65 protein-coding genes and 1 tRNA gene (2 of these 66 cut by a window edge) are annotated in these 56775 nt (G+C 33.6%); 46 read left to right on the forward strand and 20 right to left on the reverse strand.

What is annotated here, in order from left to right:
* Positions 1-436 carry the 3' portion of a 23S rRNA (guanosine(2251)-2'-O)-methyltransferase RlmB gene (rlmB, locus tag OZP15_RS15260; RefSeq protein ID WP_269226302.1) on the forward strand. It extends 299 nt beyond the left edge of the window, so 436 of the gene's 735 nt are visible here — the last part of the coding sequence; its start codon lies off the left edge, out of view; it ends in the stop codon at positions 434-436.
* A 45-nt stretch (positions 437-481) separates the two neighbouring features.
* Here rlmB and OZP15_RS15265 read toward each other — a convergent pair whose 3' ends face one another.
* The gene (locus OZP15_RS15265; protein ID WP_281336557.1) at positions 482-1246 is read right to left on the reverse strand and encodes a rhomboid family intramembrane serine protease; all 765 of its coding nucleotides are present in this window, start codon (positions 1244-1246) and stop codon (positions 482-484) included.
* Positions 1247-1454: 208 nt separating this feature from the next.
* Between OZP15_RS15265 and OZP15_RS15270 the strand changes: the two genes are divergently transcribed.
* Positions 1455-2732 carry a replication-associated recombination protein A gene (locus OZP15_RS15270; RefSeq protein ID WP_269226303.1) on the forward strand — a complete coding sequence of 426 codons (1278 nt, stop codon included), beginning with the start codon at positions 1455-1457 and terminating at the stop codon, positions 2730-2732.
* Positions 2733-2863: 131 nt separating this feature from the next.
* Here the strand turns inward: OZP15_RS15270 and OZP15_RS15275 are convergent, their stop codons facing one another.
* Genes OZP15_RS15275 through radC form a run of 3 tightly spaced genes read right to left on the reverse strand, consistent with a single transcriptional unit; the run spans position 2864 to position 5007 of the window.
* The gene (locus OZP15_RS15275) at positions 2864-3610 is read right to left on the reverse strand and encodes a hypothetical protein (protein WP_269226304.1); all 747 of its coding nucleotides are present in this window, start codon (positions 3608-3610) and stop codon (positions 2864-2866) included.
* Positions 3611-3612: 2 nt separating this feature from the next.
* A complete protein-coding gene (locus OZP15_RS15280) occupies positions 3613-4299 on the reverse strand; it encodes a YjjG family noncanonical pyrimidine nucleotidase (protein WP_281336558.1) in 687 nt (228 codons plus the stop codon).
* Positions 4300-4314: 15 nt separating this feature from the next.
* Positions 4315-5007 carry a RadC family protein gene (gene radC, locus OZP15_RS15285; protein WP_269226305.1) on the reverse strand — a complete coding sequence of 231 codons (693 nt, stop codon included), beginning with the start codon at positions 5005-5007 and terminating at the stop codon, positions 4315-4317.
* Positions 5008-5076: 69 nt separating this feature from the next.
* Between radC and OZP15_RS15290 the strand changes: the two genes are divergently transcribed.
* Positions 5077-5682, forward strand: a complete 606-nt coding sequence (locus tag OZP15_RS15290) for a DUF1287 domain-containing protein (RefSeq protein WP_281336559.1) — start codon at positions 5077-5079, stop codon at positions 5680-5682.
* A 109-nt stretch (positions 5683-5791) separates the two neighbouring features.
* Here OZP15_RS15290 and OZP15_RS15295 read toward each other — a convergent pair whose 3' ends face one another.
* Genes OZP15_RS15295 through OZP15_RS15305 form a run of 3 tightly spaced genes read right to left on the reverse strand, consistent with a single transcriptional unit; the run spans position 5792 to position 8260 of the window.
* Positions 5792-6145 (reverse strand): GNAT family N-acetyltransferase, encoded by a 354-nt coding sequence (locus tag OZP15_RS15295; protein ID WP_269226306.1) that lies wholly within the window; start codon positions 6143-6145, stop codon positions 5792-5794.
* A 10-nt stretch (positions 6146-6155) separates the two neighbouring features.
* Entirely contained in the window at positions 6156-7511 is a 1356-nt protein-coding gene (locus OZP15_RS15300) for a UDP-N-acetylmuramate--L-alanine ligase (protein ID WP_281336560.1), read from the reverse strand.
* A 59-nt stretch (positions 7512-7570) separates the two neighbouring features.
* On the reverse strand, positions 7571-8260 hold the full coding sequence (locus tag OZP15_RS15305; RefSeq protein ID WP_281336561.1) for a tetratricopeptide repeat protein: 690 nt from the start codon (positions 8258-8260) through the stop codon (positions 7571-7573).
* Positions 8261-8563: 303 nt separating this feature from the next.
* Here OZP15_RS15305 and OZP15_RS15310 point away from each other — a divergent pair, with 303 nt between their 5' ends.
* Complete coding sequence (locus OZP15_RS15310; protein ID WP_281336562.1) at positions 8564-9379, forward strand: UDP-2,3-diacylglucosamine diphosphatase; 816 nt, start codon at positions 8564-8566, stop codon at positions 9377-9379.
* Between the two features lie 29 nt (positions 9380-9408).
* Positions 9409-10398 carry a glycosyltransferase family protein gene (locus tag OZP15_RS15315; protein ID WP_269226308.1) on the forward strand — a complete coding sequence of 330 codons (990 nt, stop codon included), beginning with the start codon at positions 9409-9411 and terminating at the stop codon, positions 10396-10398.
* 163 nt (positions 10399-10561) lie between these two features.
* Here the strand turns inward: OZP15_RS15315 and obgE are convergent, their stop codons facing one another.
* From obgE to hpt, 4 genes are all read right to left on the reverse strand, one after another.
* Positions 10562-11563 carry a GTPase ObgE gene (gene obgE, locus OZP15_RS15320; RefSeq protein WP_269226309.1) on the reverse strand — a complete coding sequence of 334 codons (1002 nt, stop codon included), beginning with the start codon at positions 11561-11563 and terminating at the stop codon, positions 10562-10564.
* Positions 11564-11635: 72 nt separating this feature from the next.
* Positions 11636-12910: a hemolysin family protein gene (locus OZP15_RS15325; RefSeq protein ID WP_281336563.1), complete on the reverse strand. Its 1275-nt coding sequence runs from the start codon at positions 12908-12910 to the stop codon at positions 11636-11638.
* A 24-nt stretch (positions 12911-12934) separates the two neighbouring features.
* Positions 12935-13507, reverse strand: a complete 573-nt coding sequence (locus OZP15_RS15330; RefSeq protein WP_281336564.1) for an adenylate kinase — start codon at positions 13505-13507, stop codon at positions 12935-12937.
* Positions 13508-13542: 35 nt separating this feature from the next.
* Entirely contained in the window at positions 13543-14073 is a 531-nt protein-coding gene (hpt, locus tag OZP15_RS15335) for a hypoxanthine phosphoribosyltransferase (RefSeq protein WP_269226312.1), read from the reverse strand.
* Between the two features lie 90 nt (positions 14074-14163).
* Between hpt and OZP15_RS15340 the strand changes: the two genes are divergently transcribed.
* The 11 genes from OZP15_RS15340 (at position 14164) to OZP15_RS15390 (ending at position 22950) form a co-directional block, all read left to right on the forward strand.
* A complete protein-coding gene (locus tag OZP15_RS15340) occupies positions 14164-14718 on the forward strand; it encodes a HEAT-like fold family protein (RefSeq protein ID WP_269226313.1) in 555 nt (184 codons plus the stop codon).
* A 33-nt stretch (positions 14719-14751) separates the two neighbouring features.
* On the forward strand, positions 14752-15015 hold the full coding sequence (locus OZP15_RS15345; RefSeq protein ID WP_281336565.1) for a DUF6364 family protein: 264 nt from the start codon (positions 14752-14754) through the stop codon (positions 15013-15015).
* Positions 15012-15428: a type II toxin-antitoxin system VapC family toxin gene (locus OZP15_RS15350; RefSeq protein ID WP_281336566.1), complete on the forward strand. Its 417-nt coding sequence runs from the start codon at positions 15012-15014 to the stop codon at positions 15426-15428. The genes OZP15_RS15345 and OZP15_RS15350 overlap by 4 nt, the downstream gene beginning before the upstream one ends.
* A gap of 73 nt (positions 15429-15501) precedes the next feature.
* Positions 15502-16653, forward strand: a complete 1152-nt coding sequence (locus tag OZP15_RS15355; RefSeq protein WP_269226315.1) for a 5-(carboxyamino)imidazole ribonucleotide synthase — start codon at positions 15502-15504, stop codon at positions 16651-16653.
* A gap of 221 nt (positions 16654-16874) precedes the next feature.
* On the forward strand, positions 16875-17360 hold the full coding sequence (purE, locus tag OZP15_RS15360) for a 5-(carboxyamino)imidazole ribonucleotide mutase (RefSeq protein WP_269226316.1): 486 nt from the start codon (positions 16875-16877) through the stop codon (positions 17358-17360).
* A gap of 114 nt (positions 17361-17474) precedes the next feature.
* Positions 17475-19502: a M3 family metallopeptidase gene (locus tag OZP15_RS15365; protein ID WP_281336567.1), complete on the forward strand. Its 2028-nt coding sequence runs from the start codon at positions 17475-17477 to the stop codon at positions 19500-19502.
* 15 nt (positions 19503-19517) lie between these two features.
* Positions 19518-20006 carry a hypothetical protein gene (locus tag OZP15_RS15370; protein ID WP_281336568.1) on the forward strand — a complete coding sequence of 163 codons (489 nt, stop codon included), beginning with the start codon at positions 19518-19520 and terminating at the stop codon, positions 20004-20006.
* A gap of 187 nt (positions 20007-20193) precedes the next feature.
* Positions 20194-20697 (forward strand): GbsR/MarR family transcriptional regulator, encoded by a 504-nt coding sequence (locus OZP15_RS15375; RefSeq protein ID WP_269226319.1) that lies wholly within the window; start codon positions 20194-20196, stop codon positions 20695-20697.
* Positions 20698-20750: 53 nt separating this feature from the next.
* Positions 20751-21572 carry a DCC1-like thiol-disulfide oxidoreductase family protein gene (locus tag OZP15_RS15380; protein WP_269226320.1) on the forward strand — a complete coding sequence of 274 codons (822 nt, stop codon included), beginning with the start codon at positions 20751-20753 and terminating at the stop codon, positions 21570-21572.
* 2 nt (positions 21573-21574) lie between these two features.
* Positions 21575-22486 carry a TIGR01777 family oxidoreductase gene (locus tag OZP15_RS15385; RefSeq protein WP_269226321.1) on the forward strand — a complete coding sequence of 304 codons (912 nt, stop codon included), beginning with the start codon at positions 21575-21577 and terminating at the stop codon, positions 22484-22486.
* Complete coding sequence (locus OZP15_RS15390) at positions 22483-22950, forward strand: SRPBCC family protein (RefSeq protein WP_281336569.1); 468 nt, start codon at positions 22483-22485, stop codon at positions 22948-22950. Before OZP15_RS15385 ends, OZP15_RS15390 begins: the two co-directional genes overlap by 4 nt.
* On the opposite strand, the gene OZP15_RS15395 is transcribed toward OZP15_RS15390, so the two are convergent.
* Both OZP15_RS15395 and OZP15_RS15400 read right to left on the reverse strand, forming a co-directional pair.
* Positions 22928-24043, reverse strand: a complete 1116-nt coding sequence (locus OZP15_RS15395) for an ATP-binding protein (RefSeq protein WP_281336570.1) — start codon at positions 24041-24043, stop codon at positions 22928-22930. The two genes, OZP15_RS15390 and OZP15_RS15395, sit on opposite strands and share 23 nt — an antisense overlap.
* A 124-nt stretch (positions 24044-24167) precedes the next feature.
* Positions 24168-24986 carry a UbiA prenyltransferase family protein gene (locus OZP15_RS15400; RefSeq protein ID WP_269227971.1) on the reverse strand — a complete coding sequence of 273 codons (819 nt, stop codon included), beginning with the start codon at positions 24984-24986 and terminating at the stop codon, positions 24168-24170.
* 139 nt (positions 24987-25125) lie between these two features.
* Between OZP15_RS15400 and gcvP the strand changes: the two genes are divergently transcribed.
* The 7 genes from gcvP to OZP15_RS15435 all read left to right on the forward strand — a co-directional run bounded on the left by gcvP (position 25126) and on the right by OZP15_RS15435 (position 32759).
* Positions 25126-27975, forward strand: a complete 2850-nt coding sequence (gene gcvP, locus OZP15_RS15405) for an aminomethyl-transferring glycine dehydrogenase (RefSeq protein ID WP_281336571.1) — start codon at positions 25126-25128, stop codon at positions 27973-27975.
* Positions 27976-28048: 73 nt separating this feature from the next.
* Positions 28049-28426, forward strand: a complete 378-nt coding sequence (locus tag OZP15_RS15410; RefSeq protein ID WP_269226324.1) for a group III truncated hemoglobin — start codon at positions 28049-28051, stop codon at positions 28424-28426.
* Positions 28427-28522: 96 nt separating this feature from the next.
* Positions 28523-29581 carry a 3-oxoacyl-ACP synthase III family protein gene (locus OZP15_RS15415; protein ID WP_269226325.1) on the forward strand — a complete coding sequence of 353 codons (1059 nt, stop codon included), beginning with the start codon at positions 28523-28525 and terminating at the stop codon, positions 29579-29581.
* Positions 29582-29656: 75 nt separating this feature from the next.
* On the forward strand, positions 29657-30178 hold the full coding sequence (locus OZP15_RS15420) for a methyltransferase (protein ID WP_269226326.1): 522 nt from the start codon (positions 29657-29659) through the stop codon (positions 30176-30178).
* 108 nt (positions 30179-30286) lie between these two features.
* Positions 30287-31135, forward strand: coding sequence for a glycosyltransferase family 2 protein (locus OZP15_RS15425; RefSeq protein WP_269226327.1), 849 nt, complete (start codon positions 30287-30289; stop codon positions 31133-31135).
* Between the two features lie 116 nt (positions 31136-31251).
* Positions 31252-31998 carry an MlaE family ABC transporter permease gene (locus tag OZP15_RS15430; protein ID WP_269226328.1) on the forward strand — a complete coding sequence of 249 codons (747 nt, stop codon included), beginning with the start codon at positions 31252-31254 and terminating at the stop codon, positions 31996-31998.
* On the forward strand, positions 31998-32759 hold the full coding sequence (locus OZP15_RS15435) for an ABC transporter ATP-binding protein (RefSeq protein ID WP_269226329.1): 762 nt from the start codon (positions 31998-32000) through the stop codon (positions 32757-32759). The genes OZP15_RS15430 and OZP15_RS15435 overlap by 1 nt, the downstream gene beginning before the upstream one ends.
* 75 nt (positions 32760-32834) lie before the next feature.
* Here OZP15_RS15435 and OZP15_RS15440 read toward each other — a convergent pair whose 3' ends face one another.
* The 3 genes from OZP15_RS15440 to OZP15_RS15450 all read right to left on the reverse strand — a co-directional run bounded on the left by OZP15_RS15440 (position 32835) and on the right by OZP15_RS15450 (position 34888).
* Positions 32835-33341, reverse strand: coding sequence for a hypothetical protein (locus tag OZP15_RS15440; RefSeq protein WP_281336572.1), 507 nt, complete (start codon positions 33339-33341; stop codon positions 32835-32837).
* A 170-nt stretch (positions 33342-33511) separates the two neighbouring features.
* Positions 33512-33586 (reverse strand) — tRNA-Val (locus OZP15_RS15445).
* An 81-nt stretch (positions 33587-33667) separates the two neighbouring features.
* A complete protein-coding gene (locus OZP15_RS15450) occupies positions 33668-34888 on the reverse strand; it encodes a bifunctional folylpolyglutamate synthase/dihydrofolate synthase (protein ID WP_281336573.1) in 1221 nt (406 codons plus the stop codon).
* Positions 34889-35011: 123 nt separating this feature from the next.
* On the opposite strand from OZP15_RS15450, the gene OZP15_RS15455 reads away from it, so the two are divergent.
* Both OZP15_RS15455 and OZP15_RS15460 read left to right on the forward strand, forming a co-directional pair.
* Positions 35012-35707: a MotA/TolQ/ExbB proton channel family protein gene (locus tag OZP15_RS15455; protein WP_269226331.1), complete on the forward strand. Its 696-nt coding sequence runs from the start codon at positions 35012-35014 to the stop codon at positions 35705-35707.
* A 2-nt stretch (positions 35708-35709) separates the two neighbouring features.
* Positions 35710-36105, forward strand: coding sequence for an ExbD/TolR family protein (locus tag OZP15_RS15460; RefSeq protein ID WP_269226332.1), 396 nt, complete (start codon positions 35710-35712; stop codon positions 36103-36105).
* A 92-nt stretch (positions 36106-36197) separates the two neighbouring features.
* Here OZP15_RS15460 and OZP15_RS15465 read toward each other — a convergent pair whose 3' ends face one another.
* The 3 genes from OZP15_RS15465 to OZP15_RS15475 all read right to left on the reverse strand — a co-directional run bounded on the left by OZP15_RS15465 (position 36198) and on the right by OZP15_RS15475 (position 39378).
* Complete coding sequence (locus tag OZP15_RS15465; protein ID WP_269226333.1) at positions 36198-37088, reverse strand: energy transducer TonB; 891 nt, start codon at positions 37086-37088, stop codon at positions 36198-36200.
* Positions 37089-37157: 69 nt separating this feature from the next.
* Positions 37158-38297, reverse strand: a complete 1140-nt coding sequence (gene nhaA, locus OZP15_RS15470; protein ID WP_269226334.1) for a Na+/H+ antiporter NhaA — start codon at positions 38295-38297, stop codon at positions 37158-37160.
* Between the two features lie 7 nt (positions 38298-38304).
* On the reverse strand, positions 38305-39378 hold the full coding sequence (locus tag OZP15_RS15475) for an anhydro-N-acetylmuramic acid kinase (RefSeq protein ID WP_281336574.1): 1074 nt from the start codon (positions 39376-39378) through the stop codon (positions 38305-38307).
* A 134-nt stretch (positions 39379-39512) separates the two neighbouring features.
* Between OZP15_RS15475 and OZP15_RS15480 the strand changes: the two genes are divergently transcribed.
* From OZP15_RS15480 to OZP15_RS15555, 16 genes are all read left to right on the forward strand, one after another.
* Positions 39513-40190: a Crp/Fnr family transcriptional regulator gene (locus tag OZP15_RS15480; RefSeq protein WP_281336575.1), complete on the forward strand. Its 678-nt coding sequence runs from the start codon at positions 39513-39515 to the stop codon at positions 40188-40190.
* 87 nt (positions 40191-40277) lie between these two features.
* Positions 40278-40700 (forward strand): DM13 domain-containing protein, encoded by a 423-nt coding sequence (locus OZP15_RS15485; protein ID WP_281336576.1) that lies wholly within the window; start codon positions 40278-40280, stop codon positions 40698-40700.
* Between the two features lie 5 nt (positions 40701-40705).
* Positions 40706-41605, forward strand: coding sequence for a hypothetical protein (locus OZP15_RS15490; RefSeq protein WP_269226338.1), 900 nt, complete (start codon positions 40706-40708; stop codon positions 41603-41605).
* 74 nt (positions 41606-41679) lie between these two features.
* On the forward strand, positions 41680-42279 hold the full coding sequence (locus OZP15_RS15495; RefSeq protein WP_269226339.1) for a peroxiredoxin-like family protein: 600 nt from the start codon (positions 41680-41682) through the stop codon (positions 42277-42279).
* A 106-nt stretch (positions 42280-42385) separates the two neighbouring features.
* A complete protein-coding gene (locus OZP15_RS15500; protein WP_281337494.1) occupies positions 42386-42736 on the forward strand; it encodes a YHS domain-containing (seleno)protein in 351 nt (116 codons plus the stop codon).
* A 12-nt stretch (positions 42737-42748) separates the two neighbouring features.
* On the forward strand, positions 42749-43132 hold the full coding sequence (locus tag OZP15_RS15505; protein ID WP_269226340.1) for a DoxX family protein: 384 nt from the start codon (positions 42749-42751) through the stop codon (positions 43130-43132).
* Positions 43133-43134: 2 nt separating this feature from the next.
* Positions 43135-43623: a DinB family protein gene (locus OZP15_RS15510; RefSeq protein WP_269226341.1), complete on the forward strand. Its 489-nt coding sequence runs from the start codon at positions 43135-43137 to the stop codon at positions 43621-43623.
* Positions 43611-44321 carry an NRDE family protein gene (locus OZP15_RS15515; RefSeq protein ID WP_281336577.1) on the forward strand — a complete coding sequence of 237 codons (711 nt, stop codon included), beginning with the start codon at positions 43611-43613 and terminating at the stop codon, positions 44319-44321. The genes OZP15_RS15510 and OZP15_RS15515 overlap by 13 nt, the downstream gene beginning before the upstream one ends.
* A gap of 171 nt (positions 44322-44492) precedes the next feature.
* Positions 44493-45371, forward strand: a complete 879-nt coding sequence (locus tag OZP15_RS15520) for a D-alanine--D-alanine ligase (RefSeq protein ID WP_349293272.1) — start codon at positions 44493-44495, stop codon at positions 45369-45371.
* A 3-nt stretch (positions 45372-45374) separates the two neighbouring features.
* Positions 45375-46022, forward strand: coding sequence for a hypothetical protein (locus OZP15_RS15525; RefSeq protein ID WP_269226344.1), 648 nt, complete (start codon positions 45375-45377; stop codon positions 46020-46022).
* A 97-nt stretch (positions 46023-46119) separates the two neighbouring features.
* Positions 46120-46875, forward strand: coding sequence for a LuxR C-terminal-related transcriptional regulator (locus OZP15_RS15530; protein ID WP_281336578.1), 756 nt, complete (start codon positions 46120-46122; stop codon positions 46873-46875).
* 294 nt (positions 46876-47169) lie between these two features.
* Complete coding sequence (locus OZP15_RS15535) at positions 47170-47316, forward strand: hypothetical protein (RefSeq protein WP_269226346.1); 147 nt, start codon at positions 47170-47172, stop codon at positions 47314-47316.
* A gap of 21 nt (positions 47317-47337) precedes the next feature.
* On the forward strand, positions 47338-48516 hold the full coding sequence (locus OZP15_RS15540; protein ID WP_281336579.1) for a T9SS type A sorting domain-containing protein: 1179 nt from the start codon (positions 47338-47340) through the stop codon (positions 48514-48516).
* 97 nt (positions 48517-48613) lie between these two features.
* Positions 48614-49291, forward strand: a complete 678-nt coding sequence (locus OZP15_RS15545; protein WP_269226349.1) for an SDR family NAD(P)-dependent oxidoreductase — start codon at positions 48614-48616, stop codon at positions 49289-49291.
* 46 nt (positions 49292-49337) lie between these two features.
* Positions 49338-49940, forward strand: coding sequence for a SprT-like domain-containing protein (locus OZP15_RS15550; RefSeq protein WP_281336580.1), 603 nt, complete (start codon positions 49338-49340; stop codon positions 49938-49940).
* A 133-nt stretch (positions 49941-50073) separates the two neighbouring features.
* On the forward strand, positions 50074-51132 hold the full coding sequence (locus tag OZP15_RS15555) for a mannose-1-phosphate guanylyltransferase (protein ID WP_269226350.1): 1059 nt from the start codon (positions 50074-50076) through the stop codon (positions 51130-51132).
* 91 nt (positions 51133-51223) lie between these two features.
* On the opposite strand, the gene alaS is transcribed toward OZP15_RS15555, so the two are convergent.
* Complete coding sequence (alaS, locus tag OZP15_RS15560) at positions 51224-53860, reverse strand: alanine--tRNA ligase (RefSeq protein ID WP_281336581.1); 2637 nt, start codon at positions 53858-53860, stop codon at positions 51224-51226.
* 221 nt (positions 53861-54081) lie between these two features.
* On the opposite strand from alaS, the gene OZP15_RS15565 reads away from it, so the two are divergent.
* From OZP15_RS15565 to OZP15_RS15585, 5 genes are all read left to right on the forward strand, one after another.
* Positions 54082-55059, forward strand: coding sequence for a M23 family metallopeptidase (locus OZP15_RS15565; RefSeq protein WP_281336582.1), 978 nt, complete (start codon positions 54082-54084; stop codon positions 55057-55059).
* A gap of 63 nt (positions 55060-55122) precedes the next feature.
* The gene (locus tag OZP15_RS15570; protein ID WP_281336583.1) at positions 55123-55455 is read left to right on the forward strand and encodes a MerR family transcriptional regulator; all 333 of its coding nucleotides are present in this window, start codon (positions 55123-55125) and stop codon (positions 55453-55455) included.
* Between the two features lie 48 nt (positions 55456-55503).
* Complete coding sequence (locus OZP15_RS15575) at positions 55504-56091, forward strand: LemA family protein (protein ID WP_269226351.1); 588 nt, start codon at positions 55504-55506, stop codon at positions 56089-56091.
* A gap of 12 nt (positions 56092-56103) precedes the next feature.
* Entirely contained in the window at positions 56104-56541 is a 438-nt protein-coding gene (locus tag OZP15_RS15580; protein ID WP_269226352.1) for a TPM domain-containing protein, read from the forward strand.
* Positions 56541-56775: the start of a TPM domain-containing protein gene (locus OZP15_RS15585; protein WP_269226353.1), read on the forward strand. Its footprint extends 602 nt past the window's final position; 235 of the gene's 837 nt are visible here — the first part of the coding sequence; the start codon lies at positions 56541-56543; the stop codon falls past the right edge of the window. Before OZP15_RS15580 ends, OZP15_RS15585 begins: the two co-directional genes overlap by 1 nt.

Consider the following 56775-nt stretch of genomic DNA (forward strand, 5'->3'; position numbering starts at 1 on the left):
TTTAGATCAAATATCTGACGCACGTAATTTCGGTGCTATTATTAGAACCGCTGAATGTACCGGTGTAAACGGAATTATAGTTCAAAAAGCTGGTTCTGCTCCAGTTAATGGTGACACTGTAAAAACGTCAGCTGGTGCTGTATTTAATGTACCTATTTGTAAAGTAGAACACATTAAAGATGCTATTTTCTACCTACAAGGATCTAGCATAAAAACTGTTGCTGCTACCGAAAAAACAGACCAAAACATTTATGACATTAATTTAAAAGAAGGTGTTGCTATCATCATGGGATCAGAAGATAGAGGAATAAATCCTTCTGTACTGAAAATTGTAGACGAAAAAGCAAAACTTCCAATGTTTGGAACAATTGGTTCGCTAAATGTTTCTGTGGCTTGTGGTGCTTTTTTATACGAAGCAGTTAGACAAAGAGTCTAAAATTTTAGAATTTAGATTTCAAGAAATATAGAAAATGAATTAAGACTATGGTTTTGATTCATTTTTTTGGTTTAAGACAATCTCGTAATTCACAGGAAGATTAGAAGAAAAATAGGATTGTATTTCTTCATCTGGTTCAATGACTGGAAGATTCACAAAATTACCATTTTCGTCAAAACGTTGCATAAACTTATCTTGCATCGGATCATAATCAGGATGTTCCCAATCGTATTTGATTATTTTTTTATATTCGGGCGTTTTGTAAAATAACGAAAGTGCAAAACCAGTAATAAATCCTGCCAGATGTCCTTCCCAAGAAATCTTATCTTCAACCTTAGGGAATACATACCAAATCAAACCACCATAAACCACAATAACAGTAAGTGACAAAGCCACTAATCGATAATATTTGGTTTGAATTCCTTTGAAAAAAATAAAACTAACCAAAACATAAATTAGTCCACTTGCTCCAATGTGATAACTATCTCTTCCTATTATCCAAGTTATTAATCCTGAAAATAAAATCCCATAGCCAATAACAGCAAAAGATTGTTTGGCATAAAAAAAACGCAAAGCTGCTAATAAAATCAATAATGGAATCGAATTATTATAAAGATGCTGAATATCTGCATGAATAAAAGGACTGAAAATAATACCCTGCAAACCCGAAAATGTTCTTGGAAAAATTCCGTTTTCATCAAAATCAAAATCAAATTTGATTTGCAACCAATAAATAAACCACAAAAACCAAACAAAAAAAAGCGGTATGGCGATTACAGAATTAGAATATTTGAATTGATTGTCGTCCATTAGAAATTTTAGAGTTTTGACTTTAAATTTTAGATTTATTCAAAAATGTATCCAAAAGTAATTTAGTGCTATTTTGTCATATATAAAAAAAGAAAATAGAATAAAGAGAAAAGAAGATAGAGTCAATAGCTTCAAATAAAAACAGTAATTTTACAACAGTTTTTTTTTGATTTCAGATTGAAGAATAACAATTTTAGATTTTAAAAAAATGCAAGCACCACTAGCCGAACGCATACGCCCGCAAAAATTAGAAGACTACATCAGTCAATCGCACTTGGTGGGTCCAAATGGCTCTTTGACACAACAAATTGCCAAAGGAATTATTCCCTCATTATTATTTTGGGGACCACCAGGAACAGGCAAAACGACTTTGGCACAAATCATTGCACAAGAATCAAAACGTCCTTTTTATATTTTGAGTGCTATTAACTCGGGTGTAAAAGACATTAGAGATGTAATTGACAAAGCCAAACAAAGTGGTGGACTTTTTACAGCCAAAAATCCAATTCTATTTATAGACGAGATTCATCGCTTTAGTAAATCACAACAAGATTCTTTGTTGGCAGCTGTCGAAAAAGGTTGGATAACACTGATTGGAGCTACGACAGAAAACCCAAGTTTTGAGGTCATTCCCGCTTTATTATCACGTTGTCAGGTTTATATTCTGAATGCTTTCACTAAAGAGGATTTGGAAAGTTTACTATATCGAGCAATGAAAACCGATGCGTATTTAGCTTCTAAAAACATTAAACTAACTGAAACAGAAGCACTATTGCGACTTTCAGGTGGTGATGGGCGCAAACTATTAAATATTTTTGAACTGGTCGTAAATGCTTCCGCTGAAGACGAAATTAACATCACCAACGATCGTGTTTTTCAACTAGTCCAACAAAACACCGTTTTGTATGACAAAAGTGGTGAACAACATTACGACATTATTTCAGCATTCATCAAATCCATTCGAGGGAGCGACCCAAACGGTGCGGTTTATTGGCTGGCAAGAATGATTGAAGGTGGCGAAGATGTAAAATTCATCGCCCGACGAATGCTAATTTTATCCAGTGAAGATATTGGCAATGCTAACCCAACTGCTTTTATTATGGCTAACAACACTTTTCAAGCTGTTGCAACAATTGGTTACCCAGAGAGTAGAATTATTTTGAGTCAATGTGCTATTTATTTAGCCACTTCTCCCAAAAGTAATGCTTCGTATTTAGCCATCGGAAATGCGCAACAGTTGGTCAAACAAACTGGAGATTTGCCTGTTCCAATTCATTTGCGAAACGCACCGACAAAATTGATGAAAGAATTGGGTTATGGAGATGAGTATAAATATTCACACGATTATGCTAATAATTTTGCCGAGCAAGAATTTCTTCCTGACAACATTTCAGAAACTGTTTTCTACAATCCAGGCAATAATTCTAGAGAAAACAGTACTCGAGAATTTCTAAAAAACCGCTGGAAAAGTAAGTATGGATATTAAATTAGACGGCAGTTAACAATTAGCAAGTTACAGATTTAATGTAAAAAAAAACAGATTCCAGATTAGAGGTTTAACCTTCTTAATCTGAAATCTGAAATCTGAAATCTGAAATCTGAAATCTGAAATCTGAACTAAAACTTAACCGAAACTTTTTCAGAAACTAATTTATCGTCTTTGTAATATTCAAAAAACCATTGATTGTCTTTGGCATTTAGAGTACCTTGAACACCGTTCTTTATAGCAATAAAAGAGTCTGCTCTAGAAGTTTTCAATAATTTCATCACCACTTTTGGCGTTTTATCAATTAATTGGAAACCATTTTCTGTGGGTTGGGCGTATAGCAAATTCGGATCTGTTACTGAAGCAACAGGAGGTGAAACAACTACTGGAACGACAGCAACTGTTGGCACAATTGCTACAGAAGGCGACACGGATTTTGTATTTAAACTTACGCCTCCATTGTAATTGTATTGCAAATCATTAACAAATACAAAAGCATTATTTAACGATTCTTTATAAGCCGATTCAAAATCTTTTTCTCTACTTTTTCCAATTTCAGACTGGAAAACAAGTTTATTATTACAATCTCTGAAAGTGACAAATAATTTGGTTACCATAAAAGAATTGTCTTTTTTTACATCTATATACAACAAACTACATCTATCATTCAATTCAGCAGGAATTTGTTCATTGTTGTAATAAGCCGAAAACCCTGCTTTTTCCAAATTATACTTTGTCAAAGTTTGCAGTCGATATTGATTTTCAACATTTTGAAAATCATATTTAGTGGGTATAATTACTGCTTTATAATCATTAACCGATTGCGAAAAAGTAATGAAAGAAGTGAGAATAATAAGGAGCAAAAATTTAATTTTCATAATTATAAATATTTTTTAAGTTCTAATAAATGGTTTATTTGCTTGATACTTTCTGGAGCTTTTATTTTTTTGTCATTAAAGAAAATAGCATCTAAACCTGCATTCAAAGCACCATTAACATCAGCATCCAGACAATCACCAATCATAATACAATTTTCTTTAGATGCTTGAGCCCAATTAATAGCATAATCAAAGATACCACTATTTGGCTTTTTAACGCCTGCTAAATCTGAATTTGTTATTGTATTAAAATATCCCGAAAGGGCTGCATTATTTATTTTTTTGTCCTGCACATGGGCAAAACCATTGGTAATAATATGCAACTTATATTTTGGTTTCAAATACTCTAAAACTTCTATTGCCCCATCAAAAAGATGGTTATTATCGGTTAGAAATTCAATATAATCGTTGGCAATTTGATGAATATCTTCGTCAGAAATGGCAACATCCAAAGCATCGAAAGAATATTTTAATCTATTGTAACGCAATTCTAGATGCGTAATTGCATCGTTCTGATACAACTTCCAACAGGCTTGATTGATGGGAATGTATTTTTCTGCAAAATCCCGACTATCAATTTCTGGAAATCTACTCTTAAAAATTCGATGAAAAGCCAATTCAGAATTTCTATCAAAATCCCAAAGAGTGTGGTCTAAATCGAAAAAAACGTCAGTTATATTGGTGGTCATTATATTTATTTATTTTTATAAAATATCTGTATCCGCAAAACTAAAATAACCGTTTTCGGTAATAATTACGTGATCCAAAACAGAAATATCTAGTGTTTGTCCAGCAGCTTTGAGTTTTTGAGTCAATTTTTTGTCTGGTTCACTTGGGTTCAAATTCCCCGAAGGATGATTGTGACACAAGATGATTGCTGTTGCTCCCAATTCCAAAGCAACTTTAAAAACCAATCGAGTATCGGCTACCGTTCCTGTAATCCCTCCTTTGCCTTGCTGCGATTTCGAAAGTACTTTATTGGAATTATTCAAATACAAAACCCAAAATTCTTCATGAGGCAGTTCTCCAATAATGGGCTGCATCAATTCGAAAATCATTTTACTGGACGTTATCTTCTTCAATTCAACAGCCTCTTCTGCTCGTCTTCGCCTTCCCAATTCCATTGCCGCAATAATCGAAATCGCTTTGGCCTCACCTATTCCTTTGAAATTCATCAATTGCTGAATAGTTAATTTTCCTAAGGCATTTAAATTATTGTCCACACTCGCCAAAATTCTTTTGCTTAAATCTACCGCCGATTCGTTTCTATTTCCAGAACCAATCAAAATCGCAATTAATTCGGCATCGCTCAAAGCACTTCTGCCTTTTAGCATCAGCTTTTCACGAGGTTTATCGTCTTCTGACCAATTGGTTATGGGAAAATTAGTTTGTTCCAAATTTTGTCTTCATTTTAATTACTTATACTACAAAAGTAAAATTAGCGTTATTTGATTAAAGATAAAAATATGAAGCACTTTTATTTATTTCTAATCCTAATTTCGTTCCTTACTACTAAATCAAAAGGACAAATACAAACAACAACAAAACCCTTTTCCGCCAAATTATCCGATGCTGCTATTGCCATCATTAACCCTAATATAATATATGACCCATCTTATTTTTCGATACCCTATCCTAACGGAGATATTCTTAAAAACAAAGGCGTTTGCACCGATGTAATTATTAGGGCTTATCGAAAACTTGGAATTGATTTGCAAAAAGAAGTTCACGAAGATATGAAATCACATTTTTCAGAATATCCCAATTTAAAAAAATGGGGTATGAGCAAAACTGATTCGAATATTGACCACAGAAGAGTTCCTAATCTTGAAGTTTACTTAAAAAGAAAAGGAACAAAATTACCTGTTTCAAAAAACGCAAATGATTATAAAACTGGAGAAATCGTTACTTGGATGATTAATGGAAAGCTTCCTCATATCGGCATCATAACTAACCGAAAATCTGCTGATGGCAAGCGAAATCTTATTGTACACAATGTAGGAAACGGACAGGTTTTAGAAGATTGTTTGTTTAGTTATGTAATTGTGGGACATTTTAAATATGTGAAATAAAATATTTCATTTTTTTTCTCATACAAACACTACGTTCCAAACCAATGTAAGGTTCATAATTATCAACAATAGAATACCCTACTTTTTGATATAAAGCGATAGCTTCTACTTACTTGTATAAAGTTTCTAAAATGGAATAGGAATATCCTTTTTGAGATGCCAAAAACTCTAATTCATATAATACTTTTTGAGCAATCCCCTTCTCTCTAGCTTCTGGCAAAACAAACATACGTTTAATTTCTATAGTGTTTTTATCGTATTCCTTGAAACAACCACAGGCAGCAACATTTTTATTGAAATAAATCAGAACCACATTGGAATTAAATTCTATCACATTATTTCCCCAGTAATTGGTTTTCAATTCCGGATATCTATCCCATAAATAGGCATCAAAGGCAGTATATAATTTTATAAAATCTTTATTCTCGCTAGTCGTTTTAATAATTCCTATACTATCACTCATAGAATCGCTGTTATTCAATCAATCCTTTTACCTCATCAAAATTCAATCCGCCATAATTCCCTGAACTCATCAATAACAAAGCTGAATTCTCTAGATTTTGACTGAATAAAAATGTTTTAAATTCTGCAGGATTGGTATAAATAATCAAATCTTCTCTGTTGAATGATTGAGCAATTTGCTCATAAGTCACTTCTTCCAATTGCTTGATTTTTACCGCATCCGGCGAATAGAAAACTACGGCAACATCGGCATATTCTAATGCCCCTTCATATTCTTTCAAGAATTCGGCATTCAAACTACTGTAAGTGTGCAATTCCAAGCAAGCTACTAAAGTTCGGTTTGGATATTGTTCTTTCACTGCTTTTGTCGTTGCCGCTACTTTGCTTGGTGAATGCGCAAAATCTTTGTAAGCCACTTTTCCTTTTCCTTCTGCAATTTTTTCCAAACGTTTAGAAGCTCCTTTGAAACTCGCAATGGCCTCGTAGAAATCAGCTTCGTCAACGCCCATATTCTGACAAATCCATTTGGCTCCAGCTAAATTATTCAGGTTATGTGCACCAAAAACTTCGATAGGCATTGCTCCTTCTGGAGTTTCTAATAAAGTAACCCCATCTTTCACTTCATATTTTGGCGTAGTGTAAGGAATTTTTCGGATTGGATTTGTCGCTGCTTCTGCCACACGCTTTACTTCTGAATCTTCTTCATTGTAAACTAAAATTCCACCATTGGTAATTTTAGCAATGAAAGTTTCGAACTGTTCTACATAGAAATCGTAAGTTGGAAAAACATTGATATGATCCCAAGCAATTCCAGAAATCAAAGCAATATTGGGCTGATACAAATGAAATTTTGGTCTTCTGTCTATTGGCGAAGACAAATATTCATCGCCTTCGAGAACGATAAAATCATTTTTCTCAGTAAGATGAACCATAGTATCAAAACCTTCGAGTTGTGCGCCCACCATATAATCTACTTCAATATTATGATAATGCATCACATGCAAAATCATAGAAGTAATGGTTGTTTTTCCGTGAGAACCTCCAATAACTACACGGGTTTTATTTTTGGATTGTTCGTATAAGAATTCCGGATATGAATAAATTTTTAGTCCTAATTCTTGTGCTTTTAGCAATTCTGGATTATCGGCTTTGGCATGCATTCCTAGAATTACAGCTTCAATATCTTGGGTTATTTTTTCCGGAAACCAACCCATTTCTGCTGGCAAAATTCCTTTTTTCTCCAAACGAGTTTTTGATGGTTCAAAAATAGCATCGTCACTTCCTGTAACCTGATATCCTTTATTATGTAATGCCAAAGCCAAGTTGTGCATTGCACTTCCGCCAATGGCGATAAAATGAGTTCTCATATATTAAATTTCAATTTTTAAACCAAATTCAAACTTGAAATTTGGGCTTTTAGATTTGATTATTTTTTGTCGAATTGTTGTTTTAAATCCTGTGCCTTTTTGGGGTCTTTTAATTTTTTCAAATATAAATTATATAATGCTTGAAATGTAATTTTCGATTTACCAATTTCATTTGCTTTGATATAATTTTTTTCAGCCGCTGTGTATCTTTCAAAATATTCATCAATTTGACCTCGGGACAAATAGCCGTCCACGGGAGATAATTTCAACAATTCGTTCGAATATTTGATGGCTTTGGATTCACTTCCACCTACAATCGCAGGAAGATTAATATACAACATCACTAAAGCCCAGCGGGCTTCAATGTGTTTTGGATTTAATTCAATAGCTTTTTCGAATGATGCTTTAATCTCGCTAATCATACCAAGAGCCTTGAATTTATTGGATTCTTTGGCTTTCATCCCCAATACGCCACCATATTTAAAATAATAATTGGCTTCAGAAGATTTCAATTGTTTGAGTTTTTTATAATAAACAATGGCTTTGTCCCACGATTGATTATTTCCTGCGATATCTCCCAAATATTCTAACGTCTTCAAATGAGAAGGATTCTGTTTTAAAAAAATTTCGAAAATAGGTTGCGCTTGATCGTATTTTTTTTCTTTAAATAATTGTTCGGCTTTATCAAAATTGGTTTGCCCCAAAATCAATAAAGGAAACAACAAAAAGAGGATAAGTATTTTTTTCATTCTTCAAAAATAAGGAAATGTGAAAAGTTTCATTTCTTTTTAAGTAAAAATTAGTACTTTTAGAAATAGCTTACTTTTTAAATCTTTAATTTTTCATCAAACAAAAGCAGTATATCAACCTCTCGATGAGCAACTGGATTACTTATAGAAGAGATTTTTATCTAAAATTCATAAATTTATTCCCATAAACACAAACACATTTTTGAAGCAAGCTGCTATTTTTTTTTGTTTATAACAAACTCAATCTTAATACTAAAGAAACACTACCCTAACACTAGCCTCCTACTTTCGTAAAAACTTTTTATGAAAAGGAAACGAAAAATACCTTTAGTAGTCATTAGCGATGTTCATCTTGGCACTTATGGCTGTCACGCCAAAGAATTACTGCAGTATTTAAAATCAATCAATCCACAAACCTTGGTTTTAAACGGCGACATTATTGATATGTGGAACTTTACCAAACGCTACTTTCCTGCATCTCATATGGAAGTGTTGCGCTATATCATCAAAATGTCCAATCTAGGAACTCGTGTGGTTTACATAACTGGAAATCACGACGAAGCCTTACGCAAATACTCCGATTTTATTTTAGGAAATCTAGAATTAGTCGATAAACTAATCTTGGAATTGGACGGAAAAAAAACTTGGATTTTTCACGGTGATGTGTTCGATTCTTCTACAAAAGGATATGCCAAAATACTAGCCAAATTGGGTGGCAAAGGATATGACTTACTGATTTTGATGAACAGTTTTATCAATTGGATTTTGGTTGCTTGCGGAAGAGAGAAACGAAGCTTTTCGAAAACCATTAAAAACAGCGTAAAGAAGGCCGTTTCCTTTATTTCTAATTTTGAAACTACTGCAGCCGAAATCGCCATCGAAAAAAAATACAGCTATGTAGTTTGCGGACACATTCACATGCCAAAAATGAAAGAAGTGGAAAACGAAAACGGAAAAGTATTGTATTTAAACAGTGGCGACTGGATTGAGAATCTTACTGCATTGGAATACAAAAAAGAAAAATGGAAAATTTACCAATATGATAAATCACAATACTTAAACCAAGACACCAAAGAAGATGCTGTTATCAATGATATTGTTGCTAAAATTTTATCCTAAAAAATTCTCTTCTAATTAAACAGAAATCCATGAAAATATTTTATGCCATACAGGCAACAGGCAACGGTCACATTAGTAGAGCTACACAATTGTATCCTTATTTGAAAAAATTTGGTGAGATTGATTTCTTGTTGAGCGGGAATAATGCCAGCTTGGATATTGACTTACCCATAAAATTTAGAAGTGCTGGTTGTAGTTTGCATTACAGCAAATGTGGTGGATTGAATTATTGGGATATTGTAAAAAACATTCGCCCTCTTCAAATATATAAAGATGCCGAAGCCTTGCCTTTGAAAGATTATGATGTGATTATTAATGACTTTGACTCGGTAACTTCACTGGCTTGCAAAATGCAAAAAGTACATTCGGTGCAGTTTGGACATCAAGCGAGTTTCGTTTCTGAAAATACGCCAAGACCAGATAAAAAAAGTATCATGGGCGAAATGATTCTGAAACATTATGCGCCTTCACCAAAGAATATTGGTTTGCATTTTGAAAAATACGATTCTTTCATCCATCCTCCTGTTATCAAAGACGAAATAACGCAGGCTGAACCCAAAGACCTCAAACACATCACAGTTTATTTGCCTTCTTTCCAAAAAGATTGTCTGGAAAAAGCATTCCATAAACTTTCGGATATTCAGTTTCATTGGTTCCTGAATGATGTACCTTTCAAATACACCGAAGGCAATATTACCTATTATCCTGTCAATCAAAAACTCTTCAACAAAAGTTTAATTAATTGTCACGGAATCATCACTGGAGGCGGATTCGAAACTCCTGCCGAAGCTTTACACCTTGGTAAAAAAATATTAAGCATCCCTATCCGTGATCATTACGAACAAGAATGCAATGCAGCTGCCTTAAAACAATTAGGCGTTCCTGTTGTGTATGAAGTGGGCGATGATTTTGATGCAGTGATAGAAAACTGGCTAAAATCACCCATAATTTATCCTAAAATGGAAGCGAATAATATTCCTGAAACCTTACAGTTTTTATTTGATACGTATCGGGATTAATTCTTGCTTACTCAAAGTTAATTTGTCATTTCGACGAAGGAGAAATCTCATTAGTTGCTCTCGTTATGTGATTTCTCCTTCGTCGAAATGACACATTGATACTGTTTTATAAACGAAAAGGACTCTATTTCTAGAGTCCTTTTCGTTTATAAAATTTCAACTTTTAGTCATTCAGCATTTTCCAAAGTTTATCTTTTAAATCTGTCAAACCTTGTTGCGCAACAGATGAAATAAACATATAAGGAATATCTTTGAACTCTTTGTCTAATTGTATTTTCAATTCTGCTTTTAGTTCATCATCAAGCATATCACATTTTGAGATTACCAAAAGACGTTCCTTATCAAGCATTTCAGGATTGTATTTTGTCAATTCATTCACCAAAATATCATATTCCCCTTTGATATCCGGCGTATCAACTGGAACCAAGAACAACAACGTCGAATTTCTTTCAATATGTCTTAAGAAATAATGACCAAGCCCTTTTCCTTCGGCAGCACCTTCAATAATTCCAGGAATATCAGCAATTACAAAAGACTGAAAATCTCTGTACGCCACGATTCCAAGATTTGGTTTTAAAGTCGTAAAAGGATAATCAGCAATTTTTGGTTTCGCCGAAGTCAGAACAGACAATAAAGTTGATTTTCCTGCATTTGGAAAACCTACCAAACCTACGTCTGCCAAAACTTTAAGTTCTAGAATCACGTCCATTTCCACACCAGGTAAACCTGGCTGGGCGTATCTTGGTGTTTGATTGGTCGAGCTTCTAAAGTGCCAGTTTCCTAGTCCTCCTTTACCTCCACGAGAAAGAATTTGTTTTTCGCCATCTTCCGTAATTTCGAACAATACTTCTCCAGTTTCTTTGTCTTTCACAACAGTTCCTAACGGTACTTCAATGTACTTATCTTCTCCATCAGCTCCTGTGCTTCGGTCACCTCCACCATCTCCGCCATGACCCGCTTTGATATGACGGGCAAATTTCAAATGAAACAAAGTCCAAAGTCCTTTATTTCCCACCAAATAAACGTGTCCTCCACGACCACCATCACCTCCATCCGGACCACCATATTGGATGAATTTTTCTCTATGCAAATGCGTAGATCCTTTTCCTCCCTTTCCAGAAGAAACAAATATTTTAACGTAATCTACAAAATTTCCTTCTGTCATTTTTTTTAGTATTCAGTTTTCAGTTTTCAGTGATCAGTTTGCTTACTGAACACTAAAAACTGACCACTATTTTTACAGTTTTAAGGCTTTCACCGCCACTTTATCAATCTTCACGCCATCCATATCAATGACTTCTAACTCAAATTTTTGCCAAATCAACTTCTCTCCCTCTTTTGGAATACGGGAAAGTTCAGTCATTATTAATCCACTTACTGTGGTTACTTCGTAGTCATTGATTAATTCATCCAATTCGAAATAGGTCAGGAAATCATGTAGTGAATAATGTCCGTCCACCATCCAAGTTCCGTCTTCTCTTTCGATTAATTTGAAATCATCTTTATAAAAATCAGAAGCATCACCAACCAAAGCTTCCAAAATGTCATTCAAAGTAATTATCCCCTGAAAAACACCATATTCATCCGAAACAAAAGCATAATGAATTCCCGATTTTTTGAACTGTTCCAATGCTTTGTAGGCCGTGGTTTGTTCCATCATAAACGGGGCTTCAGTCATAATTTCGGGCAAATTGAAACTGCTGTTTTCAAAATGAGCGAAGATATTTTTCAAATTTACCACACCAACAATATCATCGTGATTTTCCCCATAAACTGGATAAATTGAATGCAATTCCTTAAGCATATATTCCTTAACTTGCTCTTTATTAGAATGCAATGGCAACAACACCACCGATTTTCTGTGGGTCATCAAGGAGTTTATTTTTCTATCTCCAATATGAAAAACACGTTCCACAATATCCTGCTCAATTTCTTGTACTTCTCCACCTTCTGTACCTTCTTTGATGATGGCTTTGATTTCTTCTTCGGTTACTTTACCGTCGGCTGTGGGTTTTATTTGTAAAACATTCAATAAAAAATCAGTCGAACTGGTCAATAACCAAATAAAAGGCGCAGTAATAATCGAAACAATTTTCATAGGCAAAGCCACCGCTTTGGCTATGGCTTCGGGATGATTTAATCCAATCCGCTTTGGCAATAATTCTCCTAAAACCAAAGAGAAAAATGTCAAAACTACTACCACTACTCCAACAGCAATTGAATCTGCAAAAGGGGTAAATGTTGGAATCGTTTTTATGAAATTCTCAACATCACTAGTTATTTTATCCCCAGAATAAATACCCGTCAAAATTCCGATAAGCGTGATTCCTATCTGAACTGTGGATAAAAATTTATTAGGTGAATTGGCCAGATCCAATGCAATTTGGGCATTTTTGTTGCCTTTTTTGGCGGAGGTTTCCAATCGGTTTTTTCGTGCCGAAATCAATGCGATTTCCGACATAGAAAAAACACCATTTAAGAGAATTAAAAAGAATATTATTAAAACTTCCATAGTTGATTAGAAAACGTATGTTCCTTATAAACTTTCGATTACAGTGCTCAAACGCTCTGTAATTTCAGCTATAGAACCAATCCCATTTACTGGATAAAATTTATTTTGATTTGTATAATACTCCATCAAAGGAGCAGTTTTTTCATTGTATTCTTGGTAACGATTTCTGATTTTTTCTTCATCCTGATCGTCTATTCTTCCGCTGGTTTTTCCTCTTTCCAATAGACGGGCAACCAAAATTTCATCGTCTGCTTCTAGGGCAATTGTAGCTGTAATACTTTGGTCTTTTCCTGCTAAAAAAACATCCAAAGCCTCTGCTTGAGCTATCGTTCTTGGAAAACCATCAAATAAAAACCCTTTGGAATCAGGATTTTTAGCAACCTCATCTTCTAACATTTTGATTGTTACTTCGTCTGGAACCAAATCTCCTTGCTCGATATAAGACTTTGCTAACTGACCTAAAGCGGTATCATTTTTCATATTGAAACGAAAAATATCACCTGTTGAAAGATGTGTCAAATTGTATTTTCCTTTTAAAAACTCTGCTTGAGTTCCTTTTCCTGCTCCTGGTTTCCCAAATAAAACAATGTTAATCATTTTTGTAATTGTAAGTTATGTAATGTATTAGTTTATTATTCTTTCAGTTGATATATTTCGGGTAAATTTCTACCCAGCCCATCGTAGTCTAAACCATATCCCACGATGAATTTATTTGGAATTCTAATCCCGATGTAATCAATCTTAATATCTTGTTTATAAGCTTCTGGTTTGAAAAACAGGGTTGCTATTTTAAAACGCTTCACATTTTGACTTTTAATTAAAGCCTTTAAAGCCACCAAAGTGTTTCCTGTATCGACAATATCTTCAATCAAAACCACCGAGCGACCAGATAAATCTTTGTCTAAACCCAGTAATTGTTTCACCTCATTTGTAGAAGTTGTCCCTTCATAAGAAGCCATTTTAACGAAACTCACTTGACAAGCTCCTTTATAATGTTTCATAAAATCGGACACCACCATAAAAGCTCCGTTCAAAACTCCAATAAAAACAGGTGTTTCTTCTGCAAAATCATCTTCTACCAATCGCGCTATCTGGGCAATTGCAAAATCGATTTCCTGTGCAGAAACAAACGGAACAAATTGTTTATCGTGGAGTTGAATCACTTTTCAGATTTAAAAATAATTGGCAAAGATAGGGATTTCACTTTTGACAATTGATAATTGATTTGTACTTTTCAATCAAAATTAGAATGGATGAATCCTGATTTCCAAAAAAGATTAGATTCTGTAACCGGATACAAAGACAGCAGGCAAAAATGTGCCGATGAAGTACTGGAAAATCCAGAGCTTTTCCCTGAATTGGTTCAGCTTTGTTTCCAAACTTCCAACAAAAACATATCCAAAGCTTGTTGGGTTTTGGAATTGGTTTGCTATGAAAAACTGGAGTGGATTCAAGAGTATTTGGATTTTTTCTGTCCCAATATCAAAAACTTAACTGATGATGGCGCTCTTCGTTCTATTTCGAAAGTTTGTCTCTTATTGACTATTTTTCATTTCAAAAAAGCAGCAATTATACTTTCCGAAAATCAGTTGCAACAAATCACTGAAACTTGTTTCGATTGGCTAATCAAAGATACTAAAGTCGCTTCGAAATGTTATGCAATTCGTGCATTACATTTATTAGGTAAGCATTATGATTGGGTTTATCCAGAATTGAAAATTATTTTAGAAAAGGATTACATTCATCATTCTGCCGCTTATAAAGCCGTTGGAAAGGAAATTTTAAAGAAAATAAACCATCAAAAATAATTATTACGTACATTTGCAAAAAATACACGTGCTATGAATACTAAACTCACATTATCGTTAGAAAAAACGGTTATTGAAGATGCTAAAGCCTACGCTAAAGGCACTGGTCGAAGTTTGTCTGAAATGGTCGAAAATTATTTTAAAAGTTTGGTTGCAAAATCCAATAAAGACTATAATAACAATGACGATGAGATTGATCCAAGCCTAAAAAAATTGGTTGGAATTATTGAATTACCACCTGATTTTGACATTAAAAAAGCGAGAGATGAGCACTACAAAGAGAAATACGGTTTATGAAAAATATTTTTATTGACATCAATATTTTAGTAGATGTATTTGCTAATAGGGAACCATTTGTTCATAAATCATTAGCAATTTATAATTTGGCTACTAAAAGAAAAATAAAATTATATTCCTCTTCAAATACCATCACAACATTACATTATATTTTAAAAAAATCAATTTCTGAAGAAAAAACAAGATTGGCACTAGAGCACGTTATTGAATATGTATCTATTATTCCAGTAGATATCAATATCATCAAAAAAAGTTTAAAATCAAATCATAAAGACTTTGAAGATGCTATTCAAATCATTTCAGCACAGTCCATTAATGACATGGATTGCATCGTCACAAGAAATTTAAAAGATTACAAAAATGCCGAAATAAATGTACTTTCTCCTGATGATTTTTTAAATACTTTAAACTAAAACAACTATTACAAGATAATGACACGAGCAAAACGACTGCATTTGACCGTAAAAAAAACAATAACTACAACAAATGAATTATTTCTCTTCTGATTTTAAATTAGGCATTCTTGGTGGCGGACAACTAGGCAAAATGCTGTTATCTGACACCCGAAAATTTGACATACAAACTTATGTTTTGGATCCAAGCGAGGAAGCCCCTTGCAAAATTGCTTGCAATCACTTTTTTCAAGGCGATTTAATGGATTTTGAAACCGTTTATAATTTTGGCAAACAAGTCGATGTTTTGACTTTCGAAATTGAATTGGTCAATCTGGAAGCATTGGAAAAATTGGAAAACGAAGGCAAAAAAGTATATCCTTCGCCAAAAACCTTGAAATTGATTCAAAATAAAGGAATCCAAAAAGAGTTTTATGCCAAAAATAATATTCCAACAGCACCTTTCGAAAAATTTGAAAATCTCGAAAATCTAAAATCTAATGTCACATCGAGCGCAGTCGAGATGCCTTTCGTTTGGAAATGCACTGAATTTGGTTATGACGGAAATGGTGTAAAAATTGTTCGAACACTGCAAGATTTAGATAATTTACCCAACGTAGAATGTATTGCCGAAGAAATGGTTCCCTTCAAAAATGAATTGGCCGTTATCGTTTGTCGCAATCCGTCAGGTGAAATCAAAACTTATCCTGTTGTCGAAATGGAATTCCATCCCGAAGCCAACCAAGTGGAATATGTAATTTGCCCTGCTCGTATCGACGAAAAAGTTGCCGAAAAAGCCAGAGCCATTGCATTGGAAGTTTCTAAAAAATTTAATCACGTTGGTCTTTTGGCAGTAGAAATGTTCCAAACAGAAAGCGATGAAATTTTGGTAAACGAAGTCGCTCCGCGCCCTCATAATTCAGGACATTACAGCATCGAAGCCAGTTATACTTCGCAATTCGAAAACCATTTGCGTGCCATTTTGGATTTACCTTTAGGAAATACAAATAGCAAAGCCGTTGGAATTATGGTCAATCTTACCGGAGCCGAAGGTTTTTCTGGAGATGTGATTTATGAAAACATCGAAACCATTTTAGGCTGGAATGGTGTTACGCCTCACATCTACGGAAAAAAACAAACACGTCCTTTCAGAAAAATGGGACACGTTACCATAGTAAATGAAGATATTGTCGTAGCGAGAAAAATTGCAGAGGATGTAAAGAATACAATAAGAGTGATTGCATAAATGGATATATTAGATTTTATTATAAATTTATTGAATCTTACTGATTCAGAAAATCTTGTAAAAAAAAATTGGAATATTTTCTCTGATAAAAATGAATATTTAGGAGAAAGAATAATTAGCTTTTTTCTTTCATTTTATTAATTGCACTTTATCTATTTCTAATAACATTTACATTTTATATAATCTATTATTTATTTTTCAAATAAAAACAATAAAAACAAATGAGCAAAGTAGCCGTAATAATGGGAAGCATATCCGATATGCCCGTAATTCAAGAAGCAATTGACATCCTGAAAGGATTTGATATAGAAACAGAAGTCGATATTGTTTCGGCACACAGAACACCCGAAAAACTATTTGATTTCAGTAAAAACGCCCACACACGCGGTATTTCGGTAATTATTGCAGGTGCTGGCGGGGCGGCACATTTACCTGGAATGGTAGCCTCGATGTCACCGCTTCCAGTAATTGGGGTTCCTGTAAAATCAAGTAACTCTATCGATGGTTGGGATTCAGTTTTGTCAATTTTACAAATGCCAGGAGGTGTTCCTGTCGCAACTGTTGCTTTAAATGGTTCTAAAAATGCAGGTATTTTGGCCGCTCAAATCATCGGAAGCTCGGACAAATGCGTTTTAGACAAAATCATAGCTTACAAAGAAGGATTGAAAGCAGCTGTAAATAAAGCAGCAGAAGGTTTAAAAAAATAAAAAAAAATTCACGGAGATTCACAAAGCAAACACAAAGCTTCGCAAAGAATAATTCAAAAAACTTTGCGAAGCTCTGTGTCTTTTTAGCGAAACTTTGCGTAACACAAAAACACTATGAGCGTATTAACACAACATTTCGACACCAAACACAATACTGCACCATTTTCGCAGATAAAATTAGAAGATTACAAACCCGCTTTTATCGAAAACATCGCTGTTGCAAAAGCAGAAATTGATGCTATAATCAATAATCCTGAAACTCCAACTTTCGAAAATACTATCGAAGCTTTGGATTTTTCCGGTCATGCTTTGGACAGATTATCTTCAATTTTCTTTAATCTGAATTCGGCGGAAACCTGCGAAGAAATGCAAAAAATTGCTCAGGAAGTTTCGCCTTTATTGACTGAATTTAGCAATGATATTACCTTAAACGAGGATTTATTCAAAAGAATAAAAGCCGTTTACGAGCAAAAAGACAGCCTTAATTTATCTCCGGAACAAGCCACTTTATTAGACAAGAAATTCAAAAGTTTCTCCCGAAACGGAGCTTTGCTTTCTGAAGATAAAAAAATAAAATTGCGTGAAATCGACACGGAATTAGCGAAACTAAAACTGACTTACGGCGAAAATGTTTTAGCAGAAACCAACAACTATCAATTGCATATTACCAATGAAAGCGACCTAAAAGGACTTCCGGAAGGAACTATTGAAGCGGCAAAATCATTGGCAAAAAGCAAAGATTTAGATGGCTGGATTTTTACTTTGGATTTCCCAAGTTATATTCCGTTTGTTACTTATGCGGATAATCGTGAATTGCGAAAAGAAATGGCTATTGCTGCGGGTAAAAAAGCATTTCAGAACAACGAATTCGACAATCAGAAAACCACATTAAAGATTGCCAAATTGCGTTTTGAAAGAGCCAATTTATTAGGCTATGAAACACATTCTCATTTTGTTTTAGAAGAAAGAATGGCACAAAATCCGGATAAAGTAAAATCGTTTTTGAATGATTTATTAGCCAAAGCCAAACCTGCAGCCCAAAGAGAATTTGCAGAATTGACTGCTTTCGCCAAAGAACTCGACGGAATTGACCATTTAGAGAAATGGGACGGAGCTTATTATTCTGAAAAATTGAAGCAAAAATTATTCAATTTGGATGATGAAAAACTGAAACCTTATTTTCAATTAGAAAATGTTCTTAACGGGGCTTTTACTGTTGCTAATAAATTATTCGGATTGACTTTTACCGAAATATTCGATATTGATAAATACCACGAAGAAGTTACTACTTATGAAGTCAAAGATGAATTTGGCAAACTGGTGGCTATTTTCTACGCCGATTTCTTTCCAAGAAAAGGGAAACGAAATGGTGCCTGGATGACTTCTTTCAAATCACAATATATTAAAGATGGTATAAACGAGAGACCGCATATTTCTAACGTTTGCAATTTTACCAAGCCAACAGAAACCAAACCATCATTACTAACATTTAATGAAGTGACGACTTTATTCCACGAATTCGGTCACGGATTACACGGAATGTTGGCTAATACTACTTACCCAAGTTTGTCTGGAACATCTGTTTATTGGGATTTTGTGGAATTGCCGAGCCAGGTAATGGAAAACTGGTGTTACGAGCCAGAAGCTTTGGCTTTGTTCGCCAAACATTATGAAACAGGTGAAATCATTCCACAGGAATATGTAGAAAAAATCAAGGAAAGCGCGAGTTTTCAGGAAGGAATGGCAACCTTGCGTCAAATTAGTTTCGGATTATTGGATATGGCTTTCCACAGCAACAATCCAACTGAAATTACCAATGTAAAAGCTTTTGAAAGAACCGCTTTTGAAGGCACAACTTTATATCCTGATGTAGCCGAAAATTGTATGTCGGTTTCCTTTTCTCATATTTTTCAGGGAGGCTATTCTTCCGGATATTACAGTTACAAATGGGCCGAAGTTCTGGATGCCGATGCTTTTGCATATTTTCAAGAAAAAGGAATTTTCAACAAAGAAGTGGCTACCAAATTTAAAGACAATGTACTTTCTAAAGGCGGAACTGAATTGCCAATGGAATTGTACAAACGTTTTAGAGGACAAGAACCAAAACCGGATGCTTTATTGAAAAGAGCGGGGTTGATATAATTAAATTTTCAGTATATGAAAAAATTAGTTTTACTATTACTTATTGTAATTATTTGTAGCTGTAAATCAGGTGCTCAAAATGATTTTGATACTATAATTCACTATTCAATTACTGATGAGAAAGCTTTACAAAATGAAAATAACAATTCATTCAACAAATTATATAGCGGATTAGAGGCTTCAAAATCAATTGAAAAAGACTTTGAAAAAAAATTAATTTCGTATGGTTATGTAAAAACTATTGTTCCAAAAGATAAAACATCAGCAATATGCCAAACCATTTCAAATGATATTAATTTAAAATATCACGAAGTAGCTTGCATTCCAATGTATAGAGATATATTACTATTTCAAAAAGACAATAAAACAAAAGCTATTTTGAAAGTTTGTTTTGAATGTGGAATGAATGCTCTGTCTGGAAAATTTGAAAGTAATTTTAACTATAAAGAAACTAATATTATGAGTAATTACTATCCTTTATATAAAACTCTTTATAACGAATAAAAAAACAACTTACAATTGCTTTATGTTAGTAGTATTGATTTAAAAGATTACAGAATCTAGATTTTAGAACGCATAAAAAGCCGAAATAGAAATACTTCGGCTTTATTTTTAAACAAACTTTCATTTATTTTTGAAAGTTTAAAAATTTTTACTTACATTTGTTTCAACAAAAGGAAATAAAACCAAAATGGAATTCAAAGAAGCAAAAAATAAATTCGTACAAACCTGGGGAGCTTTAGGTTCTCAATGGGGAATTAACAAAACCATGGCGCAAATTCATGCTTTGTTGATGGTATCAGGCGAAGCTGTTTCGATGGAAGAAGTTATGGAAGAATTGCAAATTTCTCGTGGAAATGCCAGTATGAACTTAAGAGCCTTGATGGATTGGGGAATTGTTTACAAAGAATACAAAGCAGGTGAGCGTAAAGAATTTTTTACAGCCGAAAAAGATTTAGACGAACTGGCTTCTAAAATTGCAAGAGAGAGAAGCAAAAGAGAAATCAAACCTGCTCTTAAAATTTTAAAAGAAGTTTCCTCGATTGAATCGAAAGATACTGTAGAAGAAAAACACTTTGTGGATCAAACCACTAAACTGTATGATTTTGTTTTGAAAGCCGATAATATGTTGGACAAAATAACAGAATTCAAGGAAAACTGGTTGGGAAAATTGATTATAAAAATAATGAAATAAAAAAATTTAATCAAAACTTTCATTTTTTTCTGAAAGTTTAAAAATAAAATATTATGAAAACTTTAGAAAACCAAACTTTGCTTTATGATGAAGATTGCCCGCTTTGTAGCATTTACACAACTGGCTTTATAAAAGCAGGAATGCTTGATGAAAATGGCAGAAAATCATATTGTCAATTAAGTAACGAAGAACAAAATTTTATTGATGTAAAACGTGCTTCAAACGAAATTGCGTTGGTAGACAACAAAAACAAAACGGTTCTTTACGGAATTGACAGTCTCTTGAAAGTAATTGGAAATTCATTTCCTTGGATGGAGAAAGCTGGAAACATCAAACCGATAAAATATCTTCTTAAAAAAATGTATTCTTTTGTTTCTTACAACCGTAAAGTGATTATTCCGAGTAAAATAAATCCAGATATAAAACTGCAATGTGTACCCACTTTCCACTGTAAATTTCGTTTTTTATATATTGCTTTTGCAATCACAATAACTACTATCATACTTTATCAGTTTTCAGAATTGATTGCGAATCTACCAAAAGCAAATTTTAGCAGAGAATTGATTCTTGCAGTAGGACAAATTGTTTTTCAAAGTTTATTTTTAATAAAATTCAACAAAGAAAAAATATTGAATTACGCAGGAAATTTAATAACAGTTTCTTTAATAGGCTCACTAATTTTGATTCCTTTATTGATTCTCAATAATTTTATAAATCTTCCTGAAATGTTAATTCTAGGCTGGTTCACAATAACTGTTTTAATCATGTTTGCAGAACATTTTAGAAGAATAAAACTGTTAGAACTTCCTTTTTATCTCTCTTACACTTGGGTACTTTACAGAATAATTGCTTTATTATTTATTTTAAATTTATAACTATGAAAAAACTCATCATCGCAGCAGGAACAGGCTTTTTAGGAGAAGTTCTAATCAACCATTTCAAAGATAAATTTGAAGAAATTATTATCTTAACTAGAGGAGAGTCTAAAACTAATGGCAATATCAAATATGTAAACTGGAATGCTAAAACTTTTACTGGTTGGGAAACAGCATTAGAAAATGCCGACGTTTTAATCAATCTTGCTGGAAAATCTGTGGATTGTCGTTACACAGAAAAGAATAAGAAAGAAATTTTATTGTCTCGTATTCAAAGCACCAAAATTCTAAACAAAGCGGTTTTGAATTGTAAAAATCCACCGAAACATTGGTTGAATTCATCAACTTCTACCATCTATCGTTTTTCTTTGGATAAACAAATGGATGAAATAGATGGCGAAATTGGAAATGATTTTTCGATGAACGTTGCTCAATCTTGGGAAAAATCTTTTTTCAAAACAGAAACTCCCAAAACCTTAAAAACAGCTTTGAGAACTTCTATCGTTTTAGGCAAAAATGGGGGTGCTTTTATTCCATTGAAAATTTTGGCAAAAGTAGGTTTTGGCGGAAAACAAGGAAGTGGCAATCAATTTATCAGTTGGATTCACGAAGAAGATTTTGCCAATGCTGTTGATTTTATCATTCAAAGAGAAATGACCGGAGTTGTCAATATTGTTTCTCCAGAACCAATTCGAAATTTTAATTTTATGAAAAAACTCCGAAAAGCAGTTGGTTTTCCTTTTGGTATTCCAATTAATACTTTTTTGTTGAAAATTGGATCTTTTATCATTCGAACAGAAACCGAATTAGTTTTAAAAAGTAGAAATGTGATTCCAAAACGACTGTTAGAAAATGGATTCCAATTCAAGTTCGGAAATATTGATAACGCATTTCAAAATTTATTAAAAAAATGACAACAATCCATCTCACAACAACAATCCAAGCTCCAATACAAACCGTTTTTGATGTTTCTAGAAACATTGATATTCATCAGCAATCTGCCAGCAAATCAAATGAAATCGCCATTGCTGGTGTAACTTCTGGATTGATAAATCTAAACGAAACCGTAACTTGGAAAGGAAAACACTTTGGATTTTATTTAACTCATAAAAGCCGAATTACAGCCATGACTTTTTACTATTATTTTGTTGATGAAATGGAGGAAGGAAAATTCAAAACTTTCAAGCACGAACATTTTTTTGAAGAAAAAAATGGAATTACCATAATGACAGATCAACTGCACTATGAAACTCCGTTTGGTATTTTTGGAAAATTATTTGATTATTTGTTTTTGAAAAAGCATCTGACTCAATTCCTTTTAGAAAGAAACAAGGTTCTGAAAAAAGTCTGTGAAACTACATCTTCAAAAACTCCCTAAAATTATCGGCAGTTACTATAGTAAAACTCCCCGTATAATTATCTAAAAAAGGCTTGGGTAACTTGGCTTTTTTGACTTTCCATTTAATTTCAAAAGCATTTACTTCGTCGGCTACAACCTCTACATAATCTACTTCTTGTTGTTGTGTAGTTCGCCAAAAATAAGGTTTAGCATTTCTGTTTTCATAACTTAACAATTTCATTCTTTCAGAAATTAAAAAATTTTCCCAAAGTGCTCCTTTGTCTTGTCGAAAATCTAAAAAATTAAAATTCCCTATCAACATATTGCGAACGCCATTGTCATAGAAATAGATTTTTTTATTGGCCTTAATTTCATTTCGATGATTGCGACTAAAACTGTTCAATCTAAAAATCACGAAACTTTTCTCCAATAAATCAATATAATTACTGACCGTATTTTTATCGACACCTACCAATTGGGCAATTTCATTATAACTTACCTCACTCCCTATTTGGAAAGCCAAAGCCTGCAAAATTTTCTCTAAAACTTCGGATTTTCTGATTCCAGCCAAACTCAAAATATCTTTATACAAATAACTCGACACCAGATTTTTCAGGATTTCATATTCGTTCCCTAAATTATTAATGACATCAGGATACATTCCATACAACAACCGTAATTCCAATTGCTGTTGAGCTTTCATATAGCCTACATTTTTCTCAAACTCATTCCACGAAATCGGATACAGATGGTATTCAAACTTTCTACCCGTAAGTGGTTCTTGAGTAACATGATTAATATCAAAAGCCGACGAGCCGCTCACAATCACCTGAACATCCTTGATTTGATCTACAATTATTTTCAATTTCAAACCAATATTCGGAATGCGTTGTACCTCATCAATAAAAACATACTTATAATCACCAATAATATTTTTAAGCGTTTCAGTATTAGCATTCGATAGTGTTTCCACAACAACGGAATCATCTCCATCAAGAAACAAAAAAGGAATTCCTTTCAATAAGCTTTGAACCATAGTCGTTTTCCCTACTTGACGTGGCCCAACAAGCACAATAACCTTTCCTTTATTGAGTCTTTCTTCAATATTTGATATTAAAAACCTGTCTATCATCTTTTTAATTTTAAACAAAGATATATAAAAATATTTATATTCACCAATTTAAGATGTTATTCAGTGATTATATTCACCAATTTAAGGTATTATTCAGTGATTATATTCACCAATATTAGTATTTTTAAAATAAAAACACCATAAACCACCAAAGAATAGGTACGCTTTCAGCCCAAAAAGAAGTATAGTATTTGGAGCGTTTTTCATTGGCGAAAGCCAAGAACAAAGATGTAATAATCGCAATGATAATAACCAATAATAAGTGAGTGATATTAGAATTAAAATTACTATTCAGAAGTTCTAAAGCACAAAAAATCAACAATAGAAAATATCCCAAATTTTTAGTCCGTTTCACTCCTATTTGTTGCGGAACGGTTTTTAAATGCGGATCATCATGAGTTAAATCAAGGATTTCAAAAATAAGTATCAGTACAAATACGAGTATAAATCGTTGGATACTTTTGAGATAAAAATCGGAAGTTATTGCAATGCCTGAATCTATAATTGGTAATACCAAAGTCACTCCCACCCAACACAAAGACACAATATAAATTTTGACACCCGCCCAATTTCTAGCATTTTTGCGATTTGGAAAAAAAGGCAATGTGTATAATAAAGTCAGAGACAAAACTCCTATAGAAACCATTTGCGTTAAACGTTGCAATTGAAAAAAATAAAATCCAGTAGCTAAAAAAGATAAAGCACTAAACAAAATAATAAGTTTCAAACTGGTACGAAATTGGACTTTATTAGTTCGGGCGAAGCTATCGTATTTCACAAAATTATAACCAACAATAGTTCCAAAAAAAGCAAAATTGGCTATGGGTTTATCTTCTGGAATATGAAACATAAAACAGGTCATTTGCACCAAAGAATATACCGACAAAGCCACGTGAATACTGCTTTGAATATAAAAATCGAATACCTTTTTTAAAACTTTCATCACACAAAAATAAGCAAGGTTGTTAACAAGTAGCAACTTTAGTTGAAAGATTCCTAAAAATCAATTCCTTGAAGCCGATTTCTTTTGAATATTCTCCGTAAATTTGCACCACGAAAAATACAACCTTTTTTACAGCTACATGAAAACAGACGCTTTTGCTTTAAGACACATAGGTCCAGAGGAATCAGACTTACAACATATGTTGAAAACAATAGGAGTTGACTCGATAGAACAACTCATCTATGAGACCCTTCCGGATGATATACGTCTAAAAGAACCTCTAAATTTAGATCCCGAAATGACGGAATATGAATATTTAAAACATATTACGCTTTTAGGAAGTAAAAATAAAATGTTCAAAACCTACATAGGTTTAGGTTACAACCAAGCCATTGTTCCTGCGGTTATTCAGCGAAATGTCTTTGAAAATCCGGGTTGGTACACGGCTTACACGCCTTACCAGGCCGAAATTGCGCAAGGTCGTCTGGAAGCAATTTTGAATTTCCAAACGATGGTTATCGAATTAACCGGAATGGAAATCGCCAATGCTTCACTTCTTGACGAAGGTACTGCTGCAGCTGAGGCTATGGCATTATTATTTGATGTAAGAACCAGAGAGCAAAAGAAAGCTAATGTTTGTAAATTCTTCGTTTCTGAAGAAATCTTACCACAAACCTTATCGGTTTTACAAACCCGTTCTACACCAATTGGAGTAGAATTAGTAATAGGAAATCACGAAAATTTCGACTTTTCTGATGAATTCTTCGGAGCTATTTTACAATATCCTGGGAAATTCGGTCAGGTAAATGACTATACTGCTTTTATTGCAAAAGCTGCCGAAAACAATATCAAAGTTGCTGTTGCCGCTGATATTTTAAGTTTAGCCAAATTAACACCTCCGGGAGAAATGGGCGCTGCAGTAGCATTAGGTACGACACAACGTTTCGGAATTCCGTTAGGTTACGGTGGGCCTCATGCGGCTTATTTTGCTACCAAAGAAGAATACAAACGCTCGATGCCAGGAAGAATCATCGGGGTAACTGTTGATACTAATGGAAACCGTGCGTTACGTATGGCATTGCAAACACGTGAGCAACACATTAAACGTGATAAAGCCACTTCAAACATTTGTACTGCACAGGTTTTATTGTCCGTAATGGCTAGTATGTATGCTGTTTATCACGGTCCAAGAGGATTAAGATACATTGCAAACAAAGTACATGCTTCAGCGGTGACTTTAGCAAATACCTTAGCTAAATTAGGATTCGAACAAACCAATACTGCTTTTTTTGATACTATTGTTATAAAAGCAGATGCTAAAAAAATAAGAGAAATTGCCGAAGCAAACGAGGTAAATTTCTTTTATCCAAACGAAAATTCAGTTTCTATTTCATTGAATGAAACCATCGGTTTTGCTGATTTGAATAAAGTAATTTCTATTTTTGCTGCTGCAAAAGAACTGGCAACCATTACAATTAGCGAATTATCCGAAACGAATCATTTCCCGGAAAGCTTAATCAGAACTTCAACATTCTTACAACACGAAGTTTTCAACAGATACCATTCGGAAACTGCTTTGATGCGTTACATCAAAATGTTAGAGCGTAAAGATTTGGCATTAAATCACTCAATGATTTCGCTAGGTTCTTGCACGATGAAACTAAATGCCGCTGCCGAAATGTTGCCATTAAGTTCTCCAAGCTGGAATAGCATTCACCCATTCGCTCCATTGGATCAGGCAAAAGGATACCAAAAAATGCTTTCTAAACTGGAGGAATACCTAAATGAAATTACAGGTTTTGCAGCTACCACTTTGCAACCAAACTCTGGTGCACAAGGAGAATACGCAGGATTAATGGTAATTCAGGCGTATCACCAATCAAGAGGCGATCATCATAGAAATATTGCCTTGATTCCAGCTTCGGCTCACGGAACCAATCCAGCATCGGCAGCGATGGCAGGAATGAAAGTCGTGGTTACTAAAACATTAGAAAATGGAAACATTGACGTTGAAGATTTACGCGAAAAAGCCATTTTGCACAAAGACAACTTATCATGTATCATGATTACGTATCCATCCACTCACGGTGTTTACGAAAGTGCTATTAAAGAAATCACTCAAATCATTCACGATAATGGAGGTCAAGTGTATATGGATGGTGCCAATATGAATGCACAAGTTGGATTGACCAATCCAGCCACTATTGGTGCTGACGTTTGTCACTTGAACTTACACAAAACCTTCGCTATTCCTCACGGTGGCGGTGGCCCTGGTGTTGGTCCTATTTGTGTAGCACCACAATTAGCGCCATTTTTACCTACAAACCCAGTAGTACCAACAGGAGGCGAAAGCGCCATTACGGCAATTTCTGCTGCACCTTGGGGCTCAACATTAGTTTGTTTGATTTCTTATGGATACATCAAAATGTTGGGTGCGGAAGGTTTAAAATCATCAACAGAATACGCTATTTTGAATGCCAATTATATCAAAGAAAAATTAAGTGGTCATTACGAAACTTTATATTCTGGAGAAATGGGTCGTGCGGCTCACGAAATGATTTTAGAGTGTCGTCCGTTCAAACAAAAAGGAATTGAAGTAACTGATATTGCAAAACGTTTGATGGATTACGGTTTCCACGCTCCTACGGTTTCTTTCCCAGTAGCCGGAACTTTAATGATTGAACCAACAGAAAGTGAAAACTTAGAAGAATTAGACCGTTTTTGTGAGGCGATGATTTCAATCAGAAAAGAAATTGAAGCTGCATCTATCGAAGATTCGAATAATGTTTTAAAAAATTCTCCTCATACTTTAGCGATGCTAACAGCTGAAACATGGAATTTTCCATACTCTAGAGAACAAGCTGCTTTCCCATTAGAATATATTGCTGAAAACAAATTCTGGCCTTCAGTTCGCAGAGCTGATGATGCTTTTGGAGATAGAAATTTAGTGTGTAGCTGTGCGCCAATTGAAGCGTATATGGAAAGCTAAAAATTTTAGAATTCAAATTTTAGAACCCTTTCAGAATTAAAGAAAACTGAAAGGGTTTTTAATAGTTAATATTATGAAAGACATTGAAAACCAAGAAGACCTCTATTCACTCGTTGATGAATTTTATAAAAAATTATTATCAGACGACAGGATAAGCTACATTTTTACTGATGTTGTCAAAATTAAAATCGAAGAACATTTGCCTATTTTAGTGACTTTTTGGTCGCAAGCTATTCTAGGAACAGGTGGTTACACGAATAATTTGACTCAAATTCATTTAGACATTGACAAACAAGAGCATCTTACTCCTGAATTATTCAACATTTGGATCAATCATTTTAACGCTACTGTTGATGAAAATTTCGCTGGCGAAAAAGCAGAAAGAATAAAAACCCAAGCTTTGAGTTTATCCACAATTCTTCAAATAAAAATTCACCAACAAAACGCATAGCGGTCTAAAACAACTCTCTTAATATAATTATATGCCTGCATAATAAATTTATCATTTATTATCTATAAATTAGCCTACTTTTTACTAAAATTTACAATGAAAATAAAAATAACAGGAATAGGAAGTTACATTCCAGAAACTACAGTTGCCAATACCGATTTTAGCGATCACGTATTTTTAAATGAAGATGGAAGTGCTTTTGCTTATCCAAATGAAGTGGTGATAGGAAAATTCAAAAGCATTACTGGTATCGAAAAAAGACGTTATGCAACTCCCGATCAAAACACTTCGGATTTGGCTTATTTAGCTTCTTTAAAAGCGATTGAAAATGCTAAAATAGATCCTGAAACTATAGATTATATCATCTTTGCACACAATTTTGGCGATGTAAAACACAATACAAAACAATCGGATATTATTCCAAGTTTAGCCACTCGTGTGAAGCAAAAATTACAGATAAAAAACCCAAAATGCGTCGCTTATGACATTCTTTTTGGCTGTCCAGGCTGGATTGAAGGTGTTTTGCAAGCCAATGCTTTTATCAAATCAGGCATGGCCAAAAAATGTTTAGTTATTGGAGCCGAAACTCTTTCGAGAGTGGTTGATCCGCACGATAGAGATTCTATGATTTATTCTGATGGAGCTGGAGCCACAATCATTGAAGCTTCGGATGATGAAACAGGAATGCTGTCATACGAAAGTGCCACTTACGCTCTTGATGAAGCTGGTTATTTATTTTTCGGAAAGTCGTACAATCCTGAATTGGATGAAGACACGCGTTACATCAAAATGTATGGTCGAAAAATTTATGAATTTGCATTGAGCCAAGTCCCTGCAGCCATGAAAAGTTGTTTAGACCAAAGTGGATTAGGTATTGATGACGTGAAAAAAATATTGATTCATCAAGCCAATGAAAAAATGGACGAAGCTATTATTCAGCGTTTTTATAAATTATACGACAAAGCCGTACCCAAAGATATTATGCCAATGAGCATTCATGAATTAGGAAACAGCAGTGTTGCCACCGTTCCTACTCTTTTGGATTTATTGGTGCAAGGAAAAATAGAAAATCAGGAATTAAAAAAAGGCGATATTTTAATTTTTGCATCCGTTGGAGCAGGGATGAATATTAATGCTTTTATTTATAGATATTAAAAAACAAGTACAGGATTTAAGGGAATGAAGTTTAAACTTTTAAACCCTTAAACTTTTAAACCCTTAAACTTTATCATGTACGAAAAAACATTTCCCAATAAAAGATTCAAACACACTTTAGAATTTTTACAAAAGCACGTTTCCACTTCCGAAACTATTTTTGATTTAGGCGTTCCAAATCCTTTTTCTAAAATAATGGTCGAAAACGGATATACCGTAAAAAATACCACGGGAGAAGACATCGACAACAATCAAACGGCTTTGCAAAACGAAGAGTATTCTGTTTTCACTGCTTTTGAAATCTTTGAACATTTGTTGAATCCTTACACGGTTTTAAAAAATGTAAAATGCGATAAATTGCTAATTTCAATTCCTTTGCGTTTGTGGTTTTCATCCGCTTATCGCAGTAAAACCGATATGTGGGACAGACATTACCACGAATTTGAAGATTGGCAATTGGATTGGCTTTTAGAAAAAACTGGCTGGAAAATCATCGCAAGAGAGAAATTTACGCATCCTGTAAAGAAAATTGGTTTTAGACCATTATTGCGATTTTTCACACCAAGATATTATATAATTTATGCGGAAAGAGCATAAATTATAAATTACAAAAATCAAATTATAAATTCCAATTCTCAAGTGAACTAAAAAATAAATTCCAAGGAAAATTTGGAATTTGGAATTTAAAAAATTGGAATTTAAAAAATGAAATACTACATCGTCATTCCGTCTTACAACGAAGAAGCCCTTATTCCTTTGACCTTGCAATCGTTGATTACGCAAACTATTTTGCCTTCAAAAATTGTCGTGGTTAATGATAATTCTACGGATAAAACGGCCGAAATTGTTTTGGAATTTGCCAAAGAAAATCCTTTTATCACTTTGGTAAACAAAACTTCGGAGAACATTCATTTACCAGGAAGCAAAGTCATTCAAACTTTTCAAAAAGGGTTTGAAACTTTGGACGAAAATTATGATTTGATTGTAAAATTGGATGCTGATTTAATTTTCCCATCTAATTATTTTGAAACAATTATCAACCATTTTCAATCCGATTCGAAAATTGGAATGGCTGGCGGATTTTGTTACATCGAAAAAAATGGCGACTGGGTTTTAGAAAATCTAACTGACAAAGACCACATTCGAGGTGCATTGAAAGCCTATAGAAAAGAATGTTTCCAACAAATAGGAGGCTTAAAACCCGCTATGGGTTGGGATACCGTGGACGAATTGCTTTGTAAATACTACAATTGGAAAGTAGTTACCGACGAAAGTTTGCACGTAAAACACCTCAAACCAACTGGAGCGAATTACAACAAAACGGCTCGTTATAAACAAGGAGAAGCTTTTTACACCTTGGGCTACGGATTTTGGATTACAGCAATTGCCTCGGCAAAACTGGCAATGATGAAGAAAAAACCATTGCTCTTTTTGGATTACATTCAAGGATTCTGGAAAGCAAAATCAGCCAAAAAAACAATGTTAGTTAATTCCGATCAAGCTCAATTCATTCGAAAATACCGTTTGCAAAAAATGAAAGAGAAATTGTTTTAACATTTCTTCTCTTTAGTAATTCAAAAACAAAGTCTGAAATTCCAACAAAATAGAGTATTTTTGCGTAGTTGTGTTTTTTGTGAACACTTCTAAATGTAAACTGAATACTCAAAAAAATGATGCTCATTCGCTATTTATCCCAAATTGGAAAATACTTCTTAATGTGGAAAGAAATCTTCAGCAAACAGACCAAATGGTCTGTAATGAGAGGACTTATTTACAAAGAAATTGACGATTTAATTATTGATTCTCTTGGTATTGTGGCTTTCATCTCTTTCTTTGTGGGAGGAGTTGTATCTATACAAACTGCTTTGAATTTAACTAATCCATTAATTCCGAAAACTCTTATTGGTTTTGCCACTAGAGAATCGGTTATTCTGGAATTTGCACCCACTTTTATTTCAGTGATTATGGCTGGAAAAATGGGTTCTTTCATTACCTCAAGCATAGGTTCTATGCGAGTTACAGAGCAAATTGACGCACTAGAAGTAATGGGAGTGAATTCGTTAAATTATCTGGTATTCCCAAAATTAATTGCTATTCTTTTGTATCCGTTTTTAATTGGTATTAGTATGTTTCTGGGAATAATTGGTGGATATATTGCTGCGGTTTATGGCGGTTTTGGAGCTAGTTCTGATTTTATTGGTGGTTTACAAATCAATTTCATTCCGTTTCACATTACCTATGCTTTTATCAAAACTTTTATATTTGGAATTTTGCTAGCTTCGATTCCATCTTTTCACGGTTATTACATGAAAGGTGGCGCACTTGAAGTAGGAAAAGCAAGTACAGTTGCCTTTGTTTGGACCTCGGTAACCATCATTTTGGTCAATTATATTTTAACTCAATTACTCTTAACCTAATGATAGAAATTAAAAATATAGAAAAATCATTTGGTGAAGCCAAAATTCTAAAAGGAGTTTCCACCGTTTTTGAAACTGGAAAAACGAACTTGATTATTGGTCAAAGTGGTTCTGGAAAAACCGTTTTACTAAAATCATTATTAGGCATACACACTCCAGAAGTAGGAACAATTTCCTTTGACGGTAGAATTTATTCGGAACTGGATTCGGATGAAAAAAGAGAATTGCGTACCGAAATTGGAATGCTTTTTCAAGGAAGTGCCTTATTTGACTCGATGACAGTAGAAGAAAATGTTGCTTTCCCATTGCGAATGTTTACAAACGACAATAAAAAGAAAATCAAGGAACGAGTTGATTTTGTTTTAGACAGAGTTGCTCTTGTTGATGCTCACAAAAAACTACCATCTGAAATCTCGGGTGGAATGCAAAAAAGGGTTGCCATTGCTCGTGCTATAGTAAACAATCCAAAATATTTGTTTTGTGACGAACCCAATTCAGGATTAGACCCGAACACTTCCACTTTGATAGACAACCTCATCAAAGAAATTACCGAAGAATACAACATTACCACCATAATCAACACCCACGATATGAACTCGGTAATGGAAATTGGAGAGAAAATTATTTTCTTAAAAAACGGTTTAAAAGAATGGGAAGGAAATAAAGAAGAAATTTTCACAACCGACAACAAGGCCGTTGTAAAATTTGTTTACTCCTCTAATTTATTTAAAAAAATAAGAGAAGCTTATTTAAAAGGTTAAAAACAAACTGCCCCCAAATAGCTTCTAACTCTTTGGAGGCAGTTCATAACAAGAGCCTTTTTGTGGTTACTAAACCTAACGAAGCTTGCTTAATTTTTCTTTTGATTCGTTAATATCTTCTTCGATTTCAACAATTTTTAATTGTTGTTTTGAAATTTTGACATTACTTTTTTCAATGTCAATTGAAGAAATTTTCCCTCTTGATTGTGACTTTTCCAGTTTGGATTGCATTTTATCTAAATCCTTTTTGGCTCTTGATAATTTTTCTTGATTTTTAGTTACTGCCTTTTCAGCCGAAGCTAATTTTCTTTGTTTTTTTTCAAAATCATTTTGCTCCTTCTTTAATTTATCTTGTTCTTTTTCTAATTTTCGTTCTGCTTTTTGCCTTTGCTTTTCTAATCGTTCTGCATCTTTAAGCGCTTTTTTATTTTCTTTCAATTCATTTTCCAAAACGCTTTTCTCAATAGTTTTTTGATTTTGCAAATCAATTGAATTCATAGGCGGATTTTGAGGTAATTCTTGAGCCATAAAGCTTTGAACACTCAATAAAAACAAAGCTATAATTGCTAATTTAGTTTTCATGTTGTTAATTTTTATAATTATATATTGTTGCAAGGTAAAAAAAAACAACTTCGGATTAATTACATAATAATGCGTTTAACTTACAAGATTTTTGGATAAAGTAAAGATCAAACTACCGGAAGAAAAAGACATAAAAAAAAAACTCCTTAATTGCTTAAGGAGTTTTTTTGTGGGCGATGAGGGGTTCGAACCCCCGACCCCCTCGGTGTAAACGAGGTGCTCTGAACCAGCTGAGCTAATCGCCCTTTCGGGTTGCAATGTCTTGCGTTATTGCGAGTGCAAATATACATCCCTTTTCCGTATTTACAAGTAAAATAATGAAAAAATTATAAAATTTCTGCAACAACAAAGGTACTGCCTCCAAGATAAATGAAATCTGATTTGGAAGCATTTTGCAATGCCTGATGATAAGAATCTGAAACAGAATCAAATACTTTACCTTTTAATTCAAATTGGGATGCTTTTTGTTGTAGCATTTTAGCATCTAGTCCACGAGGAATATTGGGTTTACAGAAATAATAAATGGCATTTTTAGGAAACAAAGGCAAAATTTCAGCTAAATCTTTGTCGTTTACAACACCTAAAACAATATGTAGAGTATCAAATTTTTCTTTTTGGATTTGCTTCATCACGATTTCCAATCCATTTTTGTTATGGGCTGTGTCGCAAATAATTTTTGGAGATTCACCTAATTGTTGCCATCTGCCTTCTAATCCAGTATTTTTTATGACATGCAACAAACCAGATTTGATATTAGCTTCGGTAATTTGAAATTGCTTTTGTTCATTGATAACAGCTAAGGTTTGAATAACTGTTTTCTTATTGTGTTCCTGATAATCGCCAATTAAATCCGATGGATAGGTTTGTGAAATTAATTCTGATGAAAAATAAATTTCAGAATTATTTTCCTTGGCTCTCGTTTCGAAAACAGGTTTTGTTTCAGTAGTATATTCGCCAATAACAACTGGAATTTCAGGTTTGATGATACCTGCTTTTTCAAAAGCAATTGCTTCTAGCGTATTTCCTAGAAATTGAGTATGATCTAATGCAATATTCGTAATTACTGAAACTAGCGGTCTTATAATATTAGTAGCGTCTAATCGTCCGCCCATTCCCACTTCGATAATGGCAATATCTACTTTTTCTTTGGCAAAATAATCAAAAGCCAAACCAACGGTCATTTCGAAGAAACTCATATCGTTGGCTTCAAAAAAAACTTTATAGGTATTGATAAAATCACAGACAAATTCTTCCGAAATTTCGATACCGTTAATCTTGATGCGCTCTCTGTAATCTCGTAAATGAGGCGAAGTGTATAAACCAACTTTATAACCCGCTTCCTGAAGTATCGATGCCAGCATGTGCGAAGTAGAACCTTTTCCGTTGGTTCCAGCCACGTGAATACATTGCAATTTTTGCTCTGGATTGCCCAAATGATTGGCGAGTAAATGCGCATTGGTTAAATCTTTTTTATAAGCCGAAGCACCCTGAAGTTGGTACATGGGGAGCTGATTAAACATCCAGTTGGTAATTTCTTGATAGTTCATTTTTGAATAAAATAGGAGTGGATTGAAATATTTTTCGATTTTTTTAGTTTAATTGTACATCGAAAAGTATCTTTATTGCAAATTTGAAATATTTTTTAGAATTAATGAGTAAAATAATAATTTATGTTTAGTTTAATACAATTACAAGCCGACACTATCGCCAATGCTGCTACAGGAGCAGTAGTAGAAAACATCGCTCCCACTACCGAAATTTCGGTTTTACAGTTTATTTTAAAGGGAGGTTTTTTCTTGATTCCAATTGCTTTCTTATTATTTTACACTTTTTATTTGATTATAGAACGTTATTTATACATTCAAAAAGCATCTAAAATAGAACCTCTTTTGATGAGAGACGTTAGAGATCAATTGAATTCGGGCAATTTAGAAATAGCGAGATCTATTGCCGAAAGAAGTAATTCTTCATCAGGAAACATCCTAAAAGAAGGAATTTCGGTTATTGGAAGACCTATTGTTGAAATTGAATCGAATATGGATCGTGCTGCCGATATCGAAATTGGCGAAATGGAAAAACATTTAGGACACTTGGGACTTATTGCTGGTATTGCGCCAACGCTAGGATTCGTAGGAACAATTTCGGGAGTTATCAAAATTTTCTATAGTATTTCCGTAACCGAAAACATTAGTATCGGAAATATTTCTGGCGGATTGTATGAAAAAATGATTAGTAGTGGTGCGGGATTAATTGTGGGTATTATTGCTTATAGTGGCTACCATATTTTGAATGGAAGAATTGATAATTTTGCGTTGAAAATTCAAAAGCAAATATTAGAGTTTGTAAATATTATCCAAAAAGCATAACGATGTCTATAAAACGAAAAAGAAGATTCCACGCCGAAGTCGCCACGTCTTCATTGAGTGATATTATGTTTTTCTTGTTGTTGTTTTTCTTGATTATATCTACTTTGGCCAATCCAAATGTGATTAAAATGACTTTGCCAAAAGCCAAATCCAACGAAAAAACCAACAAACAATACATTAGTTTGTCCGTTACTGAAGACAAGAAATTCTATCTCGACAAAGAACCTGTTTCCTTCGAAGAACTAGAAACGACATTAATGTCAAAAATCAGTTCCGAGAAAGACCAAACCGTTATTGTTCGAATTCCGTTCAACCTGCAAGTACAGGATTTGGTAGATGTGTTGCAAATAGGAGTAAAAAATAATTTGAAATTTGTGATTGCAACCAGCCCGAAATAATATAAAGTATTCCAAATAAAAATGCCTCAAAAAATTATTATTTGAGGCATTTTTTATTCATGTAAATCCGTTTAATCCGTGTCCCAATTCCTTTAATTCAAATTGAAATTATAGACAATCTTGCCCACTTGTTTTTCTGGAGCATCACTACTAGCATCCCATTTGGTATTCATGGCAGCAATTTTGGCTTGTTCTAATAAACAGCTTGCGGTATTGGTAGAACCTTTTATTCCTGCAACAGCACTAACCGTTCTTCCATTTCTGTCCACTGAAACCTCTACCACTACTCTGCCAGATTCGTTACAAGTGTATTTTGGAGCTGGTTTAGAAATTGCTTTTCTGTTGCCTAACGAATAACCGCTTCCGCTTCCAGAACCGCCACCATTTCCAGAGCCATAACCACTTCCTGTACCAATTCCGTTGCCCGTTCCGTTTCCGCCACCAGAACCGCCACCAGAACCGCCTGTTCCATAATATCCGTTAGAGCTTAAACTTCCGTTGGCTTTTCCTTTGTTTCCAGCGGTTTTATCATCGCCATCACCGCCTTTGTTAGAACCTCTTAAAATATTTGACATAATATCATCAGTATTTTTAGAAACTTTTGGTTTTTGTACCACAACCGGTTTCGGCTCTTCTTTTAAAACAGGAGTAGGTTTTGTTGGTTTTTCCTTTTGCGGAATCACCACAGTTTCCTCATCGGAATTGTCTTGTGATATAATCGATTCGTCAGGAGTTGCTTCTCTGGGTGTTTGTTTGGCTTGATTTTGAACATCCAAAACCTCACTTTTATAGTTGGCTCCCGAACCCAAATCGCTGTCACCGAAATTCACAGTAACACCGCCGCCACCACCACCGCCAGTTAATTCTTCCAAGTTTGCTGGAGGCCAAAATCGGATAAAAAATAGAATCAATAACAGTATTCCGTATAATGCGGTAGTAATCATTATTGATTTTCTTTGGTCTGAAGAAATGGTGGTACTCATTGGTAATTTATAAAGCGTATTAGTTCTAAAAACGTTGAAATGTACTAAAAATTGTTGGCTAATAAAATGTTATCGATTCATTTTTAAGACAAATTTCAGACTTACAAATCCGATTAATCCTGCTATCAACGAGGAAAGCAGTATAATAAATTTGGCATTATTGATAATAGTAGCATCTTCAAAAGCCAATAAAGTTACAAAGATTGACATTGTAAAACCAATTCCACCCAAAAAGCCCACACCAATTATGGATTTCCAATTCAAGTCGCTAGGAAGTTTACAAATTCCTGATTTTACGACTAATAAACTCAAGGCGAAAATCCCAAGCGGTTTTCCAATGATAAGTCCCAAGGCAATTCCGATGCTGTAATGTTCGGCTAAAACTTCGCCCATATTCGAACTCAAAACAATAGCCGTATTCGCCAATGCAAAAATGGGCAGGATTACAAAAGCAACAGGCTTGTGTAAAAAGTGTTGTAAAATATAAGAAGTAGAAAAATGATTTCCGTTTCCAAAAGGGATCGCAAAAGCCAATAAAACCCCAGTAATAGTTGCATGAACACCTGAATTTAACATAAAATACCACATTACCACACCGCCAATTAAGTAAGGGATTAAGTTTCTAACTTTTAATCGGTTGAAGATTAATAATAAAGCAAAAACTCCTAAAGCTATTAAAAGATTGTTCCAGAAAATGGTTTTGGTATAAAATATGGCAATGACTAAAATGGCTCCCAAATCGTCAATTACGGCTAATGCAGTTAAGAATATTTTCAGCGAAACAGGAACTTTATTACCCAACAAGGATAATATTCCCAAGGCAAAAGCGATGTCGGTTGCCATTGGAATTCCCGCTCCCGATTGTGTGTTTGTACCAATATTAAAAAACAAATACAAACCAGCAGGAATGAGCATTCCGCCAATGGCTCCGAAAATAGGCAAAAGTGCATTTTTAATATTCGATAATTCGCCTTGATACACTTCTCTTTCTAATTCTAAACCAATCAATAAAAAGAAAATGGTCATCAATCCATCGTTAATCCAATATTCGATAGCTTGTCCAGCAAAAGGAGTGTGCCAAAAATGAAGATAAGATGAGCCAAACGCTGAATTTGCAATTACTAATGAAATGATGGTGCAAGCTATTAAGATTAGTCCGCCAGCCTTTTCACTTTCGAAAAAATCCTTGAATAATTTTGATGTTCTCATTTTTTATTTATTTCGTTTCAGAATAAATTATTCCTGAACTATGATCCATTTTTGCCCCTGTTACACTGCTCAAAACATTGATTTCATTTCGCAATTTTAAAACGCCGAGCAAGGCAAATATCAAAGCTTCTTTGAATTCTAATATTTTTGGATAAGGAATGATAATTTCCATTTCAGATAAATGTGATTGAATACGTTCGATAAGAAAATCATTGTAAGCACCTCCACCAGTTGCGAGCATTCTGCCATTTTTTTTTGGCAAAGCCAAAGCGGTTTGCAAAGACAAGTGTTCGGTAAATGTACGCAATTTATCTTCGATGGAAATTTTGTAGCTTTCTATTAAAGGTAAAACAATGCCTTTTACAAATTCAAAACCCAATGATTTTGGAAAAGTTTGTTGGTAGAAATCCAAGGCATTTAACTCATTTAATAAATCAAAATTGATTTTTCCTGTTCGAGAAATTTTGCCTTTGTCATCATAATTCAACCCTAGTTGATTGGCATAATAGTTTAAAACGGTATTTACTGGAGAAATATCAAAAGCAATTCGTTTGTCATTTTCTTCGAAAGAAACATTCGAAAATCCGCCCAAATTGATGCAATAATCATATTCTGAAAATAAAATTCGGTCTCCAATTGGAACTAAAGGTGCGCCTTGACCACCCAATTGTACATCTTGAACTCTGAAATCGCAAATCACCGTTTGATGAATTAAAGTAGCAATTTCGGGTAAATTCCCAATTTGCAATGTAAATCCATTTTGGGGTTGGTGCAAAATCGTGTGTCCGTGAGAACAAACAGCGTCGAGATTTTCAATTGTATGCTTTTCGATAAAAATCGAAATGATATTTGCTAGAAGTATGGTATATTCCTGATTTAATTTTTCGAGCTGATTTTTCGAAAAATCTACTGCCGATTTTAATTGGTCGATCCAATTTTGGCTGTAGCCAATGGTTTCAGTTTCAAAAATTTCAAAAGTCCATTTATTATCAATTAATTGGAATTTTACGTGTGCTAAATCAACGCCGTCGAGCGAGGTTCCAGACATGACTCCAATAACATTATACTGTGTTTTTTCCATTGCTCAAATTTACGAATCAAAATGGAAACTAACCGTTAAAATTAATTCTTGCTGCTTTTTTTAGTGACTGTCTTTTTTTGATTCTGTTTGTATTTGAAATTTTATATATATTTACCCTAGCTTATTTCATCCTAATGTACGAAGAATTAAAATATTGGTATTTGCGTGATCACAAATTGTTTCGAACATTGAGTTTTGGACAAATCAAGCAATTGTGTATTATCACAGGTTTTAAAAAAGCACAAAAAGGAGAAATTATTTATTTTTCTTCCTCGGATTTGCCTCGGATTTTTCTATTAAAAAAAGGAAATATCAAAATTGTGGCTGTCGATGAGGATGGAAATGAAACCATAAAAGACATTATTCAAAAAGGCGATTTGTTTGGCGAATTGACTTTGGAAACCGACAATCAAAGCAATGAGTACGCCAAAGTCCTTTCGGATGATGTAGCGATTTGTAGTTTTTTGATGTCGGATTTTGAAGATTTATTGTTGCGAAACCCCAATTTAGCCTTGACCTACACCAAGTTTTTGGGTTTGAGAATGAAACGCATAAGAAACAGTTATTCGAATTTGATTTCTAAAGATGCTAAAACCAGACTATTTCAATTTCTAAAAGATTGGGCTGAAAGAGAAGGAAAAAAAGAAGGTAATACAGTGGTTCTAGAAAACTACCTTACCCAAAACGATATTGCTCAAATTATTTGTACCTCCAGGCAAACGGCAACCCAATTACTCAACGAAATGGAAGCTAGTGGATTACTGATTTACAACCGAAAAGAAATCATTATTTCGGACGTTACAAAGTTGTAAATCTTCTAATTTTACGTCAGTGTAAACTAGCCGACATTTGCCTTTTTCATATTGATTTACCTTTGATATATCAAAAAACAATCAATTATGAAAACTAAACTTTTGTTACTCGCCCTTTCAGGATTGCTGTTTTCTTGCGAACAAGAAAGCGATCTTACTCAAGCAGTTGCTGCTCCTCCAATTATTAATGAAGGAACCGCAACACTACAGAATGAAGGTGTTTTTGCTCCAACTTCGGGCATAACGGTCAGAGGAAATGCCAAGATTTTTTTAGACAACGGTCAAAACAAACTTGAATTAGTTGATTTCAGTATTTCTAGTGGACCCGATTTGAAAGTGTATTTGTCTAAAACTGCTACTCCAACTGAATTTGTAAATCTCGGCAATTTGACATCAGCCACAGTTTATTCTATCCCGAATGGTGTTGATGTAAAACAATATCCATTCGTACTTATTCATTGCCAGCAATACAATCATTTGTTTGCAGTTGCTCAATTAACTCAAAAATAGCTGCTATGAAAAAAATGGTATTTAGTAGTGCTGCACTTCTATTTGCGGTTCTAACCTATGGTCAGGGTTGTAGCGATGCGGGAATTTGCACCATCGGAAGTGGGTTTCAAACTACCGAAGAAAAACTAAAAAATACGGTCGAAATTGCTACTACTTTTGGTGCAGGCGAATCTGATTTAACTTATCTATCGCCTACTCTTTCTTACACTAGGCAGTTTAATGAAAAATTTGCGTTGAGTACAAAAGTCACTTTTTCGAGTGCCAATGGAGGTTTAGGAACAAGAGCCGCTTTTGGCGATGCTTATTTGATTGGAAATTACTCTTTTGCCGAAAAAAACAAGAAACAATGGAGTGCTTTATTGGGATGGAAATTTCCTTTTACGGCTTCTAATTTAAAAATCAATGGCTATTCGTTACCGCTGGATTATCAATCGAGTTTGGGAACATTCGATTTGTTTTTGGGAACCAATTTCAAATACAGCCAATGGGATTTTAATGTGGCAGTTCAAATTCCGGTTTTCAACAACAATAAGAATTCCTATTTCAAGGAATATGCTACAACAAATGATTTTCCGACCACCAATTTATTCGAACGCCAACCAGATGCTTTGTTTAGAACTACTTATACTTTGAATACTAAAAATCAGAAATTTAGTTTCAAGCCGAATGTTCTTTTTATATATCATCTTGGCGAAGACAGTTTCGAAAATATATTTGGAAAAAGAGAAACTATTGTTGGTTCAGAAGGTTTGACCATCAACGGAAATTTGATCAGTGCTTACAATATTAGTAACCGAAAAAGCGTTGAACTTTCAGTCGCAACTCCTTTTGTAGTCAGAGATATTCGACCTGACGGATTGACCAGAAGTTTTGTTTTATCTGTTCAATATAAATTTTCGTTTTAACTTTATTCAAATGTGTACTAATAGGTAATTTTCAACCTAAATATCTTTGTTCTTCAACATTAAAAACCACAATCATGAAAAATATTTTATTCACTTTATCATTACTACTCTTTTCGATAATCACATCAGCACAAGGTGATTTACCAAAACTACCAACTGAAATTTCTCCCTTACTCGTTGGAGAAAGAATTCCGAATCTGACATTAAAATCAATTGACAATATTGATGTAAACTTATCTGAATTACTTACTAAAAAAAGAACCATTTTAGTTTTTTATCGTGGTGGTTGGTGTCCGTATTGCAATTTACATTTGGCAGCTTTGGGTCAAGCCGAAAAAGAATTATTGGATTTAGGATATCAAATTATAGCTGTAAGTCCCGATGCACCAAAGAATTTGAAAATAACTGATGAAAAAGAAAAATTAAATTATCTGTTACTGTCTGATTCAGATGGAGCATTAGCAAAAGCCGTTGGAATTGCTTTTCAAGCACCCGATGGATACAAACAATACGTTTCAAATGGTTCAAATGGAATTAACAATTCCTTTTTACCTGTACCAACGGTTTTCATTGTAAATACTAATACTGAAATTCAATTTGAACATATCACACCCGATTTCAAACACAGAATTTCAAATGACCTTTTAATTGCGGCAGCGAAAGCATTAAAATAAAATGAAAAAGACACTATTGCTTTTAACGTTACTATTTACTTTATCCAGCGTTGGACAAACAGCCGCTCAAAGAACCTCCGTTTAAAATTTAGAAAACAAAATTGCGATTCAGGGTTATGACCCTGTGGCTTATTTTAAACAAAATAAAGCCATGAAAGGAAAAAAAGAATTAACGACAGTTTATCAAGGAGTTGAATATCATTTTTCTTCGGTTGCCAATAAAGAGCTATTTCTAAAAACACCAACGGTTTTTGAACCACAATTTGGAGGTTGGTGCGCTTATGCAATGGGAGATTCGGGCGAAAAAGTGGACATTAACCCCGAAACGTTTAAAATTTTAGACGGCAAATTATACCTTTTTTACAATGCCTATTTTTCTAATACGCTCAAAAGTTGGAACAAACACGAAGCTAATTTGAAGAAAAAAGCCGAAAGTAATTGGAAAAAAATCTATTAATAAGTCAAAGTTATGAAAACCCTAACTTGGTTTATCCGAATTGTAACCGCAGTAATTTTACTGCAAACATTGTATTTTAAATTCACGGCTGCCGAAGAAAGTGTTTTTATCTTTTCGACTTTAGGAATAGAACCTTATGGCAGGATTGGCTCCGGAATCACAGAATTAATTGCTGCTATTTTAATTTTAATACCAAAAACTTGCCTCCTTGGTGCGTTAATGGGAATGGGAGTAATGACAGGGGCTTTGCTTTCGCATCTGTTTTTTTTAGGAATTGAAGTGCAAAATGATGGTGCAACGCTATTTATTTTGGCAGTAATTACTTTTCTTTGTTGTACATTTTTGGTTTTTCAACATAGAAATAAAATCTCGGATTTATTAAAATTAAAATTGTAAAAATGGTTGTATCCTCCATAAACAATAGCCTAGAGGAATTGGTTGATTTACTTCAGCAATTATCCAATGTAGAATATTCTAATTCGTGTGTTCATTTGAGCAATGCGAGTATTGGCGAGCATACCCGTCATATTATTGAGTTGTTCCAATGTTTGGAAAATCAATACGATTCAGGTATCATTAATTATGACCGAAGAGAAAGAAATGTTTTCATGCAAACCAATACTGATTTTGCGATTGAACAAATCGTTTGTATCCAAAATAATTTAGAAAAAGAAAACAAAGAATTAGTTTTAGAACAAAAAATAGGAAACGATTTGATTCAAACTCAAACCAGTTATTATCGAGAATTGTTGTATAATTTAGAGCATTGTATTCATCATCAAGCCTTGATAAAAGTAGCGGTTTTACAACTTTCAACCATAACAATTGACAATAATTTTGGCGTTGCACGTTCCACCATCGAATACAGAAAACAATGTGCACAGTAAGTTTTGTTGCCACTAATGGCAAAGTTATGATTACTTCTAATCGGGATGAAAAAGTGTTGCGACCGAACGCTATCGAACCTCGAAATTATTTGATAAACAACAAAAACATTATTTTTCCAAAAGATGCTAAAGCAGGAGGAACTTGGTTTGCAGTCGATGAAAACGGAACCATTTTGGTTTTGTTGAATGGAGCGAATGAAAAACATCAAGTACAATCGCCTTACAGAAAAAGTAGGGGTTTGATTGTCTTGGACATCATAAGCAGCATATCGCCAAAGGATTTTTGGCAGGAAATTAATTTACAAAAAATAGAACCTTTTACCTTGGTTTTGTATCAAAATCAGGAACTTTTTCAATTGCGTTGGGATGGAAACCAAAAGGAAACAACGGAATTAGATGTTGCTAAAAATCACATTTGGTCATCGGCAACTTTGTATCCAAAGGAAATTCGAGAAAATAGAACCCATTGGTTTTATTCTTTTCTAGACTCAAATTCAATGGTTTCCGAAAAAGAAATGTATTATTTTCATCGTTATACCAAAGAAGAAAATCAAGAAAATGGCTTGGTTATCAATCGAAATAACGAAATGAAAACCTTGAGTATCACACAATCAGTCATCGAAAAAAATAAAGTGGCTATTTTGTATTATGATTTGATTGCCCAAAAAGAAATCGAAACTTCGTTTATAATCATTTAATTCAACCCTTTATAATTGAAACTTTTTTTACATAAACTCACACATTGGGAATACTGGCCGTTTAAGATTGTCTATATTCCCATTTATTTTCTTTGGGCGTTTTATTCCATTAAAGTAAAGTCGTTATTTTTTTTTAATGCGTCTAATCCAACCATAAAAAATGGTGGATTTATGATGGAATCCAAGAAGGCAATCTATAATTTGATTCCGCAAAAATATTACCCTAAAACCGAATTGATAAAAGAAGCAACTCCTTTGAACGAGATTCTAAAAACAATCGAAAAATCAAACATAAAATATCCATTCATTGCCAAACCAGATGTTGGTTTACGAGGTTCGGCTGTCAAAAAAATTCACAATCCAGAAGAACTAGAATTGTATAATAAGAAAGCTGATTTTGATTATTTAGTTCAGGATTTAATTCCTTTCGAAAATGAAGTCGGTATTTTTTATGTGCGTTATCCCAATGAAAAAATAGGTAGAATAACAGGAATTGTTGCCAAAGAATTTTTGATTATTGAAGGCGATGGCATTGCTACAACCGAAGCATTAATCAAGAAAAATCCACGTTACGCATTGCAATTAAAAGCTTTGAGATTAGAATACGGTAAGCAATTATTAAACGTTTTACCCAAAGGCGAAAAACTCAATTTAGTGCCTTATGGCAATCACGCTCGTGGTGCAAAATTCATAGACGTTAGCCATTGGATTAGTCCAAAATTAACTGAAACGATTAACGAAATGTGTTTGCAGATTCCTGGTTTTTATTTCGGAAGATTGGATGTTATGTACAACAATTTAGAAGAATTAGAACGAGGCGAAAATTTTGCGATAGTAGAACTCAATGGAGCCGCCAGCGAACCAACGCATATTTATGATCCAAAGCATTCGCTATTTTTCGCATGGAGAGAATTGGCAAAACACATTACTTTGATGTACAAAATAAGTGTGGAGAACCACAAAAACGGTGTTCCTTATTTGTCACATCAAGAAGGGATGAAAGAATATCGATTGCATTTGCAGCAAAGCCAAAAAATAGTTAATTTCTAATACATGAAAGCATTAAAAAACATATTCTTTGGTTTTTTGGTAAGCTTTCTGGGTTCGTTACCCGTTGGTTATTTGAATATTATTGGGGTAGAGATTTTTTCAATACTAGGAATAAATTCGTTGTTTTCTTATTTGTTTGGCGTCATTACTATCGAGGCAGTTGTGATTTATCTTACCGTAATTTTTGCGAATCAACTGGCTGAAAACAAAAAAATACTACGATTTATTGATTTTTTTGCGGTGTTTTTCTTCCTGTTGTTGGCTTATTTATTTTTTGCAAATTCCAATCAAACGACTCAAGAACATCATTATCTGGAAGGTTATATTCAGTATTCTACTTTTCTTATTGGTTTGGTTTTGTGCGGTTTGAATTTTCTTCAAATCCCTTTTTGGATGGGCTGGAATTTGTATTTATTGAATATTAAATCCATTTCATTGGTCAAGAAACTTAAGTTTTATTATATTTTTGGGACTTTGGGCGGCACTTTTTTAGGGATGCTTACTGCCATTCTTTTGATGGATTATTTATCTCAAATCGCATTTTCTTTTTCAGCATACAATTTACCAATGGTTGTTTCTATATTTTTTGTAATGTTGGCTATTTTTCAAGTTTTTAAGATTTGTAAAAAGTATTATGGTTTGGATAAATAATAGATACCCATTTGTAGTGATTTTTGACTTTAATAGGTATTGTGTTTTATTTCAATATTTTATTGTATTAATTTTGTTTTAAGAAAATCAAAATCCTATGATTCCAGAAATACAAAATCTATATAATATTTGGAATCCCAATAGGATAGCAAAGGACAATACTTCTTATCAAATTTCTTTTGATGAACTTACGAATGCTATAATCAGCACAGGACCATTTTACTTTTACATCATCGATTTTTTTGATATGTCACTTTCCTATATTAGTCCTGCAATAGCTGAAATTCATGGATTTTATCCAGAGCTAGTTTCTTTTAATGATATTTTGGGAGCTATTCATCCAGACGATATTGATTTTGTTACCAAAGCCGAGGCAGTTTCTACTGATTTTTTTTATAAAAAAGTTGGTTTTGAAAAGATGCTAAGCTATAAAACAAGTTACAATTTTAGATTCCGATTGAAAAACGGAGAATACGCCTTGTTCAATCATCAGTCACTTATGCTTTCATTGGATGACAATGGCGGATTGGGTAAATCACTAAATATACACACCCGAATAGATCACTTAAGCAATTCGAACACTTATAAAATATCATTTATTGGTCTTAATGACCAGCCTTCGTTTATGAATTTGAATCCAGATAGAGAAAATCAGTATCTAGAAAAATTTTCTAAAAGAGAAATTGATATTATCAAGTTAATCAGTAATGGATTAAGCAATACTCAAATTGCCGAAAAACTTTTTATCAGTGTTTTGACAGTAAAAAAACACCGCAATAATATTTTGTCAAAATCCGATTCTAAAACTACCGCTGAACTCATCAAAAATTGTATTCTTCAGGGAATAATCTAAATCACTTCAATAATAAATACTCCTTTTGGGGTATTTTTTTTGCGATAAGACTACACTAATTTTGCTACAATTAAGACTTCGTTACCTAAAAAAGTATTTAAACGAAATAAAAAATTAGCTATGCGAAAACTTTATAAAATCACTTTGAATTTTTCAATTAGCCATCTGAAATCTAATTCCAAATATCCCTATTAGTAGGGATTTTTTTGTGCCTAGTAATTTCTAATTTTGAAAAGACAAAGTATATAGTCTGTGTTATTCAAAAAAAAGCTGATTTGTCAAAATTGAAATGTAATGCCCCGAAAAACTAAAATTATTGAAAAAGATGAAAGCGAAAAAAATCAAAAAGAAACCATTTTTGAACAATCTATTCAAACGTATTGTAGCCATAATAACAAGATAGAAATGAAAGGAGCATCCGAAAATCCATCAAAAGAGTAGGGAAAATAAAAAACAAAAATTATGAAAAAACTTTACACAATTATCTTAATGCTTTTTGTTATCGCATCTCAAGGGCAAAACAAATTACTGTCTAGCATTGAACAGAATTATAATAATGGCATTTGGGAGAACGCTTATGGTAATAATTATGAATATGACAGTAACAATAATCTAGTTTCAGAAACATTTTTAGAATGGAAGAATGGCGCATGGAAGATTCTAGGTAAGAGCACTTATACTTATAATGCAAGTAATAAAGTTATTCTTGAGATAGGTCAAAAGTGGAATAGTATTACTAATGTGTTGGAAAATGAATACCGAGATACCTACACTTACACCAATGGTAACTTCACAGGTCAAGTTGCACAAATTTGGGAAAATGCAGCTTGGATAAACGAATGGAAATTTGATATAACCTACAATAGCAGCAGCTTACCTATTAGCTCTTTGTCCTATAATTGGAATAATTCGCAATGGGTATCTGATTCTCGCACCACAGTTACTTACAATGCCAATAACAGACCCACAACCGATATAGGCGAAAAATGGATTAACGCACAATGGATTAATAATTACAAAGCAACATTTAATTATAATGCTAACAACAAACTGTTAGACCAAAGAGAATTTGACTGGAATGAAGTCAATAATGCTTGGGATGAAGCTTACAGAACAGACTATGTTTTGGACACATCTGGCAACAGAATAATAGAAACTAATTCAGGAAATTACCAATATAAAGATGAGTATTCTTATGATACATCAAATCAGATGAGTACTTATGTACATCCTTTTAAAGACAAAACAGGGATTGATTATTTTTCAGAAGATTTTCCTTATGTCAATAAGATTTCGGTAATCAATGGTTTTAGTTATGACAGCAACAGCAACACCTTTACAAATACCTCAAGAACAACTTATAATTACAACAATGCCATAACGCTGGAAACAGAAACGTTAGAAATAGCAAATTCTAAAGTAACAGTGTTTCCAAATCCAACCACTTCAGTCTTGAATATTAACTTTTCAGAAACAGTAACTATTGACAAAATTGTTATTGTTGATGTTACAGGAAGAGTTGTGCTTCAAGAAGAAGCTAATAAATCACAAATAAATGTGGAAAAACTAGCAGCAGGTCTTTACATAATTGAAGTATATTCAGGAAATGAAAAATTTACAAGTAAATTTATTAAAGAGTAAATGGTTTTAGTATTAATAACTACTTGTAGGTATTATTTCTTAAAAAATCCATCAGGTCTTGCCATTAGACTTGATGGATTTTTTTTAATTTAGCAAAATGAAAAACATCATCATCACAGGAACATCCAGAGGAATTGGCTATGAACTGGCATTGCAGTTTGCCAATGCTGGACATAATGTACTAGCCATCTCGAGAAAAATACCTCAAGCACTCATCGAGAACCAAAATATAACTTGCCTTTCTGTCGATTTATCCAATGAAAATGAACTGCAAAAGGTAGAAAATTTTCTTTCTAAAACTTGGGAAAAAGTAGATGTAATAATCCACAATGCAGGAGCTTTATTGCTTAAACCTTTTGCAGAAACTTCTCAAAATGATTTCGAAAGTATTTATAAAGTCAATGTTTTTGGCGTTGCTAATTTAACGCGAGTTTGTTTGCCCTATTTACAAAAAGGGAGTCATGTTGTAACGATTAGTTCGATGGGAGGCATTCAAGGAAGCTTGAAATTCGCAGGATTGGCAGCGTATAGTTCGAGTAAAGGAGCGGTAATTACGTTGTCGGAATTATTAGCAGAAGAATACAAAGAAAAAGGAATTTCTTTTAATGTTTTGGCACTTGGTGCTGTTCAAACTGAAATGTTACAAGAAGCATTTCCAGGCTATGAAGCTCCAATTTCAGCCAGCGGAATGGCAGATTACATTTTTGATTTTGCTTTGACGGGCAATAAATATTACAACGGAAAAGTATTGTCTGTTTCATCTTCAAATCCGTAAAAATTAAAATTCCAAAATATAAAATCCAAATTCCAAAACGCACAATTTGTCCGATACGTTATCAAAATATTTGCCTGAACACGCCGTTAAGCCAGTTTTTGAATTGATTGTTACGAATCAAGTTCATCTCAAAATTGTCAATGAGAGGCAAACTCGTCATGGCGATTACCGAAAAGGGTTGAGTGGCAAACACGAAATCACAGTCAATGCTAACTTGAATAAATACCGATTTCTGATTACTTTAGTACATGAAATTTCACATTTGGTTGCTTTCGAAAAATTTGGAAGAAACATCAAGCCTCACGGAAACGAATGGAAAATTACTTTCCAAAGATTGATGATTCCGTTTATTCGGCCAGAAATATTTCCCAATTCTGTTTTGCCATTAGTAGCCAATCATTTCAGAAATCCAACCGCTAGTAGCGACACCGATGCCCGACTAGCTTTTGCATTAAAACAATTTGACGAAAGAAAAGCCGATGTTCATTATATTCACGAAGTGCCTTCAGGAAGTTTATTTCGAATTAAAAATGGAAGGATTTTTAAAAAAAATGGACTTCGAACCAAACGATATGAATGTATTGAAGTGAATACAGGAAGGTTGTTTTTGTTCAATGCTAATGCCGAAGTAGAAATAATTCCAGGTTAATGTTAGTTGAACGTTAAAAAATGTCGTTTTAACGAAAGATAGACGACAATTGCCATTTTGATGCTTTGGTTTGAATTATAATAAATACATTTGCAACCATTAAGATTGATATTTATAAAATAAAGATATAAAAATGAATAAAAATTATTACGCAATTATAATGGCAGGTGGAGTTGGATCCCGATTTTGGCCAGTAAGTACAACTGAATTTCCAAAACAATTCCACGATATGTTAGGTGCTGGAGATACCTTAATCCAAAAGACTTTCAGCAGATTATCAAAATTGATTCCTGTAGAAAATATTTTGGTTTTAACCAATGAAAAATACAATTCTATTGTTTTAGAGCAATTACCACTAATCAAACAAGAACAAGTTTTATTAGAACCAGCCATGCGAAATACAGCTCCTTGTATTTTATATGCTTCCCTAAAAATTCAAAAACAAAATCCAGATGCTGTAATGGTTGTCGCACCAAGCGATCACTGGATTGAAGACGAAAATGCTTTTACAGCTAATTTGCAACAATGTTTTGATTTTAGTGCCAAAGAAAATGCGTTGATGACTTTAGGAATTCAACCTACTTTTCCTAACACCGGTTTTGGTTATATTGAATACGACAAAACGGATTCAAATTCAATTAAAAAAGTATCCCAATTTCGTGAAAAACCAGATTATGAAACTGCTAAATCATTTTTGCAAAGTGGTAATTTCTTGTGGAATGGTGGAATTTTTATCTGGAGTGTGAAGTCGATAACTGAAGCTTTCGAGAAATCACAACCACAAATGAATGCCTTATTTCAAAAAGGATTAGCGAGTTATAATACTTCAGCCGAAAAAACTTTTATTGAAGAAAATTACGCATTAGCCGAAAATATTTCTATTGATTATGCCGTGATGGAAAGTGCAAAAAATGTGTATGTGTTACCAGCAACTTTCGATTGGAATGATCTTGGAACTTGGGGGTCTCTTCACGAAAAATTAGATAAAGATGACAATAATAATGCAGTCGTAAATGCTACTGTTTTATTAAATAATTCATCAAGCAACATCATTAGTACTGCCAAAGACAAATTAGTAATCATTGATGGATTAGAAGATTTTATCGTTGTAGATAAAGATAATGTTTTGTTGATTTATCCAAAAAGCAAAGAACAAGAAATAAAATCAATTGTTAGTCAACTGAAAAAGTAACAATAGAAACCAAATAATAAGACTTATGTCCATCAAAAAAGGGTTTAACTAAAGTTAAACCCTTTTTTTGTACTCTTTTGTGAAATAAAATTTACTTCACAAAATCAATAGCTTTTGCTAAAGCCTCTTTGATTCCTGAAACATTTTTCCCTTTTCCAGAGGCAAAAAACGGTTGCCCTCCACCATTTCCGTCGATGTACTTACTTAATTCTCTGATGACATTTCCAGCATTTAAAGATTTTTCTGCTACTAATTCTTTTGAAATATAGCAGTGAATATTAGGCGCATTATCTTCAACAGAAGCTAAAAACACAAATGAATTTGGTTTTGAAGTTCCAATAGCTTGCGCTAAATCTTTAGTCGAACTCATTGACAAATCTACTTGTTTTGCTAAAAAGTTTATTCCGTTTATTTCTTGGAAATCAGTAGCTAAAGTATTCTTCAATCCGTCGATTTTTTCTTTTACTAATTGCTCAATTTGTTTTTTCAACTTGGCATTATCATCTTGTAAAGTTGCAACCGATTTCAAAATATCTTGAGGATTTTTCAACGTTTCTTTGATTTCTGCCAAAGTGCTTTCTTGATTTTTGTAAAAATCTTTCACGGCATTACCAGTAATCGCTTCAATACGACGAATTCCTGCTGCAACTGCACCTTCTGAAATGATTTTGAAATGCCAAATATCAGCAGTGTTTTTTACGTGAATTCCACCGCAAAGCTCTTTGCTTTCGCCAAATTCAATCATTCGAACACTGTCGCCATATTTTTCACCAAACAAAGCCATTGCGCCCTTATCCAACGCTTCTTGAATTGGAATATTTCTATGTTCTTGTAATTGCAATTGTGCTTCAATTTGTGAATTTACACTTGCTTCAACCTGACGTAATTCTTCGTCAGAAACTTTAGCAAAATGTGAAAAGTCAAAACGCAAGTAATTTGGATTTACTAACGACCCTTTTTGCTCAACATGTGTTCCAAGAATATTTCTCAAAGCCAAATGCATCAAATGTGTAGCCGAGTGATTTTTAGAAGTTGACGTTCTTAAATCAGTATTTACTTTGGCAATAAAACCAGCTTCAATATTTTCTGGAAGTTGTTTGGCAAAATGCAAAATCAGATTATTTTCTTTTTTTGTATCAATAATATCAATCGTTTCGTTAGCAGAAACTAATGTTCCTTTGTCACCAACTTGTCCTCCACCTTCTGGATAAAACGGTGTGTTGTCTAAAACGATTTGGTATAAAATCCCATCTTTTTTAGAATCTACTTTACGAATTCTGGTGATTTTTACATCATTTTCAGTTTGGTCATAACCCACGAATGTTTCTACATTTCCTGAAATCAAAACCGACCAATCTTCAGTTGAAACTTCTGATGCTGCACGAGAACGTGCTTTTTGTTTTTGTAATTCAGCTTCAAAATCTGATTCGTTATATGAAAATCCTTTTTCTTTTAAAATTAAAGCCGTCAAATCTTTTGGAAAACCAAATGTATCGTATAATTCAAAAACTTTTGCGCCTGAAACTTCTTTTCCACTAGTCTCTACAACAACTTTATCTAACAATTGTAAACCTTGATCTAAAGTTCTTAAAAATGAAGCTTCTTCTTCACGAATTACGTTGGTAACCAATTGTTGTTGCGATTTGATTTCTGGAAAAAATTCGCCCATTTGATTGGCTAAAACTTCTACCAATTTATTGATAAAAGGTTCTTTGGTATTCAAAAATGTAAATCCGTAACGAATGGCACGACGCAAAATTCTACGAATTACATAACCCGCACCAGTGTTAGATGGTAATTGCCCATCAGCAATGGCAAACGCAACGGCACGAACGTGATCCACAACAACACGAATAGCAATGTTCGTTTTATTTTGTTCTTCTGAAATGTTCTTTACTTCGTTTGAAGTGTATTTTAATCCTGTAATCTGTTCCACTTTTTCGATAAGTGGCGTAAAAACATCGGTATCGTAATTGGAAGTAACATTTTGCATTGCCATACACAAACGCTCAAATCCCATTCCGGTATCTACATGTTGCGCTGGTAATTTTTCTAGCGAACCGTCCGCTTTACGGTTGAATTCCATGAAAACGTTGTTCCAAATTTCCACTACTTGCGGATGATCGGCATTGACTAAACTTCTTCCTGAAACTGCATTTCTTTCAGCATCTGTTCTCAAATCAATATGAATTTCAGAACAAGGTCCACACGGTCCTTGATCGCCCATTTCCCAAAAGTTATCTTTTTTATTTCCAAGAATAATTCGATCTTCAGACACAAATTGTTTCCAAATATCAAAAGCTTCCTGATCAAACGGAACATTTTCGGCTTCATTTCCTTCAAAAACAGAAACATACAAACGGTCTTTGTCTAATTTTAAAACATCAGTAAGAAACTCCCAAGCCCAAGGAATTGCTTCTTTTTTGAAATAGTCACCAAATGACCAGTTTCCTAACATTTCGAACATCGTATGATGATAGGTATCAAAACCAACATCTTCTAAATCATTGTGTTTTCCTGAAACACGAAGACATTTTTGCGTATCGGTAATACGTTTGCTTTTAGGAGTTCCGTTTCCTAAAAAGTATTCTTTAAATTGTGCCATTCCCGAGTTGTTAAACATCAAGGTTGGATCGTCTTTTAACACAATTGGCGCTGACGGAACAATTAAATGCCCTTTTGATTCAAAGAATTTGAGGTATGCTTTACGAATGTCTTGTGATTTCATTTTTATTATTTAATCGGTTATTTGTTGATTTGTTTAATCGATTGATTTCGAATTAACGAATAACCAAATCGACGAATCAACTTTTTACCTTTGATAGCAATGAATGCTGTAAAAGGGACATTAAAATATTTATTATTGAAAAAAAGATTGAACAAATGAAACATTTACTAAATTTGTTCGACTAACTTTTTTTGAGCTGCAAAAATAGGGTATTTTAAAATATGGCGAAAGTAAAATATTATTACGATTCCGAAAATCTAGCCTATCGAAAGATAATAACAAAAAAGAGAAAAAAATTCGGCGTTTTGATGTTATTTTTACTGGCTTCGGCATTGTTTGGTTTTTTAAGTTTTATCGCTTTATTGAATACTCCTTATTTTGAAACTCCAAAAAACATCAAACAAGCTCGAGAAATTGAAAACTTGAAGTTGAATTATGCCATTTTGAACAAAAAAATGGATCAGATTGATGCAGTAATTTCCGCCATTGAAGATCGGGATAATAATTTATACCGCGTTTATTTTAATGCAAATGGAATTCCGATGGAAGAAAGAAAAGCGGGATTTAATGATAAAAACAGATATGCAAAATTAGAAGGATACGACAATTCACAACTGGTGACCAATACCACAAAAAGAATTGATGTGTTACAAAAGGAAGTCGCTATTCAGTCGAAATCATTAGATGCCATTTTGAAATTGGCTGGAAATAAAGACAAATTATTGGCAGCGATTCCAGCGATTCAGCCAGTAAAGAATGAAAACTTAAAAAGAATGGTTTCTGGTTTTGGATACAGAACTGACCCATTTACCAAGGCTAGAAAAATGCACGAAGGAATGGATTTTACCGCCAAAACAGGAACTCCAATTTATGCCACAGGCGACGGAGTCGTTGAAAAAGCAGATAACACGGCTTCTGGATACGGAAATCATATTGTGATCCGACACGGTTTTGGCTATGAAACTTTATACGGACATTTGAGCAAATACAAATGTCGTGCTGGACAACGAGTAAAACGTGGCGATATAATAGGGTATGTAGGAAGTACAGGAAGATCAGAAGGACCGCATTTGCATTATGAAGTGCACAAAAATGGTAAAGTCGTGAATCCATTGAATTTTTATTACGGAAATATTTCAGCGGTAGAATATATTGCGATTGCACAAGCGGCGAATCAGGAGAATCAATCGTTTGATTAACGATTTCAGATTGCTGACTTTAGATTTTAGATTTCAAAAGAATAAACATCATAAGATTAAAATATGCACATAGAATTATCTAAAGACAAAAGATATTACAGCATTGGCGAAGTAGCCAAAGCTTTTGATGTAAACGCATCGCTTATCCGATTTTGGGATAGTGAATTTGATATTCTTAAACCGAAAAAAAACGCCAAAGGAAACAGAATGTTCACACCCGAAGATGTCAAAAACTTGCAATTGATTTATCATTTGGTCAAAGAAAGAGGATTTACACTCGAAGGTGCCAGAACGCATTTGAAAGAAGGACAAAAGAAAACGTTGGATAAATTTGATATTGTTAGTAAATTGGAAGCTATAAAAGTACAATTGACTAATATTAAGAATGAACTTTAAATTTTATAAAAACACAAACTTAAATACTAAACTTTAAATTAAACAAAAATGGATTTTAAAAGATTTTTACCTTGGATTATTGGAATTGGATTAGTAATAATAATTGCTTTTTGGGCAATGGGAATTATGAATACAGGTTTGCAAAAAGACCAAGCCGTTAATAAGGAATGGGGTAATGTAAATACCGCTTATCAAAGAAGAAATGACCTTATCGGAAATTTAGTGAACACTGTTAAAGGTGCTGCCGATTTCGAAAAGAGTACATTAACCGCAGTAATTGAAGCTAGAGCAAAAGCAACATCGGTAACTATCGATCCTGCTAATGTTACTCCAGAACAATTAGCTGCGTTTAATTCTGCACAATCAGGAGTTTCTTCTTCATTGTCAAGATTATTAGTTAGCGTAGAGCAATATCCTACTTTGAAAGCAAATGAAAACTTCTTGAAATTACAAGACGAATTAGCTAGTACAGAAAATCAGATTCTTACTTCAAGAACTCGTTTTAACGAATCCGTTCAAGATTATAATGGTTATGTATTAGCAATGCCACAAAGTATCTTTTTAGGCAAGTACAAAGAAAAACCATATTTTCAAGCGGTTCAAGGTGCTGAAAAACCTGTTGAAGTAAAATTCTAATTCAAAAAACTAATGTCAAAAGTTGAAGATTTTTTAACCAAAGAAGAAGAACAAGCGATTGTTGAAGCTATTCGTATGGCTGAAAAAGAAACTTCTGGCGAGATTAGAGTCCATATAGAAAAAACGACTTCCAAAGTTCCTTATGACAGGGCTTTGGAAGTTTTTCACGATTTGGGTATGGATGCTACCGAACTGCAAAATGGCGTTTTGATCTACGTAGCTGTCGAAGATCATAATTTTGTGATTTGTGGAGACAAAGGCATTAATGATGTTGTTCCTGATGATTTTTGGGATTGCACCAAAGATGTCATGGCAAATCAATTCAAAACAGGAAACTTCAAACAAGGATTGATTGACGGCATTACTAGAGCTGGCGAACAATTGCAAAAATACTTTCCGTATCACGAAGACGACACGAATGAATTATCAAACGAAATATCTAAAGGATAATGGAAATAAGTCAGAAGTTAGAAGTTAGAAGTCAGAAGTCGAAAATTGAAAAAGGAATCAACTTATTTTTTTATTTTTTTATACTCTTTTACAGCAGTTTTCTATTTGCCCAATTTACTATTCCTGAAAAACCAAGTTTCCAAACTTCGGTTTATGATTATGCCAAGGTTTTAAGTGCCGATGAAAAAACGCAATTAGAAGAAAAACTCATTCGTTATTCTGATTCTACCTCAA

The organism is Flavobacterium eburneipallidum, from assembly GCF_027111355.2.
GTDB classification, from domain to species: domain Bacteria; phylum Bacteroidota; class Bacteroidia; order Flavobacteriales; family Flavobacteriaceae; genus Flavobacterium; species Flavobacterium eburneipallidum.

What these genes read in the sequence shown, in the direction of transcription:
- OZP15_RS15265 (WP_281336557.1), bottom strand. Translation starts at nt 1,246, where the DNA reads ATGGACGACAATCAATTCAAATATTCTAATTCTGTAATCGCCATACCG.
- OZP15_RS15270 (WP_269226303.1), top strand. Translation starts at nt 1,455, where the DNA reads ATGCAAGCACCACTAGCCGAACGCATACGCCCGCAAAAATTAGAAGAC.
- OZP15_RS15275 (WP_269226304.1), bottom strand. Translation starts at nt 3,610, where the DNA reads ATGAAAATTAAATTTTTGCTCCTTATTATTCTCACTTCTTTCATTACT.
- OZP15_RS15280 (WP_281336558.1), bottom strand. Translation starts at nt 4,299, where the DNA reads ATGACCACCAATATAACTGACGTTTTTTTCGATTTAGACCACACTCTT.
- OZP15_RS15290 (WP_281336559.1), top strand. Translation starts at nt 5,077, where the DNA reads ATGAAGCACTTTTATTTATTTCTAATCCTAATTTCGTTCCTTACTACT.
- OZP15_RS15295 (WP_269226306.1), bottom strand. Translation starts at nt 6,145, where the DNA reads ATGAGTGATAGTATAGGAATTATTAAAACGACTAGCGAGAATAAAGAT.
- OZP15_RS15300 (WP_281336560.1), bottom strand. Translation starts at nt 7,511, where the DNA reads ATGAGAACTCATTTTATCGCCATTGGCGGAAGTGCAATGCACAACTTG.
- OZP15_RS15305 (WP_281336561.1), bottom strand. Translation starts at nt 8,260, where the DNA reads ATGAAAAAAATACTTATCCTCTTTTTGTTGTTTCCTTTATTGATTTTG.
- OZP15_RS15310 (WP_281336562.1), top strand. Translation starts at nt 8,564, where the DNA reads ATGAAAAGGAAACGAAAAATACCTTTAGTAGTCATTAGCGATGTTCAT.
- OZP15_RS15315 (WP_269226308.1), top strand. Translation starts at nt 9,409, where the DNA reads ATGAAAATATTTTATGCCATACAGGCAACAGGCAACGGTCACATTAGT.
- obgE (WP_269226309.1), bottom strand. Translation starts at nt 11,563, where the DNA reads ATGACAGAAGGAAATTTTGTAGATTACGTTAAAATATTTGTTTCTTCT.
- OZP15_RS15325 (WP_281336563.1), bottom strand. Translation starts at nt 12,910, where the DNA reads ATGGAAGTTTTAATAATATTCTTTTTAATTCTCTTAAATGGTGTTTTT.
- OZP15_RS15330 (WP_281336564.1), bottom strand. Translation starts at nt 13,507, where the DNA reads ATGATTAACATTGTTTTATTTGGGAAACCAGGAGCAGGAAAAGGAACT.
- OZP15_RS15340 (WP_269226313.1), top strand. Translation starts at nt 14,164, where the DNA reads ATGAATCCTGATTTCCAAAAAAGATTAGATTCTGTAACCGGATACAAA.
- OZP15_RS15345 (WP_281336565.1), top strand. Translation starts at nt 14,752, where the DNA reads ATGAATACTAAACTCACATTATCGTTAGAAAAAACGGTTATTGAAGAT.
- OZP15_RS15350 (WP_281336566.1), top strand. Translation starts at nt 15,012, where the DNA reads ATGAAAAATATTTTTATTGACATCAATATTTTAGTAGATGTATTTGCT.
- OZP15_RS15355 (WP_269226315.1), top strand. Translation starts at nt 15,502, where the DNA reads ATGAATTATTTCTCTTCTGATTTTAAATTAGGCATTCTTGGTGGCGGA.
- purE (WP_269226316.1), top strand. Translation starts at nt 16,875, where the DNA reads ATGAGCAAAGTAGCCGTAATAATGGGAAGCATATCCGATATGCCCGTA.
- OZP15_RS15365 (WP_281336567.1), top strand. Translation starts at nt 17,475, where the DNA reads ATGAGCGTATTAACACAACATTTCGACACCAAACACAATACTGCACCA.
- OZP15_RS15370 (WP_281336568.1), top strand. Translation starts at nt 19,518, where the DNA reads ATGAAAAAATTAGTTTTACTATTACTTATTGTAATTATTTGTAGCTGT.
- OZP15_RS15375 (WP_269226319.1), top strand. Translation starts at nt 20,194, where the DNA reads ATGGAATTCAAAGAAGCAAAAAATAAATTCGTACAAACCTGGGGAGCT.
- OZP15_RS15380 (WP_269226320.1), top strand. Translation starts at nt 20,751, where the DNA reads ATGAAAACTTTAGAAAACCAAACTTTGCTTTATGATGAAGATTGCCCG.
- OZP15_RS15385 (WP_269226321.1), top strand. Translation starts at nt 21,575, where the DNA reads ATGAAAAAACTCATCATCGCAGCAGGAACAGGCTTTTTAGGAGAAGTT.
- OZP15_RS15390 (WP_281336569.1), top strand. Translation starts at nt 22,483, where the DNA reads ATGACAACAATCCATCTCACAACAACAATCCAAGCTCCAATACAAACC.
- OZP15_RS15395 (WP_281336570.1), bottom strand. Translation starts at nt 24,043, where the DNA reads ATGATAGACAGGTTTTTAATATCAAATATTGAAGAAAGACTCAATAAA.
- OZP15_RS15400 (WP_269227971.1), bottom strand. Translation starts at nt 24,986, where the DNA reads ATGAAAGTTTTAAAAAAGGTATTCGATTTTTATATTCAAAGCAGTATT.
- gcvP (WP_281336571.1), top strand. Translation starts at nt 25,126, where the DNA reads ATGAAAACAGACGCTTTTGCTTTAAGACACATAGGTCCAGAGGAATCA.
- OZP15_RS15410 (WP_269226324.1), top strand. Translation starts at nt 28,049, where the DNA reads ATGAAAGACATTGAAAACCAAGAAGACCTCTATTCACTCGTTGATGAA.
- OZP15_RS15415 (WP_269226325.1), top strand. Translation starts at nt 28,523, where the DNA reads ATGAAAATAAAAATAACAGGAATAGGAAGTTACATTCCAGAAACTACA.
- OZP15_RS15420 (WP_269226326.1), top strand. Translation starts at nt 29,657, where the DNA reads ATGTACGAAAAAACATTTCCCAATAAAAGATTCAAACACACTTTAGAA.
- OZP15_RS15425 (WP_269226327.1), top strand. Translation starts at nt 30,287, where the DNA reads ATGAAATACTACATCGTCATTCCGTCTTACAACGAAGAAGCCCTTATT.
- OZP15_RS15430 (WP_269226328.1), top strand. Translation starts at nt 31,252, where the DNA reads ATGATGCTCATTCGCTATTTATCCCAAATTGGAAAATACTTCTTAATG.
- OZP15_RS15435 (WP_269226329.1), top strand. Translation starts at nt 31,998, where the DNA reads ATGATAGAAATTAAAAATATAGAAAAATCATTTGGTGAAGCCAAAATT.
- OZP15_RS15440 (WP_281336572.1), bottom strand. Translation starts at nt 33,341, where the DNA reads ATGAAAACTAAATTAGCAATTATAGCTTTGTTTTTATTGAGTGTTCAA.
- OZP15_RS15450 (WP_281336573.1), bottom strand. Translation starts at nt 34,888, where the DNA reads ATGAACTATCAAGAAATTACCAACTGGATGTTTAATCAGCTCCCCATG.
- OZP15_RS15455 (WP_269226331.1), top strand. Translation starts at nt 35,012, where the DNA reads ATGTTTAGTTTAATACAATTACAAGCCGACACTATCGCCAATGCTGCT.
- OZP15_RS15460 (WP_269226332.1), top strand. Translation starts at nt 35,710, where the DNA reads ATGTCTATAAAACGAAAAAGAAGATTCCACGCCGAAGTCGCCACGTCT.
- OZP15_RS15465 (WP_269226333.1), bottom strand. Translation starts at nt 37,088, where the DNA reads ATGAGTACCACCATTTCTTCAGACCAAAGAAAATCAATAATGATTACT.
- nhaA (WP_269226334.1), bottom strand. Translation starts at nt 38,297, where the DNA reads ATGAGAACATCAAAATTATTCAAGGATTTTTTCGAAAGTGAAAAGGCT.
- OZP15_RS15475 (WP_281336574.1), bottom strand. Translation starts at nt 39,378, where the DNA reads ATGGAAAAAACACAGTATAATGTTATTGGAGTCATGTCTGGAACCTCG.
- OZP15_RS15480 (WP_281336575.1), top strand. Translation starts at nt 39,513, where the DNA reads ATGTACGAAGAATTAAAATATTGGTATTTGCGTGATCACAAATTGTTT.
- OZP15_RS15485 (WP_281336576.1), top strand. Translation starts at nt 40,278, where the DNA reads ATGAAAACTAAACTTTTGTTACTCGCCCTTTCAGGATTGCTGTTTTCT.
- OZP15_RS15490 (WP_269226338.1), top strand. Translation starts at nt 40,706, where the DNA reads ATGAAAAAAATGGTATTTAGTAGTGCTGCACTTCTATTTGCGGTTCTA.
- OZP15_RS15495 (WP_269226339.1), top strand. Translation starts at nt 41,680, where the DNA reads ATGAAAAATATTTTATTCACTTTATCATTACTACTCTTTTCGATAATC.
- OZP15_RS15505 (WP_269226340.1), top strand. Translation starts at nt 42,749, where the DNA reads ATGAAAACCCTAACTTGGTTTATCCGAATTGTAACCGCAGTAATTTTA.
- OZP15_RS15510 (WP_269226341.1), top strand. Translation starts at nt 43,135, where the DNA reads ATGGTTGTATCCTCCATAAACAATAGCCTAGAGGAATTGGTTGATTTA.
- OZP15_RS15515 (WP_281336577.1), top strand. Translation starts at nt 43,611, where the DNA reads ATGTGCACAGTAAGTTTTGTTGCCACTAATGGCAAAGTTATGATTACT.
- OZP15_RS15520 (WP_349293272.1), top strand. Translation starts at nt 44,493, where the DNA reads ATGATGGAATCCAAGAAGGCAATCTATAATTTGATTCCGCAAAAATAT.
- OZP15_RS15525 (WP_269226344.1), top strand. Translation starts at nt 45,375, where the DNA reads ATGAAAGCATTAAAAAACATATTCTTTGGTTTTTTGGTAAGCTTTCTG.
- OZP15_RS15530 (WP_281336578.1), top strand. Translation starts at nt 46,120, where the DNA reads ATGATTCCAGAAATACAAAATCTATATAATATTTGGAATCCCAATAGG.
- OZP15_RS15535 (WP_269226346.1), top strand. Translation starts at nt 47,170, where the DNA reads ATGCCCCGAAAAACTAAAATTATTGAAAAAGATGAAAGCGAAAAAAAT.
- OZP15_RS15540 (WP_281336579.1), top strand. Translation starts at nt 47,338, where the DNA reads ATGAAAAAACTTTACACAATTATCTTAATGCTTTTTGTTATCGCATCT.
- OZP15_RS15545 (WP_269226349.1), top strand. Translation starts at nt 48,614, where the DNA reads ATGAAAAACATCATCATCACAGGAACATCCAGAGGAATTGGCTATGAA.
- OZP15_RS15555 (WP_269226350.1), top strand. Translation starts at nt 50,074, where the DNA reads ATGAATAAAAATTATTACGCAATTATAATGGCAGGTGGAGTTGGATCC.
- alaS (WP_281336581.1), bottom strand. Translation starts at nt 53,860, where the DNA reads ATGAAATCACAAGACATTCGTAAAGCATACCTCAAATTCTTTGAATCA.
- OZP15_RS15565 (WP_281336582.1), top strand. Translation starts at nt 54,082, where the DNA reads ATGGCGAAAGTAAAATATTATTACGATTCCGAAAATCTAGCCTATCGA.
- OZP15_RS15570 (WP_281336583.1), top strand. Translation starts at nt 55,123, where the DNA reads ATGCACATAGAATTATCTAAAGACAAAAGATATTACAGCATTGGCGAA.
- OZP15_RS15575 (WP_269226351.1), top strand. Translation starts at nt 55,504, where the DNA reads ATGGATTTTAAAAGATTTTTACCTTGGATTATTGGAATTGGATTAGTA.
- OZP15_RS15580 (WP_269226352.1), top strand. Translation starts at nt 56,104, where the DNA reads ATGTCAAAAGTTGAAGATTTTTTAACCAAAGAAGAAGAACAAGCGATT.